Origin of the sequence: Arenibacter arenosicollis (genome assembly GCF_014397245.1) — a bacterium.
Taxonomy (GTDB): domain Bacteria; phylum Bacteroidota; class Bacteroidia; order Flavobacteriales; family Flavobacteriaceae; genus Arenibacter; species Arenibacter arenosicollis.
The window spans coordinates 115343-173013 of record NZ_JACLHY010000004.1; the positions used below are offsets into that span (position 1 = coordinate 115343).

The 57671-nt window shown below is 39.1% G+C and carries 49 protein-coding genes and 1 tRNA gene (2 of these 50 running past the window's edge); 29 read left to right on the forward strand and 21 right to left on the reverse strand.

The genetic code is table 11. The annotated features are described in order from the left end of the window. Positions 1-111 carry the 3' end of a 2TM domain-containing protein gene (locus H4O18_RS06405; protein ID WP_187582579.1) on the forward strand. 276 nt of this gene lie to the left of the window's left edge, so the window shows 111 of its 387 coding nt (coding positions 277-387); the start codon falls outside the window, past its left edge; it ends in the stop codon at positions 109-111. 5 nt (positions 112-116) lie between these two features. Beyond that, positions 117-617 carry a dihydrofolate reductase gene (locus H4O18_RS06410; protein ID WP_425489124.1) on the forward strand — a complete coding sequence of 167 codons (501 nt, stop codon included), beginning with the start codon at positions 117-119 and terminating at the stop codon, positions 615-617. Between the two features lie 18 nt (positions 618-635). Here H4O18_RS06410 and murI read toward each other — a convergent pair whose 3' ends face one another. Together murI and H4O18_RS06420 are read right to left on the reverse strand one after the other, a co-directional pair. Next, positions 636-1427, reverse strand: a complete 792-nt coding sequence (gene murI / locus H4O18_RS06415; RefSeq protein WP_187582583.1) for a glutamate racemase — start codon at positions 1425-1427, stop codon at positions 636-638. A 134-nt stretch (positions 1428-1561) separates the two neighbouring features. Next, positions 1562-2923 (reverse strand): UDP-N-acetylmuramate--L-alanine ligase, encoded by a 1362-nt coding sequence (locus H4O18_RS06420; RefSeq protein ID WP_187582585.1) that lies wholly within the window; start codon positions 2921-2923, stop codon positions 1562-1564. A gap of 298 nt (positions 2924-3221) precedes the next feature. Here H4O18_RS06420 and H4O18_RS06425 point away from each other — a divergent pair, with 298 nt between their 5' ends. From H4O18_RS06425 to H4O18_RS06440, 4 genes are all read left to right on the forward strand, one after another. Next, positions 3222-3539: a cupin domain-containing protein gene (locus H4O18_RS06425; protein WP_187582587.1), complete on the forward strand. Its 318-nt coding sequence runs from the start codon at positions 3222-3224 to the stop codon at positions 3537-3539. A gap of 43 nt (positions 3540-3582) precedes the next feature. Beyond that, entirely contained in the window at positions 3583-4368 is a 786-nt protein-coding gene (locus tag H4O18_RS06430; RefSeq protein WP_187582589.1) for an SDR family oxidoreductase, read from the forward strand. Between the two features lie 243 nt (positions 4369-4611). Then, the gene (locus H4O18_RS06435; protein WP_187582591.1) at positions 4612-10695 is read left to right on the forward strand and encodes an alpha-2-macroglobulin family protein; all 6084 of its coding nucleotides are present in this window, start codon (positions 4612-4614) and stop codon (positions 10693-10695) included. A gap of 78 nt (positions 10696-10773) precedes the next feature. Continuing rightward, positions 10774-11148, forward strand: a complete 375-nt coding sequence (locus H4O18_RS06440; RefSeq protein ID WP_187582593.1) for a DoxX family membrane protein — start codon at positions 10774-10776, stop codon at positions 11146-11148. 106 nt (positions 11149-11254) lie between these two features. Here the strand turns inward: H4O18_RS06440 and H4O18_RS06445 are convergent, their stop codons facing one another. From H4O18_RS06445 to H4O18_RS06455, 3 genes are all read right to left on the reverse strand, one after another. After that, a complete protein-coding gene (locus H4O18_RS06445) occupies positions 11255-11782 on the reverse strand; it encodes a DUF4136 domain-containing protein (RefSeq protein ID WP_187582595.1) in 528 nt (175 codons plus the stop codon). A gap of 171 nt (positions 11783-11953) precedes the next feature. Further along, a complete protein-coding gene (gene obgE / locus H4O18_RS06450; protein WP_187582597.1) occupies positions 11954-12955 on the reverse strand; it encodes a GTPase ObgE in 1002 nt (333 codons plus the stop codon). 168 nt (positions 12956-13123) lie between these two features. Then, entirely contained in the window at positions 13124-14239 is a 1116-nt protein-coding gene (locus tag H4O18_RS06455; protein WP_187582599.1) for an adenylate kinase, read from the reverse strand. Between the two features lie 144 nt (positions 14240-14383). Here H4O18_RS06455 and H4O18_RS06460 point away from each other — a divergent pair, with 144 nt between their 5' ends. From H4O18_RS06460 to H4O18_RS06470, 3 genes are all read left to right on the forward strand, one after another. Further along, positions 14384-15538: a 5-(carboxyamino)imidazole ribonucleotide synthase gene (locus H4O18_RS06460; RefSeq protein WP_187582601.1), complete on the forward strand. Its 1155-nt coding sequence runs from the start codon at positions 14384-14386 to the stop codon at positions 15536-15538. Positions 15539-15553: 15 nt separating this feature from the next. Beyond that, on the forward strand, positions 15554-16048 hold the full coding sequence (purE, locus tag H4O18_RS06465) for a 5-(carboxyamino)imidazole ribonucleotide mutase (protein WP_187582603.1): 495 nt from the start codon (positions 15554-15556) through the stop codon (positions 16046-16048). A 61-nt stretch (positions 16049-16109) separates the two neighbouring features. Further along, on the forward strand, positions 16110-18140 hold the full coding sequence (locus H4O18_RS06470; protein WP_187582605.1) for a M3 family metallopeptidase: 2031 nt from the start codon (positions 16110-16112) through the stop codon (positions 18138-18140). Positions 18141-18223: 83 nt separating this feature from the next. Here H4O18_RS06470 and H4O18_RS06475 read toward each other — a convergent pair whose 3' ends face one another. Further along, positions 18224-18682, reverse strand: coding sequence for a PH domain-containing protein (locus tag H4O18_RS06475; protein WP_343065421.1), 459 nt, complete (start codon positions 18680-18682; stop codon positions 18224-18226). A gap of 40 nt (positions 18683-18722) precedes the next feature. Next, entirely contained in the window at positions 18723-19082 is a 360-nt protein-coding gene (locus H4O18_RS06480; RefSeq protein ID WP_187582609.1) for a rhodanese-like domain-containing protein, read from the reverse strand. Positions 19083-19154: 72 nt separating this feature from the next. Between H4O18_RS06480 and H4O18_RS06485 the strand changes: the two genes are divergently transcribed. Both H4O18_RS06485 and H4O18_RS06490 read left to right on the forward strand, forming a co-directional pair. Continuing rightward, positions 19155-19715, forward strand: coding sequence for a sigma-70 family RNA polymerase sigma factor (locus tag H4O18_RS06485; RefSeq protein WP_187582611.1), 561 nt, complete (start codon positions 19155-19157; stop codon positions 19713-19715). Then, positions 19712-19939 carry a hypothetical protein gene (locus tag H4O18_RS06490; protein WP_187582613.1) on the forward strand — a complete coding sequence of 76 codons (228 nt, stop codon included), beginning with the start codon at positions 19712-19714 and terminating at the stop codon, positions 19937-19939. Before H4O18_RS06485 ends, H4O18_RS06490 begins: the two co-directional genes overlap by 4 nt. Here H4O18_RS06490 and H4O18_RS06495 read toward each other — a convergent pair. Beyond that, complete coding sequence (locus tag H4O18_RS06495) at positions 19928-20758, reverse strand: UbiA prenyltransferase family protein (RefSeq protein WP_187582615.1); 831 nt, start codon at positions 20756-20758, stop codon at positions 19928-19930. The two genes, H4O18_RS06490 and H4O18_RS06495, sit on opposite strands and share 12 nt — an antisense overlap. A 139-nt stretch (positions 20759-20897) precedes the next feature. On the opposite strand from H4O18_RS06495, the gene gcvP reads away from it, so the two are divergent. From gcvP to H4O18_RS06515, 4 genes are all read left to right on the forward strand, one after another. Next, positions 20898-23747, forward strand: a complete 2850-nt coding sequence (gcvP, locus tag H4O18_RS06500; RefSeq protein WP_187582617.1) for an aminomethyl-transferring glycine dehydrogenase — start codon at positions 20898-20900, stop codon at positions 23745-23747. 168 nt (positions 23748-23915) lie between these two features. Continuing rightward, the gene (locus H4O18_RS06505; protein WP_187582618.1) at positions 23916-24974 is read left to right on the forward strand and encodes a 3-oxoacyl-ACP synthase III family protein; all 1059 of its coding nucleotides are present in this window, start codon (positions 23916-23918) and stop codon (positions 24972-24974) included. Between the two features lie 108 nt (positions 24975-25082). Beyond that, the gene (locus H4O18_RS06510) at positions 25083-25652 is read left to right on the forward strand and encodes a methyltransferase (RefSeq protein ID WP_187582620.1); all 570 of its coding nucleotides are present in this window, start codon (positions 25083-25085) and stop codon (positions 25650-25652) included. A 101-nt stretch (positions 25653-25753) separates the two neighbouring features. After that, the gene (locus tag H4O18_RS06515) at positions 25754-26608 is read left to right on the forward strand and encodes a glycosyltransferase (RefSeq protein WP_187582622.1); all 855 of its coding nucleotides are present in this window, start codon (positions 25754-25756) and stop codon (positions 26606-26608) included. 41 nt (positions 26609-26649) lie between these two features. Here H4O18_RS06515 and pafA read toward each other — a convergent pair whose 3' ends face one another. Beyond that, positions 26650-28353 carry an alkaline phosphatase PafA gene (pafA, locus tag H4O18_RS06520; RefSeq protein WP_187582624.1) on the reverse strand — a complete coding sequence of 568 codons (1704 nt, stop codon included), beginning with the start codon at positions 28351-28353 and terminating at the stop codon, positions 26650-26652. Between the two features lie 116 nt (positions 28354-28469). Here pafA and H4O18_RS06525 point away from each other — a divergent pair, with 116 nt between their 5' ends. Together H4O18_RS06525 and H4O18_RS06530 are read left to right on the forward strand one after the other, a co-directional pair. Continuing rightward, positions 28470-29207 carry an MlaE family ABC transporter permease gene (locus H4O18_RS06525; protein ID WP_187582626.1) on the forward strand — a complete coding sequence of 246 codons (738 nt, stop codon included), beginning with the start codon at positions 28470-28472 and terminating at the stop codon, positions 29205-29207. Beyond that, on the forward strand, positions 29207-29974 hold the full coding sequence (locus H4O18_RS06530; protein WP_187582628.1) for an ABC transporter ATP-binding protein: 768 nt from the start codon (positions 29207-29209) through the stop codon (positions 29972-29974). The genes H4O18_RS06525 and H4O18_RS06530 overlap by 1 nt, the downstream gene beginning before the upstream one ends. On the opposite strand, the gene H4O18_RS06535 is transcribed toward H4O18_RS06530, so the two are convergent. Genes H4O18_RS06535 through H4O18_RS06545 form a run of 3 tightly spaced genes read right to left on the reverse strand, consistent with a single transcriptional unit; the run spans position 29971 to position 33124 of the window. After that, complete coding sequence (locus H4O18_RS06535) at positions 29971-31428, reverse strand: DUF389 domain-containing protein (RefSeq protein ID WP_187582630.1); 1458 nt, start codon at positions 31426-31428, stop codon at positions 29971-29973. The genes H4O18_RS06530 and H4O18_RS06535 overlap by 4 nt on opposite strands. A gap of 2 nt (positions 31429-31430) precedes the next feature. Further along, a complete protein-coding gene (locus H4O18_RS06540) occupies positions 31431-32510 on the reverse strand; it encodes a mannose-1-phosphate guanylyltransferase (protein WP_187582632.1) in 1080 nt (359 codons plus the stop codon). Positions 32511-32521: 11 nt separating this feature from the next. Beyond that, positions 32522-33124 (reverse strand): SprT-like domain-containing protein, encoded by a 603-nt coding sequence (locus H4O18_RS06545; protein ID WP_187582634.1) that lies wholly within the window; start codon positions 33122-33124, stop codon positions 32522-32524. Positions 33125-33314: 190 nt separating this feature from the next. On the opposite strand from H4O18_RS06545, the gene H4O18_RS06550 reads away from it, so the two are divergent. Beyond that, a complete protein-coding gene (locus H4O18_RS06550; protein WP_187582636.1) occupies positions 33315-34370 on the forward strand; it encodes an AI-2E family transporter in 1056 nt (351 codons plus the stop codon). Between the two features lie 11 nt (positions 34371-34381). On the opposite strand, the gene H4O18_RS06555 is transcribed toward H4O18_RS06550, so the two are convergent. The 7 genes from H4O18_RS06555 to porV all read right to left on the reverse strand — a co-directional run bounded on the left by H4O18_RS06555 (position 34382) and on the right by porV (position 41557). Then, positions 34382-35023, reverse strand: coding sequence for an HAD family hydrolase (locus H4O18_RS06555; protein ID WP_187582638.1), 642 nt, complete (start codon positions 35021-35023; stop codon positions 34382-34384). A 12-nt stretch (positions 35024-35035) separates the two neighbouring features. Beyond that, positions 35036-35716 carry an SDR family NAD(P)-dependent oxidoreductase gene (locus tag H4O18_RS06560; protein WP_187582640.1) on the reverse strand — a complete coding sequence of 227 codons (681 nt, stop codon included), beginning with the start codon at positions 35714-35716 and terminating at the stop codon, positions 35036-35038. Next, complete coding sequence (locus H4O18_RS06565; RefSeq protein ID WP_187582642.1) at positions 35716-36738, reverse strand: M28 family metallopeptidase; 1023 nt, start codon at positions 36736-36738, stop codon at positions 35716-35718. The genes H4O18_RS06560 and H4O18_RS06565 overlap by 1 nt, the downstream gene beginning before the upstream one ends. A 245-nt stretch (positions 36739-36983) precedes the next feature. Then, entirely contained in the window at positions 36984-38639 is a 1656-nt protein-coding gene (locus tag H4O18_RS06570; RefSeq protein ID WP_187582644.1) for a pyruvate dehydrogenase complex dihydrolipoamide acetyltransferase, read from the reverse strand. A 4-nt stretch (positions 38640-38643) separates the two neighbouring features. Then, positions 38644-39642 carry a pyruvate dehydrogenase (acetyl-transferring) E1 component subunit alpha gene (pdhA, locus tag H4O18_RS06575; RefSeq protein ID WP_187582646.1) on the reverse strand — a complete coding sequence of 333 codons (999 nt, stop codon included), beginning with the start codon at positions 39640-39642 and terminating at the stop codon, positions 38644-38646. 195 nt (positions 39643-39837) lie between these two features. Further along, the gene (gene cdd / locus H4O18_RS06580) at positions 39838-40323 is read right to left on the reverse strand and encodes a cytidine deaminase (RefSeq protein ID WP_187582648.1); all 486 of its coding nucleotides are present in this window, start codon (positions 40321-40323) and stop codon (positions 39838-39840) included. An 88-nt stretch (positions 40324-40411) separates the two neighbouring features. Next, positions 40412-41557: a type IX secretion system outer membrane channel protein PorV gene (porV, locus tag H4O18_RS06585; RefSeq protein WP_187582650.1), complete on the reverse strand. Its 1146-nt coding sequence runs from the start codon at positions 41555-41557 to the stop codon at positions 40412-40414. A gap of 430 nt (positions 41558-41987) precedes the next feature. On the opposite strand from porV, the gene gldJ reads away from it, so the two are divergent. Both gldJ and H4O18_RS06595 read left to right on the forward strand, forming a co-directional pair. Further along, the gene (gldJ, locus tag H4O18_RS06590; protein ID WP_187582652.1) at positions 41988-43652 is read left to right on the forward strand and encodes a gliding motility lipoprotein GldJ; all 1665 of its coding nucleotides are present in this window, start codon (positions 41988-41990) and stop codon (positions 43650-43652) included. 65 nt (positions 43653-43717) lie between these two features. Next, positions 43718-44992, forward strand: coding sequence for a UDP-N-acetylmuramoyl-tripeptide--D-alanyl-D-alanine ligase (locus H4O18_RS06595; protein ID WP_187582654.1), 1275 nt, complete (start codon positions 43718-43720; stop codon positions 44990-44992). Between the two features lie 23 nt (positions 44993-45015). Here the strand turns inward: H4O18_RS06595 and H4O18_RS06600 are convergent. Beyond that, positions 45016-45090, reverse strand: a tRNA-Val gene (locus H4O18_RS06600). Positions 45091-45562: 472 nt separating this feature from the next. Here H4O18_RS06600 and H4O18_RS06605 point away from each other — a divergent pair. The 7 genes from H4O18_RS06605 to H4O18_RS06635 all read left to right on the forward strand — a co-directional run bounded on the left by H4O18_RS06605 (position 45563) and on the right by H4O18_RS06635 (position 53055). Further along, positions 45563-46717 (forward strand): alkaline phosphatase family protein, encoded by a 1155-nt coding sequence (locus tag H4O18_RS06605; RefSeq protein WP_343065418.1) that lies wholly within the window; start codon positions 45563-45565, stop codon positions 46715-46717. 330 nt (positions 46718-47047) lie between these two features. Beyond that, a complete protein-coding gene (locus tag H4O18_RS06610) occupies positions 47048-47221 on the forward strand; it encodes a hypothetical protein (RefSeq protein WP_187582657.1) in 174 nt (57 codons plus the stop codon). Between the two features lie 436 nt (positions 47222-47657). Beyond that, positions 47658-48860, forward strand: a complete 1203-nt coding sequence (locus H4O18_RS06615) for a Gfo/Idh/MocA family protein (RefSeq protein WP_187582659.1) — start codon at positions 47658-47660, stop codon at positions 48858-48860. A gap of 177 nt (positions 48861-49037) precedes the next feature. Beyond that, a complete protein-coding gene (locus H4O18_RS06620) occupies positions 49038-49823 on the forward strand; it encodes an SDR family NAD(P)-dependent oxidoreductase (RefSeq protein WP_187582661.1) in 786 nt (261 codons plus the stop codon). Positions 49824-49867: 44 nt separating this feature from the next. Continuing rightward, a complete protein-coding gene (locus tag H4O18_RS06625) occupies positions 49868-50662 on the forward strand; it encodes a sugar isomerase domain-containing protein (protein ID WP_187582663.1) in 795 nt (264 codons plus the stop codon). A gap of 68 nt (positions 50663-50730) precedes the next feature. Next, positions 50731-52089, forward strand: a complete 1359-nt coding sequence (locus H4O18_RS06630; RefSeq protein WP_187582665.1) for an FAD-dependent oxidoreductase — start codon at positions 50731-50733, stop codon at positions 52087-52089. A 6-nt stretch (positions 52090-52095) separates the two neighbouring features. Beyond that, positions 52096-53055 (forward strand): phosphotriesterase family protein, encoded by a 960-nt coding sequence (locus H4O18_RS06635; RefSeq protein WP_187582667.1) that lies wholly within the window; start codon positions 52096-52098, stop codon positions 53053-53055. Between the two features lie 92 nt (positions 53056-53147). Here the strand turns inward: H4O18_RS06635 and H4O18_RS06640 are convergent, their stop codons facing one another. Next, the gene (locus H4O18_RS06640; RefSeq protein ID WP_187582669.1) at positions 53148-53858 is read right to left on the reverse strand and encodes a UTRA domain-containing protein; all 711 of its coding nucleotides are present in this window, start codon (positions 53856-53858) and stop codon (positions 53148-53150) included. 454 nt (positions 53859-54312) lie between these two features. On the opposite strand from H4O18_RS06640, the gene H4O18_RS06645 reads away from it, so the two are divergent. Further along, positions 54313-57231: a PVC-type heme-binding CxxCH protein gene (locus tag H4O18_RS06645; RefSeq protein WP_187582671.1), complete on the forward strand. Its 2919-nt coding sequence runs from the start codon at positions 54313-54315 to the stop codon at positions 57229-57231. Positions 57232-57259: 28 nt separating this feature from the next. Beyond that, a protein-coding gene (locus tag H4O18_RS06650) for a sugar phosphate isomerase/epimerase family protein (protein WP_187582673.1) crosses the window boundary here: on the forward strand, positions 57260-57671 show its beginning. The gene runs 461 nt beyond the window's last position; only the first 412 of its 873 coding nucleotides appear in the window; it begins with the start codon at positions 57260-57262; the stop codon falls past the right edge of the window.

The window sequence follows — 57671 nt, forward strand, 5'->3', positions numbered from 1 at the left end:
CGCACACAAAGGGAAAAATTAGTCCAGAAACAAAAACAAAAAATTGCCGAATTACAGAAGGAGATCGAAACCGAATTTCCCTTATCCAACATTAATAAAAAAAAAGAATAGTGAACATCCTATCTATCATAGCTGCTGCTGCAGAGAACAACGCATTAGGCAAAGACAATGACCTACTATGGCATTTACCCGATGATTTTAAACGTTTTAAAAGCCTTACCTCGGGGCATAAAATAATCATGGGACGGAAAACTTTCGAGAGCTTCATAAAACCCCTACCCAACAGAACCCATATTATTATAACCAGGGATAAGGACTATTCGGTAAATCATGCGGATTGTATTGTAGTACATTCCATGGAGGATGCTTTACACTTGGTAAAGGGCGATTCCTTATCCTTTATTATTGGAGGTGGTGAAATCTACAATCTTGGATTGGAGCATGCCAACCAAATAGAACTTACCAGAGTCCATGGGTCCTTTGAAGCGGACACCTTTTTCCCTGATTTTGACGAAACTAAATGGCAATTGACCAATGAGGAACACCACCCTAAGGATGAACGCCATAAATATGCTTTTACATATTTGACCTATATGAAAAAAGAAAAGGACCAATAACCCGCGAATGGGAATTGGTTAAAAATCCAAATATTGCGCCCTATATGAAACCTTATCATCCCTTAAAAAGGACTTTAAAACCGAAACATCGCCATTGGTAAAAAATTGATGCTCCATATCATCGTAATGCAGGCTGTTTAATAAATTAAATTGCTGCAATACGTTTTTGGTTTGTCTGGCAACCCCCTCCCCAGAATCAATAATTTCAATACTATTCGGTAATATTTCCCTTATCAAGGGAATTAAATAAGGATAATGTGTGCATCCCAGAACCAATTGATCCATACCCTGACTTAACATAGGTTCCAAATAGCTTTTCAATAGCAGCTTGGTTTGGGCAGTATTAACCTCTCCTTTTTCTATAAGCTCCACCAAGCCTGTACCAACTTGATCAAGCACCTTTATGCCATTGGCATGGATTTCCGAAGTATTATTGAACAAGGCACTTGTTAATGTTCCCTTGGTAGCCAAAACTCCAACGGTTTTGGTTTTGGAATGCAAAGCAGCAGGCTTAATAGCCGGTTCTATTCCGATCATTGGTATCTTATAAGTTGCCCTAAGCTCTTTAATGGCATTGGTGGTGGCAGTGTTACAGGCAACAACTATTAGCTTACAACCCTTTTTTATAAGCAATTCAACATTTTTAATGCTAAGCTGAAGTATTTGTTCCTTTGACTTTTCCCCATATGGGGCATTCTTACTATCGGCCAAATAAATTGTTGATTCATGGGGAAGAATCTTATTGATTTCCCGCCATATGGAGGTGCCTCCAATACCCGAATCAAAAATACCAATAGGGCCTTTATTCATTTAAAAAAGATTAATCAACCATAAAGTTACATTAATATTGCTTTTTGCAGGGGTTCCTTATTTGAAATTAAAATCCTATTCCTTCAAATCATGGACAGCTTTACTTAGAATAATTACGAACAAAAATTAGTTAGCTAATATCCTTCCACCAAGGCTTTAACCTCTTCTAAATTTAACCCTCCATAATTCCCTGAACTCATTAAAAGCAGTACGGAATTGTCATATTCCTGACCAAAAACAAAGTTTTTGAAAACTTCGGCATCAGTAAAAATTTGCAAATCGTCGCGAACAAAGGCTTCCGATATCTGTTCGGGAGTAACCTCCTTAAGCTTCTTTATCTTAACGGATTCGGGCAAATAGAAAACCGATGCTATATCCGCAGCCTCAAGGGCGCCTTTATACTCCTTTAAAAACTCGGGATTAAAACTGCTATAGGTGTGTAATTCCAAGCAAGCAATTAATTTCCTGTCAGGATATTGTTCTTTTACGGCCTTGGTTGTGGCCATAACCTTGCTTGGCGAATGGGCAAAATCCTTGTAAGCCACACAGGTCTTCCCTTCGGCAATTTTTTCCAATCTTTTGGAAGCCCCTTTAAAAGAAGCAATAGCCTCATAGAAGTCATCCTCATCCACTCCCATATTTTGGCATATCCATTTTGCCCCGGCTAAATTGCCTAGGTTATGCTTCCCAAAAACTTCAATAGGCATAGGACCTTCAGGCGTTTCCAAAATGGTTTGTCCATTTTCAACAGTATAGTTAGGAGTATTATAAGGTAGTTTTCTTATGGCATTCTCAGATGCCTTTACCACCTTATCCACTTCAGGATCTTCTTCATTATAGGTGATACTACCTCCTTTAACAATGCTATCCACAAAAATCCTGAATTGCTCCACATAGTTGTCATAGGTAGGAAATACATTGATATGATCCCAAGCTATACCGCTCAAAAGGGCAATATTCGGCTTGTATAAATGAAATTTTGGTCTCCTATCTATTGGGGAGGACAAATATTCGTCCCCCTCCAAAACAATAAAATCGTTCTCCTCTGTAAGATGCACCATACGATCAAACCCGTCCAGTTGCGCACCAACCATAAAATCTACTGGTTTGTTGTGATAATTTAGAACATGAAGTATCATGGAGGTGATGGTAGTCTTACCATGACTTCCCCCAATGACCACCCTGGTTTTATTCTTAGATTGTTCGTATAAAAATTCGGGATAGGAATATATTTTTAACCCCAATTCCTGAGCCCTTAGAAGCTCCGGATTATCTGCCTTGGCATGCATTCCCAAAATTACCGCCTCCAAATTGGAATGCAACTTTTCCGGGAACCAGCCAAAGGATTCGGGTAAAAGCCCCTTAGCTTCCAACCTAGTTTTGGAGGGTTCAAAAATTACGTCATCACTACCAGAAATAATATACCCTTTATGATGTAAGGCCAAAGCCAAATTGTGCATTGCACTGCCTCCGATGGCAATAAAATGAATATGCATGTAAAAATCAGTTTAAGGGGTAAAGATAATCATTGTTCAAGGCTATCAAAAAAAGTTATTTTAAGGTATCATTTTTAAGGAAAATAAATAACATTGAGCTCAAGTTGCCCTGGACCCTAGAAAGAACCAATCTAGGGGTGGAGACATTAAACCAGTTAGCCCACCAAAAAAGAGGGATTCGTTCAACTATCCCATTTCAACACGCCTACGGCTTTTGAAATACGGACCTTACGAATAAGGCCGAAAAGCATATTTAAACCCTTAATATTTTTTAATTTAGTACCAAAGAATTCAAAAAATGAAAATAAAACTTGCCGAAATTGACTCCAAAGAAATTATGCCGGGCTACCATGGAAAACTTATCCATACACAAAATATGAGTTTAGCCTTTTGGGAAGTGGAAAAAGGAGCCAAAGTTCCCGAGCATGCCCATATCAATGAGCAGGTGATGCAGGTTTTGGAAGGGAAATTCGAATTTACCCTGGGCGGTATTACCAACACCTATGAACCAGGAGACTTGGTAATAATCCCGCCAAATGTCTCACATAGTGGACGCGCCATAACACCCTGTAAACTAATGGATGTATTTAGCCCTACCAGGGAGGAATATAGATAAATGGCTTATCCCATAGGGAGAGGATTAAAAAACCAGATACAAGATGAACATATCACTCAAAAATAAAAAGGCATTGATTGGGGGCAGTAGCCGAGGAATTGGAAGAGCCATTGCCCAGCAATTGGCCGCCAGCGGCGCCAGTGTAACGGTAATGGCCCGAAGTGAGGACAAATTAAAGTCCTTAATAGCGGATTTACCAACCGATAACGGGCAGCAACACCAGTACTTGAAAGTAGATTATGCCGATTTTGCAGGATACAAGGAAAGTATTGCCGCTTTCTTTAAAACAAACACGGTAGATATCTTGGTAAATAACACCCAGGGACCTTCCGCTGGGGGTGCCTTGGATAAAAAGACAGATGATTATCAACAGGCGTTCGACCTACTTTTTAAGACTGCGATATTTACAACGGAACAGGCTCTAAAAGGTATGATTGCCCAGAAATATGGACGAATTATTAACGTTGCCTCTGTTTCGGTAAAGGAACCTTTATCCTATTTGGCCCTTTCCAATAGCATTAGGGCGGCAGTAGTTACCTGGTCCAAAACATTGGCGTCCGATGTTGGCAAATACAACATTACCGTGAACAGTACCTTAACAGGTTATTTTAAAACGGAAAGACTAAAGGAACTTAATGGTGCCAAGGCTAAATCGTTGGGCGTTCCAATAACTGAAGTAGAAAAACAAATGCTCTCCCATGTTCCTGTAGGCCGATTTGGCGATTCGGAGGAATATGGCCATTTGGTGACTTTTTTAGCATCCGAGTACGCCTCCTTTATAACGGGGACCAATATCCCCATAGATGGTGGATTGCTAAAGTCGCTTTAACTTTCAGGCACAGGAACAAAATTCCATTTTTGTTCCACCGATCTCAAAAGACATTAGAGGCATAATGTTTTTTAACGCTACTATGGGTTGAGGAAAAAAATCTCTACACTACGGAAGCAACGTTGGTATTCTTTTTGCATCTATGCTCTTCAAGGTCGGTTTGCTCCATTAAAAGGGCTGTTCACTCATTTACGCTTGCGATCTCTTGAAATATTGCCCAGTTTTGTTCTTTAAATTAATACCATGAAAAAGATAGCAACAATATTCACCATAATTCTATTCTCTCAAATGGGGCAATCCCAATCTACCAGCGATTCCTATACAGCGCTATGGGAAAGGGTACAAAAATTTGAAAAGGAGGCCTTGACAAAATCCGCCCTGAATATTGTAGCCTTAATTTCCAAAAAGGCCAAAAAAGAGCAGAATTCCGTTGAAATCATAAAATCTCTATTATACACCTCAAAATACGCTTTAACCTTGGAGGAAGATGCACAATTAAAAATAGTGCAGGATTTTAAATTGATAATAGCCCAAAGCCAGTTCCCTACCACCAATATTCTGGAAAGTTATTTGGCGAATTTATATTGGCAATATTTTCAACAAAATAGATATCAATTCTACGACCGTACAGAAACAAAGGAAAAAGTTGATAGTGTGGATTTCAGAACTTGGGATCTGACCACTATTTTCCATGAAATCAATATCCATTTTGGTGCTTCATTGCAAAATCCGTCAGAATTACAAAAGCTTAAAGTAGATGCATTCAAAGAAATCTTGGAAGAACAAAAAGGTTCGGAAATCTATCGCCCTACCCTATTTGATCTCCTAGCACATTCGGCATTGGATTTTTATAAGTCAGGAGAAAATAGTATTACAAGGCCTGCTGATAAATTTGAATTGGACGAGCCCGAAATACTATGTGAAGCGAAACAATTTGTTGAGCAGAAAATTAGCCTTATTGATGAAACTTCCCTGCAAGCCAAGGCCATAGTGGTATATCAGCAACTCTTGGATTTCCACTCACAAGACCCTTCAGGCGAGGCTTACGTGGATGTAGATATAGAGCGACTTAAATACATAAGGGAACATGCCGTATTCCAAAATAAGGACCAACAGTATCTGGAGGTTTTGCAAAATACCGCCGAAGCCTTAAAGAGCAATAAAAACTCGGCCCTATATCAATATGAAATTGCCATGTTGTACCGCGAATGGGGCAATAGCTACCGACCTAATATCAAAGATGAACACCGATGGAGGCAAAAAGAAGCCTTGGCAGTTTGCGAATCGGTTATAAACCAATTTCCAAATAGTAGGGGTGCAGAAAAATGCAAAGCTTTAAAATCGGAGATTCTTTCCAAAGACATTCAATTGACGGCGGAACGATATATTCCAACGAACAAGCCTTCGCGGATATTGGTAGACTATAAAAACCTGAACGCATTGGTTTTATCAGCTCGTAAGATATCCCAAAAGGAAATAAAACAGCTTAACGAGCTATATCCCGAGGATAAGAAATTAGCGTTTATTCAAAAACTAAAGGAAGTAAAAAAATGGGATGCCAAACTCATTGATGAAAATGATTATCAATCACATAAAATTGAAATCCTATTACCTGAATTGGCGAATGGGTCCTATATTATTTTAGGCATCCCAAATACCGATACACAAACAACTTTCTCTTACAGTCACATTCAAGTCTCCAATTTGGCATTAGTGGAAGCCAAAACCAATACGGATCATCACTTCCAAGTAATAGATCGAAACAACGGAAAACCTATATCAAGGGCTACCTTAAAATTTTCCTATCATCAAAACTACGAAAAACCTGAACTGACCAAGACTTTTATTTCCGATGAAAAAGGCATGGTCGTCCTCCCCCTTTCCAACGAGCGCTGGAACAATGTAGATATTCAGGTTAGCGCCAAAGATGAAGAGGCCTACTTTAAAGACTTTTATGTAAATGCAAAATATGAGGACGAAAGTGGTGACGCCAATTATTCCTGTTTTTTATTTACGGATAGAAGCATCTATAGGCCCGGACAACCCTTATATTTTAAGGGAATTGCCTTGAAGAAAAAAAATGCGGCCTCCTCTGTGCTTACCAACACCATAATAACCGCAAGCCTTCTTGATGTTAACCATCAAGAAGTTGCCAAACAAGAGTTCAAGACCAATGAATATGGTTCCTTTTCAGGAGAATTTATCCTGCCCAACAGTGGCCTTACTGGTAATTATACTCTAAAAATAGATTCTGAAGAAGTACTTATTAACGGTAGTACTTATTTCTCCGTTGAGGAATACAAGCGGCCTAAATTTAAAACCTCCTTGGAGCCCATTGAGGAGACTTACAAGGTTAATGACAGTATTTCCGTCCATGGCAAGGCTACGGCCTATTCAGGAAGCCTTATTACCGACGCCAGGGTGAGCTACACCGTACGCCGGGTAGTATATTATCCAAAATGGTATTATTGGCACCTACCCTATTTTGATGGCACAACTCAAGAAATTGCCCATGGTGAAACACTTACGGATGCCAATGGAAAATACACCATCAGTTTTATGGCGTTACCGGACCTAAGTATTGACAAAGAAAATTTACCCACCTTTAATTTTGAGGTCACAGCAGACGTAACTGACCTCAATGGGGAGACCCACAGTACAACTACTATGATCAATGTTGGATATCATGCGCTTACCGCCGATATCCATATTGCCGATCCGCTAAATAAGGACATTAAAAATCCTTTGATCACCATTGCTACCAACAACCTGAACGGGCAGTTTGTTCCAGCTCAGGGTACCCTGAAAATGTATAAATTACAAGCTCCCAGCAATGTGTTAAGACCAAGGCCTTGGGCAGCACCCGATTATGCTGGTTTTGGAAAGTCCAAATTCAAGGAACTTTATCCTCATGAGGCCTTTGGCAAGGAAGATAATGCCGCCTTTTGGGAAAAGGGAGAATTGGTGTGGGAGTCCAGTTTTGATACAGGAAAATCCACGGAAATTGGATTGGGCAATGTTAAAAAGTGGTTGTCAGGAAAATATGTTATAGAACTTGAAACAAAAGATAAATTTGGTCAACTGGTAAAGGATATAACACAAACTACCTTTTATAGTGATAATGATAAGAAGTTAGCCGACAATCAGCTTTTTCAAATCAAGACAGACAAAGACACCTATACTATAGGGGATAAAGTACAGCTTACGTTGCTTTCAAGTGCCGAGGAAATATCTATTTCTGTATTCATTGAAAAGGACCGCAAAGTTGTAGCAACCCATATAATTGAATTGCACAATAATTCCAAAACCATTGAAATTCCCGTTACTGCCGATGACTTGGGCGGATTTGCCATAAATTATAGCTACTCGGCATATAATTCTTTTCAAACGGGAAGTCTTTCCATAGCCGTCCCCTATCCCAGTTCTGATCTAAAAATAGAAACACTTACTTTTAGGGATAAGTTAATGCCCGGTACTGAAGAAACTTGGTCCTTTAAAATTAAAGGTCCCAAAGGAGATAAGGTAACGGCGGAGCTTTTGGCCAGTATGTACGATGCCTCATTGGATGCCTTTCAGGGGCATCATTGGAATTTTTCCCCCAATTATAGAGGGCAATATTACTCTAACAGGCATTTGAACGCCTATAATAGTTATGGGATTACCTCTTTTAACACCTATTTAAATTTTGGGAACGGTTTAACCTATGACCCTCAGTACTACGACTCCTTTGATTGGTTCGGCCTCCATTTTGGATACGGCTATGCCCGTAGGGAAAGAATGATGATGAAGAGCAATGCGCCAGGTGCGATAATGGAACTATCGGATAGCGCAGCCTTGGAAGAAACGGTAGTGGCCGAAATTGGAGCAGCAGCTCCAGAAAATAGAACGGACGGCCAACAGGTTCCGCAGGCCAACAAGGACGAAAAAGATGGATTTGATGATATTCAGATTCGAAAAAACCTTCAGGAAACTGCCTTATTCTTCCCTCAACTATTGACAGATCAAGATGGCAATGTGTCCTTCGGTTTTACTACGCCCGAGGCTTTGACTAAATGGAAGTTGCAGTTGTTGGCACATACCAAGACCTTGGAAAGTACTACCACTACCCTCGAAACTGTTACACAAAAAGAATTAATGGTTACCCCCAATGCACCCCGTTTTTTACGTGAGGGTGATAAAATAGTTATCAGTACCAAAATTGCGAATCTTACGGAAAAATCGCTTGATGGAATAGCTAGGTTGGAATTGGTGGATGTCATTACAGGAAAAGAGATTACCGAAGAATTATTGATTACTGACGTCTCGTCAAAAACACCTGAAACTGAAAATACATTTACCGTAGATGCCAAGGGGAATACCCAAGTGTCATGGCATTTGAAAATTCCCGAAGGAATTGAAGCAGTCCAGTATAAAGTAATGGCAAAAGCGGGCGATTTTAGTGATGGGGAACAAAACGTACTCCCGGTACTCACGAACCGAATGTTGGTTACCGAAACCTTGCCAATGTGGGTGCGCGGCAATGAAACAAGGACCTTTACCTTGGATAAACTTAAGAACACCAACTCAACCACCTTAAGACATCATCAACTTACTTTGGAGATAACTTCCAATCCGGCATGGTACGCGGTACAGGCCCTACCTTATTTAATGGAATATCCATATGATTGTAATGAACAAATATTCTCCAGATACTATGCCAACACCTTGGGAGGATACATTGCCAATTCCAATCCAAGAATACAAGAGGTTTTTAATCAATGGGCCAGCGGCGATGCGTTATTGAGCAATCTTGAAAAGAATCAAGAATTAAAATCGATCTTAATTCAGGAAACTCCATGGCTCCTTGATGCGCAATCAGAATCAGAACAAAAGAAACGTATAGCACTACTTTTCGATCTTAATAAATTGAAGAGCGACCAGGCCAATGCCTTTAATAAACTGGAACAGAATCAAATGTCATCCGGTGCCTGGGCATGGTTTAATGGTGGTCCGGAAAACCGATTTATCACACAGCACATTATCACCGGTTTAGGCCATCTGAATAAACTAACATCGACCAAAACAAGTGAAGGAAAATTAGGGTCCAATATAATCCGTAGCCCTAAAGAACAGCAAATGATAGCAAGAGCAGTTGCTTATTTAGATGAGGAATTTGTGCAGGAATACGAGCAAATGAAAAAATATGCCAGGAGCCTGAAAGATGATCATTTAAGCCCGACCCAGCTGCATTACTTATATATGCGCAGTTTTTTTAAAGACATTAAAACCTCCAAAAAGGTTGATGAAATTATGGATTACTACAAAACTCAGGCACAAAAATATTGGGTTAAGCGGGATTTATATTCAAAGGGACTTATTGCCTTATTTCTTTACAGGAATGACGATAAGGCGACGGCCAATAAAATAATCAAGTCCTTGGAAGAAAATAGTATTATCAGTGAGGAATTGGGCATGTATTGGAAAGAAAACACCAATTCCTGGTATTGGTACCAAGCACCTATAGAAACACAATCACTACTGATAGAAGCTTTTTCTGAAATTAAAAATGATGTTAAAACCGTAGATAACCTTAAAATATGGTTATTAAAGAACAAACAGACCGATCAATGGAAAACTACAAAGGCTACCACAGATGCCGTATATGCGCTACTAATACAAGGTAGTGATTGGCTATCCTTAACTGATGCTGTAGACGTAATGGTTGGGGGAGAAAAAATTGAACCTTCCAAACTGGAAAATGTAAAAGTGGAGGCTGGAACAGGATATTTTAAAACCTCTTGGGATAAAAACGAAATAAGTCCCATAATGGCCGACGTACAACTTATTAAAAAGGGCGATGGAATTGCTTGGGGAGCTTTGTACTGGCAATATTTTGAAGATTTGGATAAAATTACAAATGCAGAAACACCTTTGAAATTAAAAATGAAAGTGTTCCTAAAAAAGAACACGGATACAGGTGAGGTAATATCCGAAATTAATGATGAAACACATTTAAATGTAGGCGATTTGGTTCGTATAAGAATTGAATTAAGGGTTGATAGGCCAATGGAATTTGTACATATGAAAGATATGAGAGCTGCTGGACTGGAACCCATCAATGTGCTATCCAGCTATAAATGGCAAGACGGCCTTGGCTACTACGAAAGCACCAAAGACGCCAGTACCAATTTCTTTTTCGACTATTTACCAAAAGGGGGTTTTGTATTTGAATATGACCTAAGGGTTAACAATGCAGGTGATTTCAGTAATGGCATTACCACAATACAAAGTATGTATGCACCTGAATTTAGTAGCCATAGCGAGGGGGTACGAATATCGGTAGAATAGTAAAAAAACAAAAGATTAATAAAAAGGTATTGCTTTTTTTCATAAATTCATAAATAACTAACGTAAAATCAACGAATTATGAACTCTACCTTCTTTATTGCCTTGCGCTTTGTTTTCGGGCTTTTCCTAATAGTCTTCGGGGCGAATAAATTCTTACATTTTATGCCTGCTGGACAAATGTCCGAAGCGGCCATGAATTATTTTTCGGCTTTAATGAGCACTAACACCCTGTATGTGGTAGCTATAGTGGAAATTCTTTCCGGACTTTCCTTATTAACAAACAAATTTGGCGCGTTAATGATGATCATTCTGATGACCGTTTCAGTAAATGCATTATTGTTCAATGCATTTTTGGAACCAGGCTCTATTGGCCTAACTTTAGTCTTGCTTGTTCTAAATATTGTGATGCTATATGCTTACAAGGACAGATATAAAGAAATACTTAGACCATAATTTTATTTTACATTGTTCAAAATAAGAAGCGGGACCAATAATTGGTCCCGCTTCTTATTTATAATGTTGGAAAGATTTCTTACTCCACTTCCGGAGTAGTCTTACCTTATTTTCTACTTTTCGGCGGATATTTTTCAAAAGTTCTGATTACTAAGGCCCTTAATTTCTCCTCCCTTTCATTAGGAGAACTATTTTCCCTTAACGTACTTACCGTAATGGCCTGCCAAAATAGTTCATCCTTTTGACTATCCACGAAATCAAATTGAATTTCCCGTTCTACATTTGTGGCTCCAACCGGAATTCCTATGGTCATGCCTCCACCTACATTTCTTCCAGAACCGCCTAGTCCTACCCCAACGGTATTATTTCTTGGAGCCTGAAAAAACCTGCTCAAAATACCTATTAAAAATTCTGGCTCTTCAGATAACAAAAATCCTTTCCCTCGCATAGTGGAATCTATGGCCCTTAAAAGTCGTTTCGTATCCAATTCACTTAAACCGGTATCCATGTCCGGATAATAATTATAGGTGGTATATTTAGAAAAATCAGTTTCCCTATCGTAGTCATAATTTACTCTAATAGCACTACAAGAAACCAAAAAGATCAACAACAAGAATGGGATTATACTTTTCATTATTCCAATTTTTATAAGTGCCAGGTTAAGAAATTATGATTGGAATTTCTTAAATAGACTCTAAAATAGTGAAAATTATTATTGCCGTTTTTCAAGAAGGTAAGTATTCGTTAAAACGCAGGGCCATATCAAAATAGAGTTTGGGGAACTTTGCCCGTCAAATAAATAAAACTATTTATTCAACATTGCCCACAATCTGTCCTTAAGTTCTACCAATCCTATCTGGGCTACGGAAGAAATAAACATATAGGGAATATCGTTAAAATCCTTGTCCAGCTCAAGCCTCATTTCTGCAATTAGCTCCTCGTCCAACATATCCGTTTTAGAAATGGCGATCAATCGATCCTTGTCCAACAACTCCGGATTATACCTACGAAGCTCGTCCAACAAAATTTCGTATTCCTTAGAAATGTCCTTACTATCGGCCGGAATCAGGAATAACAAAGTGGAATTACGTTCTATATGCCTTAAAAAATAATGCCCCAGTCCCTTTCCTTCGGCTGCACCTTCAATAATTCCGGGAATATCAGCAATAACAAAACTTTTAAAATCCCTGTATTCCACAATTCCCAAATTGGGCTTTAGAGTAGTAAACTCATAATCCGCTATTTTAGGTTGGGCAGACGTAAGTACAGATAGAAGAGTGGATTTCCCCGCATTTGGAAAACCTACCAAGCCAACATCGGCCAATACTTTTAACTCTAAAATTAGGTCTAATTCCTGTCCACTAACACCAGGTTGAGCGTATCTGGGTGTCTGATTGGTCGCCGTTCTAAAGTGCCAGTTACCACGACCTCCCATGCCTCCTTCCAAAAGAATTCTTTCCTCGTTATCTTCGGTAATCTCCATCAACACCTCCTGGGTTTCAGCATCTTTAATAACGGTTCCCAAAGGCACTTCCAAATATACATCCTGACCATCGGCGCCGCTACTACGGTTCTTACTGCCATGCTCACCATGTCCAGCCCTAAAAGTTCTTGTAAATTTGAAACCCAATAGGGTCCATAAATTTTTATTGCCGCGGACAATAATGTGTCCACCACGACCGCCGTCACCGCCGTCTGGTCCACCTTTTGTTATAAACTTTTCCCTATGTAAATGCACAGAACCTTTTCCTCCTTTACCGGATTCCAAGTGCACTTTTACATAATCTACAAAATTTCCTTCAGTCATTTTTTTAGCTTATTTATCCGAGGTCCATCATAACCCGACCAACCCATTTATATAGTTCAACAAATTAAACCCATAAATCGTTAGTGGTGCATATTATTCAAACGCTTCCAAGCTTCCATTAATAAAATTGATCATTCAAGGGTCTAAATATTCCCTCTGAAGCCAATCTTAAATCGCCTGTAACTCTTCAATTACTTTTGCCAAGCGGCTAGTAATATCCTCAATAGAACCTATTCCGTTTACACTATGAAATTTCCCCTGATCATCATAGTAATCCTTTAAAGGTGCTGTTTTTTCGTTGTATTCATCAAAACGGTTACGAATCATTTTTTCGTCCTGATCATCTGTCCTACCGCTAATTTTACCACGCTCCAATAATCTTTGAATCAATACTTCATCATTGGCTTCCAAAGCAATAGTAGCGTCAATCATCATTTCCTTGGTCACTAAAAAATCATCCAATGCCTTGGCCTGCGCCGTTGTCCTTGGAAATCCGTCAAAGATAAAGCCACTGGCATCTGGATTTTTTTCCACCTCATCCTGCAACATTTTAATGGTAACCTCGTCCGGCACCAATTCTCCCTTGTCTATATACGATTTTGCCAATGTTCCCAGTTCCGTACCATTCTTAATATTATAACGAAAGACATCTCCGGTAGAAATATGCTTTAAATTATATTTTTCCTTTAAAAATGAAGCCTGAGTGCCCTTTCCTGCACCAGGTTTTCCAAACAAAACTAGGTTTATCATGTGCTTTTGGTTTAGTTGATATACTTCTCTTAAATTTCTTCCCAATTCATTATAATCCAATCCATAGCCCACTATAAATCTATCTTCGATTTTGATACCGAAATAGTCTATATCATACTCCCCATTATACACTTCTGATTTGTAAAACAAGGTGGCAATTTTAAATTCCTTCACCTTGGTGTTGGAAAATAAGTCGATTAATTTTTTAACGGTCCTACCGGTATCAATGATATCTTCCAAGATAATAACACTGCGGCCTTCTATATTTTCAGGAACGTCCAATAGCGATTCCACTATTCCCGTAGAAGTAAGTCCTTGATAAGAGCTTAAGCGTACAAAGGAAACCTCACAAGGGTGTGGATATGCTTTTAAAAAGTCAGAAACAAACATAAAGGCGCCGTTGAGGACTCCCACAAAAATGGGGGTTTCCTTTTTATAATCCACAGCAACCTGATCCGCAATCTTTTTAATTGCGGCCATAATTTCACCTTCACTTATAAAAGGCTTAAAATATTTGTCGTGTAGCTTAATCAAGGCTAATGTTTTTATAATAAATTTAAGATGCCAAATATAGCACTTTGATTTCTCTTTTTTAAAGGTCTAGGCTTAGTTTCTAAGATTTAGATGTATTTTTGTTCCTAATATACAATCTACTTTAATACAAGTGAATCATTTCCCATGAACTATTTTTCTTCTGATTTTAAGCTAGGAATACTAGGAGGCGGTCAATTAGGTAAAATGCTTTTATACGAAACGAGAAAATTTGACATCTATACAAAGGTAATGGACCCGTCAGATGAAGCCCCTTCCAAAATAGCCTGCAATGAGTTTTTTAAGGGCGACCTAATGGATTTTGATGCGGTTTACCGCTTTGGCAAAAAAGTAGATCTGTTGACCATAGAAATCGAGAACGTAAATCTGGATGCCTTGGAAAAATTGGAGGATGAAGGTTTAAAGGTATATCCGCCGACCCGTGCATTGCGCATTATTCAAAATAAAGCAAAACAAAAACTGTTTTATATAGACAACAATATTCCCACAGCAGATTTTCAGCGTTTTGCATATAAAAGTGAAATTGAGGATAGTATTGCCAATGGAGGTCTCAAATTTCCATTTATCTGGAAAGCTACACAATTTGGTTATGACGGACAAGGTGTAAAAGTAGTTCGTAAATTGGAGGATTTAAATGGTCTACCCTCTGGAGAATGCATCACCGAGGAAATGATAAATTTTAAAAATGAACTTGCCGTTATAGTTGCCCGCAGCCCTAGTGGGGAAGTAAAGACGTATCCCGTAGTGGAAATGGAATTTCACCCCGAAGCCAATCAGGTTGAATATGTACTGTGCCCTGCCAGAATAGACGCCAAGGTAGCGGAAAAAGCCCAGGAGATAGCGCTGCAACTATCCAATAAAATAAAGCATGTTGGACTTTTGGCCGTAGAAATGTTCCAGACCAAAGAGGATAAAATCTTGGTAAACGAAGTAGCTCCAAGGCCCCACAATAGTGGCCATTACAGTATTGAAGCCAGCTATACCAACCAATTTGAACAGCATATACGCGCTATTTTGGACCTTCCCTTGGGAAACACGGCCAGTAAAGTTGCTGGAATTATGGTGAATTTGGTTGGTGCCGAAGGGCACACTGGAAATGTAGTCTATGAAAATATGCAGGAGATATTGAAACTCAACGGAGTTACACCTCATATTTATGGCAAAAAGCAGACACGACCCTTCCGAAAAATGGGTCATGTAACCATCGTAAACAACGATATTAGTGAAGCTAGGAGAATAGCCGAGCAAGTAAAGAATACCATAAAAGTAATTAGCGAATAAGAAATTTTCAATGATATGAGTAAAGTAGCGATAGTCATGGGAAGTACCAGCGACCTCCCTGTAATGCAAGAAGCCATTGATATATTAAAAGGTTTTGATATTGAGGTAGATGTTGATATTGTATCGGCACACCGCACCCCGGAAAAATTATTCGATTTCAGTAAGAATGCCCATAAAAATGGGTACTCAGTAATCATAGCCGGTGCAGGTGGCGCGGCCCATTTACCGGGAATGGTGGCATCCATGTCCCCTTTACCTGTAATAGGTGTACCTGTAAAAAGCAGTAATTCCATTGATGGTTGGGACTCTATCCTATCAATTCTTCAAATGCCTGGCGGAGTTCCTGTGGCTACAGTAGCGTTGAATGGCGCGAAAAATGCCGGAATTCTGGCCGCCCAGATTATAGGAAGCTCCGACAAATGTGTTCTTGACAAAATTATCTTTTATAAAGAAGGTCTTAAACAAAAAGTAATCGACGGAGCTGAGGAAATGAAAAAAAGAAAAAATTAGTCAGTAGTAAGTTAGATACAGAAAAATTAGAATTCCAAATATAAAAACGCCTTGCCCTTTTATGAATCCCTTATTAAGCCCATTCGATACAGCACCTTTCTCAAAGCTTAAAAATGAACATTTTAAACCGGCGTTTTTAAAAGCCATAGATATGGCTAGGGCAGAAATTTACGGTATTGCAAATGCAACCGACACCCCCACTTTTGAGAACACCATTGCCGCCTTGGATTATGCAGGACAGCAATTGGATAGGGTTTCCAGCGTTTTTTTTAATTTGAATTCTGCAGAGACCAATCCAGAAATTCAGAAAATAGCCCAAGAAGTATCTCCTCTATTATCCGAATTCAGCAATGACATTACCTTGAACGAGGATTTATTTAAGAGGGTAAAAGCAGTATATGACCAAAGGCACAATTTAAAATTAACTACTGAGGAACAAACCCTACTCGACAAAAAATATAAAAGTTTTAGTAGAAACGGTGCCAATTTACCAGATGACAAAAAGAAACGCCTACGTGAAATTGATGCCGAACTATCCAAACTAAAGCTTCAATTTGGGGAAAATGTTTTGGCGGAGACCAATAAATACGAAATGCACCTAACCTCTGAGGCCGATTTGGACGGTCTACCCGAAGGAGAAAAAGAAGCTGCTGCGCAATTGGCGAAATCAAAGGACAAAGAAGGGTGGTTGATTACCTTGGATTACCCAAGCTATATTCCATTTATGAAATATGCCAAGAACAGAAAATTGCGCAAAGAACTGTCCATTGCTTTTGGAAGCAAAGGTTTTCATGATGATGAATTGGACAATCAGAAAAATATAATCAAAATTACCAACCTACGACACGAACGAGCCAATTTATTGGGCTATAAAACACACGCCCATTATGTATTGGAGGAACGTATGGCGGAGACTCCTGAGAAGGTCCACCAATTTCTTAACGAATTGTTGGAAAAAGCTAAACCTGCGGCAGAAAGGGAATATGCCGAGTTGGAAGAATTTGCCAAAAAAATGGATAACATAGACCGCTTACAGAAATGGGACGGTGCCTACTATTCCGAAAAATTAAAGCAAAAACTGTTCGACCTGGACGACGAAAAGTTAAAACCCTATTTTAAACTGGAAAATGTCATCGCCGGGGTGTTTAAGGTAGCTGAAAAATTATTCGGCCTTCAATTTGAAGAAGTTTTTGATATAGACAAATACCACCCAGATGTAAAAACTTATCGCATTTACGATCAAGACAAAAATCTAGTATCCCTATTTTATGCCGATTTCCACCCAAGACCGGGAAAACGCGGAGGAGCTTGGATGACTTCTTACAAAGCCCAATACGTACAAAACGGAATTAATGTGCGTCCGCATATTTCCAATGTCTGCAATTTCACCAAACCTACCGCGAGCAAACCCTCCTTACTCACATTCAATGAAGTAACCACTTTATTTCATGAGTTTGGACACGGATTGCATGGCATGTTGGCTAATACGGTCTATCCAGGACTCTCAGGTACTTCGGTATATTGGGATTTTGTGGAATTGCCAAGTCAGATAATGGAAAACTGGTGCTTTGAAAAAGAAGCCCTGGAATTATTTGCTACCCATTACGAATCTGGCGAGGTAATACCGATGGATTTAGTACAAAAAATAAAAGACTCGGCAACCTTCCAAGAAGGAATGGCCACGCTTAGACAGATAAGTTTTGGTTTATTGGACATGTCTTGGCACGGAACCGATCCATCCGGGATTGCCAACGTTAAGGCTCAGGAACAACTTGCTTTTAAGGAAACTGATTTATATCCAGAAAGCCCAGAAACATGTATGAGTACTTCATTTTCCCATATATTTCAGGGAGGATATTCATCTGGCTACTACAGTTACAAATGGGCCGAAGTATTGGATGCCGATGCCTTTGCCTACTTTAAGGAAAAAGGAATTTTCAATAAGGAAGTAGCTACTAAATTCAAGGACAATGTACTATCTCAAGGCGGAACTGAAAAACCAATGGAATTGTACAAACGTTTTAGGGGAAGTGAACCCAAGATCGAGGCCTTGTTGAAACGGGCAGGCTTGTTGTCTGAGACTTCCAATTAAAAAAACAAACCTAGGGTTCTATTAATATAAAAAATTCCATATTGCCCCGGGTTAAGTTTACTTCTTTAAAAAGGAAACGCTATTTACAGACCGGTTTTATCCTTTATATCGGGATTTAACTGTTTTAAATGAGCAATAAATCCCCGTTTCTCTTTAGGAGAGATTATGATACTTTCATAGGTATTGTAAAATATCTCCAACCTATCCAAAGAAGTGGCAGGTGCACTTATGGGATTATTGGTAGCCTCAATTTTTGTAATGGTATTTATTTGTATGGAACGGTTGATCAGAAATCCACTTTTAACTCTCAACACGCTATCATCAACCTCATAATACGTAAACAAAAAAATATAGATGATAAAAAGAAAGGTCAATAATAAAATTATTGGACCAACTCCAACTGGATACTCCATCATTAAGTAAATAGGACTAACAAGCATAAGGACCATTACCGAAACAAGAATCCAACCAATTTTTGACTTATATCTTACCATAAATAATTGCGCAATAGCAACATCAACATCCGACATATAAAAAAGCACGGTAGTCAATGTAACTAGGAGTAAAGCTTAGAACCTTTCCTTACTTTTTATTCTTAACCGCATCATAGCCGCCTTCCAAATTCACCACATGGTTAAAACCCAAGGATTTTAGCTTTTCTTGAGCCTTGGCACTTCGTCCACCCATCTTACAGTACACATATATTGTCTTGTCCTTATCCACTGTGCTAAAGTTTTCCGCAAAATTTTGATCGTACCAATTTATATTTTTGGCATTCTCCAAATGCCCTTCCCCAAATTCTTCAGGAGTCCGTACATCCACCAAAATGGCATTATCCAGTAATTCCTGATTAAACTCGGTTATAGGCATTTTGCTCACATTTTCCTGTGAACAACCAGTTTGAAGTACTATTACCACCAAAAAAAGAAATATTGCTCTCATATCTTATTTACTTATTCAAAAATAAGAATTCTACTTGAGAAAAATCACTTATTTTTGAAACGACAAACAGGTATGACAAAACAAGAATTAAATCCGGACACATGGGTCGATAGTTATTCCGATTACCTATTTAACTATGCGGTTAGCCGAGTCAACGATGCAGAAATAGCCAAAGACTTGGTACAGGAGACTTTTTTTGCTGGTTTAAAATCTGCCAAAAATTTTAAAGGAGAGGCTGCTGAACGCACTTGGCTCATCTCTATTTTAAAAAGAAAAGTGATTGATCATTATCGCAAAATTAACTCCAAAAAAGCGAAATCTATGATCCGCATCACGCAGAACCAGAATAGTGAGGCCGATAGTAACTTTTTGGAGGAACAAGTAGCGGACCCAATGAGTATTTTGGAAAATAGCCAAATAGAAAATGAAGAGTTAGGCATGGCCATTCAGGACTGTATTAGCAAACTTCCAAAAAAACACGCATTGGCCTTTACACTTAAAACCATAAACGGACTCAGTACGGAAGAGGTATGTAAGGAGCTAGAAATTAATCCGTCTAACCTTTGGGTTATAATCCATAGAGCAAGAACTGTTCTTATGGACTGCCTAAATAACAATTGGTTTAAAATATGAAGACCTGTAAGGATGTTGAAATAATTTGCACGAAAGTGCAGTATAGGGAAGCCACTTTTGTGGAGAAAATCAAGATCAGACTTCACGTGTTGTTTTGCAAAACCTGTAAAACTTTTTCTAAAAAGAACACAAAACTTACCGCCCTCTGTTCTGAGGCCAATCTTAGGACACTTCCAATTGAAGAAAAAGAAAAGATGAAGAAGAAGTTAAAATCAAAGGCCTAAAAAAGTATCCAATACCAAGATACAAACCCACCAAAAAATTGGTATGGCCTCTACCCAAAAAGAGGAAAAATATTTAGACTGCTTTCTTTTGGTTATGAACATAAATATTCCCAACGTTAAAAATATAATCCCTTTACTTATGACCTCCACGTACGTTAATTGATCTTTGAGAAAGGTTAAAAAGAAGAAAACCAGAACACCAAAAAATCCATAAATTTTTGTGTTTACATAACCATATCTTTGAGGCAAGGTTTTAAGTGCGGGATCATCATATTCCAAATCCCTTATTTCAAAGGGCACCATCAGGATCAAGACCATTAAAAAACGTTGCACCCCCTCCACACCAACATCCCAACCCATGGTCTTATTTGCAGCAATGACCGGCAGTACAACCGTTGCACCTGCCCAAACCAAAGCCACAACAAAAATTTTAAGTCCCCCTAAATTCCTGAGGTTTTTTGTGTTCGGCAATAAAGGAATGGCATACAGACTAGTTAAAATGGACAATATGGCAATTCCAACCCAAGTATCAAAAGACACAAAACAAGCATGATATATGGCAAAGATCCCTGCAATAAAACTGAATACCTGAATATTCTTATGGTACCTGTTTGCTACCAGCAAATACTTTTTGGCCTCCACCCCGTATTTCACAAAATTGTAACATGCTATTGTTCCAAAGAAAGCCAAATAGGAGATATGGTTGTCCCTGGACAATCCAAAAAAAACGCAAGTGATCTCAATAAATGCAAAAACCGATATTGCTACATGTATACTGGCATCCAAATAAAAATGAAATATGTATTTAAGCCAGTTCATAAATTAAAAATAACCAAAGTGTTTATAACCTCTTGTTTTAGTTAAAAACTTTAAACTAGTTGAAGGTCAAAGCTGCAAAATAAACATAAATAATGAGTATTTTTGCTCACATTTATTTCAGATTAAATTAGCTTGAATTATGAGGACAGACGTATTTGCCTTACGCCATATCGGCATTAGAGAAGAAGACCTTCCACAAATGCTGAAAACTATCAATGTAAACTCCATGGACCAGTTGATTTCGGAAACCATTCCAGACGATATACGTCTTGTAAAGCCTTTGGTATTGGATGCCCCCATGAACGAGCACGAATATTTGTCCCATATTCAAAACTTGTCCGAGAAGAATAAAGTTTTTAAATCCTATATCGGCTTAGGATATCATGAAAGTATTACTCCTTCAGTGATAAAAAGAAATATTTTGGAAAATGCTGGATGGTATACGGCCTACACGCCTTACCAGGCCGAGATTGCCCAAGGTAGATTGGAAGCCTTATTGAACTTTCAGACCGTAATTGCGGAGCTAACTGGAATGGAATTGGCCAATGCATCCCTATTGGATGAGAGTACTGCAGCTGCTGAGGCAATGGCCATGCTCTTCGATGTCCGTAGTAGAGATCAAAAGAAAAATAACGTTTTAAAATTTTTCGTTTCAGAAGAAATTTTACCTCAAACATTATCCTTATTACAAACTAGGTCAACACCACTGGGAATAGATTTGATAGTTGGCAATCACCAGAACTTTGAATATAGCGATGATTATTTTGGGGCGCTACTTCAATACCCTGGAAAATATGGTCAAGTACATGATTATGCCGCATTCGTAGCCAAAGCGGCCGAAAAAAATATTAAAGTTGCGGTAGCTGCAGATATATTGAGTTTGGCGATATTGACACCTCCTGGTGAATTTGGTGCCGACGTGGTAGTCGGAACCACCCAACGTTTCGGAATCCCATTAGGTTACGGAGGACCTCATGCTGCTTTTTTTGCAACAAGGGAAGAGTTCAAAAGAAGTATCCCAGGAAGAATTATCGGAGTCACCAAGGACACTGACGGCAAGACTGCCTTAAGGATGGCGTTGCAGACAAGAGAGCAGCACATAAAACGGGACAAGGCCACATCCAATATATGTACCGCCCAGGTGCTTTTGGCCGTAATGGCAGGGATGTATGCAGTGTACCACGGCCCTAAAGGACTAAAGTACATAGCAACTAAAGTTCATTCCTCCGCTGCGACCTTGGTCGATAGTCTTGAAAAGTTGGGACTATACCAGACCAATACTTCTTATTTTGACACAGTGAGCATAAAAGCGGATTCTTCCAAAGTAAGGCCCGTTGCCGAAAAGTACGAGGTTAATCTCCTTTATGTTGACGCGGACACTATAGCTATTGCCTTAAACGAAGCTACATCCCTAAAAGATCTTCAACAACTTGTAAATATTTTTGCTGAGGCCACTGGAAAAGACTCCATTACTATAAAAGGTCTATTACCACATTCGGCCATTGAAAGCAAACTAACCCGTACAACTAAGTTTTTAGAGAATAGCGTGTTCAACTCCTATCATTCGGAAACCGAATTAATGCGCTACATAAAAAAATTGGAAAGAAAAGATTTGGCATTGAATCATTCTATGATTTCCCTGGGATCCTGTACCATGAAATTGAACGCGGCTTCGGAAATGCTACCCTTGAGCCTTGCCCGTTGGGGAAATATTCATCCTTTTGTACCTATTGAACAAGCCGAAGGCTATCAAATTATTCTGAAGGAATTGGAAAATGACCTTAATACCATCACCGGATTTGCCGGAACTTCCTTACAACCAAATTCCGGTGCACAAGGAGAATTCGCCGGACTTATGGTGATTAGGGCCTATCATGAATCCCGAGGGGAGGGCCATAGAAATATATGCCTTATTCCTGCCTCCGCCCATGGCACCAATCCCGCCTCGGCCGTTATGGCCGGAATGAAGGTGGTAGTAACCAAAACGGATGAAAATGGCAACATTGACGTAAACGATTTAGGGGAAAAAGCTGCTTTACACAAGGACAATCTATCTGCTTTAATGGTAACATATCCTTCCACCCACGGAGTTTTTGAATCTTCCATCAAGGAAATCACAAAATTGATCCATGATAACGGTGGGCAAGTCTATATGGATGGAGCAAACATGAATGCACAGGTAGGGTTGACCAACCCGGCCACTATTGGTGCCGATGTATGCCACTTAAACCTGCATAAAACATTCGCCATTCCACACGGCGGCGGTGGACCTGGAGTTGGACCTATTTGTGTAGCCAAACAATTGGTGCCATTTTTACCTGGAAACCCTGTAATTAAAACAGGTGGAGACAAAGCAATTTCAGCTATATCCGCAGCACCGTGGGGAAGTTCACTCGTGTGTCTTATATCCTACGGATACATAAAAATGTTGGGTGAATACGGATTAACACAGTCTACAAAGACAGCAATCCTCAATGCCAACTACATTAAAAACAAACTTAGTGGTAAATTCGATGTTCTCTATACCGGGGAAAGAGGAAGGGCGGCTCATGAGATGATTATCGACTGTAGACCTTTTAAAGAAAACGGCATAGAAGTTACCGATATTGCAAAAAGATTAATGGACTATGGTTTTCATGCACCTACAGTCTCTTTCCCAGTTGCAGGAACACTAATGATTGAACCTACGGAGAGCGAAAGCTTGGCAGAATTAGATCGTTTCTGTAGTGCAATGTTATCTATTCGCGAGGAAATAGATGCTGCATCAATTGAGGATAGCAACAATGCCCTTAAAAATTCCCCCCATACGCTGGAAATGATAACCAGCGATCAATGGGATTTCCCTTACAGCAGACAACAGGCGGCCTTCCCATTGCCATATATTATGGAAAACAAGTTTTGGCCTAGCGTAAGGAGAGTGGACGACACATATGGAGACCGTAATTTAATATGTACCTGTGCGCCTATCGAAGCCTACGCAGAAGCATAGAAATCCTAACAAAAACAAGCCTTTTAAAGCCTTTCAATTAAATTTGAAAGGCTTTTTATATAGTAAATACAAAAGAGGAATAATCTTGAACATCATATCAAATATTATGCATACATATCAAGGCAAACCAATTGTTTTATATTTATGCAATTAAATTCACATATTATTATGAACATTGGAATTACTGGCACTGGTTCTTACCTACCATCCATTGTAACAAAGAATTCAGATTTTGAAAATCATGATTTTTTAAATGAAGATGGCAGTCCCTTTACGCATCAAAATGAAGTAATAATTCAAAAATTCAAGGGTATTACAGGAATTAGCGAAAGGCGCTATGCTGAGAATAATTTAAACACTTCCCAATTGGCATTTTTTGCGGCTGAAAAGGCTATTGCCGATGCCAAAATTGACAAAGAAGAACTGGACTATATAATTTTTGCCCATAATTTTGGTGATGTATCAGAAGGCAAAACACAGGGAGATACCCTACCCAGTTTAGCTACTAGGGTTAAACATCAATTGCAAATCCAAAATCCCAAGTGCGTTGCATATGACCTCCTATTTGGCTGTCCGGGCTGGATCGAAGGGTTGATCCAAGCAAATGCATTTATTAAAAGTGGCATAGCAAAAAAATGCCTTGTCATTGGGGCAGAAACCTTATCAAGGGTTGTGGATAAACATGATCGGGACTCCATGATCTATTCCGATGGTGCTGGTGCAACTATTTTGGAAGCCAAAGATGATGCAGGACAAATATTGTCACACAACAGCGCAACCTATGCCAATGAAGAAGCTTTCTTTCTATTCTTTGGTGAATCATATTCCAAAGCGACCAAGGAAGATAAGCGTTACATAAAAATGTATGGTCGAAAAATATATGAATTCGCTGTGACCCATGTGCCCCAAGCCATGAAGGACAGTTTGGATAAAAGTGGCGTTCCCATCACCGATCTAAAAAAAATATTCATCCATCAAGCCAATGAAAAAATGGATGAAGCCATCGTAAAACGTTTTTACAAACTTTACGATATGGAAATGCCCGATGGTATTATGCCAATGAGTATTGAAAAATTAGGAAATAGTTCTGTAGCTACCATACCCACCCTCTTCGATATGGTAAAAAATGGAAAAATGGAAAATCAATCGATAAAAAAGGGAGATGTTGTTATATTTGCCAGTGTTGGTGCAGGCATGAACATAAACGCCATAGTCTATAGGGTTTAATCTATATATCACTAAACGCTTTTTCAAATATCTTTGTTTCTGGTTTTAGAGATATTAATTCTCAAACCATAAAACGAGCATTTAAAACAACAAACCAGATTACAACTGATGTACGAAAGAACATTCCCGAACAAACGTTTTAAACATACCCTTGCTTTCCTTCAAAAACATATATCTACGGACGAAACCATTTTAGATCTTGGAGTCGAAAATCCCTTTTCTAAGATTATGAAAGAAAATGGATACACCGTTGAAAATACAAAAGGTGAAGATTTGGACCTTGATTTTACTACTGCCCAAACCACGAATACAAAAGTTACCACTGCCTTCGAAATCTTTGAACATTTATTGGCCCCATTAAACATTCTTAGGGAAATAAAATCAGAGAAATTGGTAGCCAGCATCCCTTTAAAATTATGGTTTTCACCAGCATATAGAAGTAAGACAGACCCTTGGGACAGGCACTACCATGAATTTGAAGACTGGCAATTCGACTGGTTACTTGAAAAAGCAGGATGGGAAATAAAGGATCGGGCAAAATGGACCAATCCTGTAAAAAAAATAGGCCTTAGGCCTCTTTTAAGGAGTTTTATCCCAAGATATTACATTGTTTATGCCGAAAGAAAAATCAGTCCCCAAACAGATTCCAATGAAGGAAATGGGCCTGATAAGATATAGGTAATACTCGAGAAGTTGGAATATCAAATAAAAAGTTTGAATACTTAACCAAACTGACTTCCAAAAGCTCGGTCAACTAGAAATCAAATATAATTTTACAGGTGAATTACTACATCATTATCCCTGCACATAACGAAGACCAATTCCTACATGACACACTGCATTCTGTGGTAAAACAAACCGTGTCTCCGAAAAAAGTTGTAGTAGTCAACGATAATTCAACAGACAATACCGAGCACATAATAGATCGCTTTACTTCAGAATATAGTTTTGTAACGAAGGTCAACACCAAATCCTCCACTGCCCATATGCCTGGCAGTAAGGTTATCAATGCTTTTAACAAGGGGCTGGAACTACTGGATGAGGACTACGATTTTTTGGTGAAATTGGATGCCGACATCATTCTTCCAGACAGCTATTTTGAAAGAATAGCCCAGATATTTTCTAGCGACCCAAAAATTGGTATCGCAGGTGGATTTATCTTTGAGCAGGATAAAAATGGAGAATGGAAATTAAATCACCCCATGGATAAAAGTCATGTCCGCGGTGCATTTAAAGCCTATAGAAAAAGTTGCTTTAATACTATTGGAGGACTTAAAACCGCCATGGGATGGGACACTGTAGATGAGTTATTGGCCCAATATAACGGTTACAATATTTATACCGATACTTCACTGCACGCCAAACATTTGCGACCTCTTGGCAATGCATATAACAAAAAAGCCAAATTGCTACAAGGAAAGGCAATGTACACTATGCGATATGGTTTCCGCATTACCCTGATCGCTTCCCTAAAAATGGCTATAAAACAAAAAAAACCAAAGGCATTTTGGGATAATCTTCAAGGCTACTTTTTAGCTAGGAATGAAAAAGCGGATTTTTTGGTTAGCCCATTGGAGGGCAAGTTTATTCGTGAGCTTCGATGGAAAAAAATAAAAGCCAAACTTTTCAACTAATCGAAAAGTTTGGCTTTTTACTTTTATAAAAAAGTATACTATTACTTGATTACTTCCTTAATGGGCTCTCCCGTAGTTCCTGAAGGAGCATTCATTCCCAACAATGCTGCAATCGTTGGAGCGATATCAGGAATTTCGGTTCTACTTACAGTAGTTCCCTTTTTAATCCCTTTCCCGTAAAACAATAAGGGCGCATGAGTATCATAATTCCAAGGTGAACCATGTGTTGAGCCGGTATTTCCGTATCTCCCACTACCTGGGTCGAAGACCATCAATACTTCCCCGGAACGTTTTTGATTGTATCCATTTTGAACAATGTAGGGAATTCCACGGCTGTATTGATTTTGCCACATCTGATTAGCGGTAAACACCTTATATATGCCATCATACTGTATTATTTCCCGCGCTATAGATTCCTCAACCTCATTCATCTCCATATCCAAACCTTTAATAACCTTATAATCTAGAAACAATTGATTATTGGATGTATTCTTGAGAATATCCGTTGTTCCAAAGGTATACTTCAAATATTCTGAGAGTCTCTTATTAAAATCATCGGACACCAAGGCTGCCCCGGGAAGTTTTTGATCCCTTAGATAAGCCGGAACGTTAATGGCTGCATGATCTGCAGTTAGAAAAACGGTATACTCCCCTGCTCCCACTTTTTTATCCAGGGTGTCTAAAAGACGTTTTAAATCTTGATCCAAACGCAAATAAGTATCCTCAACCTCTTTTGAATTTACCCCCCATTTATGCCCCACATAATCCGTACTGGAAAAACTAATAGCCAAGAAGTCGGTATCACTATCTGCACCAAGCGATTCCTTATCTACCGCTTCCAAGGCAAAATCAGTTGTTAAACTATTACCGTAAGGAGTGCTTTTCAGAAGGCTATATTTACCATTATTATCCCATAATCCCACCAAATCATATGGAAACGTTGGAGTGGAATGGCCTGTAAAAAGACCCTCGTAATTATTATTATCAGCACCACTTTCCTTATAGGTATTGATATCTTTCAAAGTAGTCCAAGGCTTTTTATATTGATTTACACTTTTTTGCGAATTAAATTCACTCACCCATTTCGGCAACTCGTTCATATAATAGGAACTTGTAATCCAGTTACCGGCATCCCCACCATCAAACCAATAGGCAGCATTCGCAGAATGGCCACCAGGTAAAACCGCACCCCTATCTTTTATCGCAACTGCTATCACCTTTCCCCTCATTTGGGTATGTAACCTTACCTGATCTGTTATGGTCGTTGTTTGCATTCTATGTGGTGACATTTTACCGGCATTGGAAGTAGTTCCAACAGATTTATAATTATCGTCAGCAGCACAATAAACACTTTCATCCGAGTATTTATCGTACCAATCATTGGCGATTATACCATGTACAGAAGGGGTAGTACCCGTATAAACCGAAGCATGTCCGGCACCGGTCACTGTTGGCGCATAATTAAAATGATTGTTTTTACAATTAAATCCATCATTTACCAAACGCTTGAATCCTCCATCGCCATATTGATCCCAAAAACGAGTCAAATAATCGTAACGCATCTGATCTACTACAATTCCGACCACTAATTTTGGTGAAGAAGCAATACTTGGATTGGAAATATCCCCAGTGTTTTTTAAGGCCTCAACCTTATTTTTTTTGGATTTTCTCTGGGCATTAACTGTCTCAGAATTAAATCCCATTAAAACCACTAAAAACAATAGAAGCAGACTCTTATTTTGCATTTTTTTTAATTTTTTAAGAAACAAAAATATAGAAATAAAACCTTTAAATTTTAATTGGAAGTTAAATGATTCTTAATATTGTTATTTTTACACTCCTAAGTAATATCACATATTGAATGAATTACCTTGCATCTATCGGCAGCTATTTTATAATGATCATTGAGGTTTTTAAAAAACCTACCAAATGGTCCGTAATGAGAACTCTAATTTTAAAAGAAATTGATGAATTGGTCTATGGCTCCATGGGCATAATTATTTTCATTTCTTTCTTTATCGGGGGAGTGGTCGCCATACAAACGGCATTGAACATTACCAACCCGCTGATACCCCGAAATCTGATTGGATTTGCCACTAGACAATCTGTAATACTTGAATTTGCACCTACGTTCACCTCTATTATTATGGCCGGAAAAGTAGGGTCTTATATAACATCCAGTATAGGTACCATGAGAGTTACGGAACAAATTGACGCTTTAGAGATCATGGGAGTTAATTCTTTGAACTATCTGGTTTTTCCAAAAATAATAGCCATGTTGTTTTATCCATTTGTAATTGCAATAGCCATGTATGTCGGGATATTTGGAGGATGGACCGCAGGTGTATTTGGAGGCTTTAGTTCAAGTGCCGACTTCGTGGAAGGGCTACAGTTAGACTTTATTCCCTTTCATGTAACCTATTCCTTTGTAAAATCGATAGTGTTTGCCTTACTTATTGCTACAATACCGTCATTTCACGGATATTATATGAAAGGCGGGGCCTTGGAAGTTGGTAAGGCCAGCACTACCTCCTTTGTTTGGACGAGTGTTGTAATTATTATTGTAAATTACATTTTAACGCAATTACTTTTGGGCTAATGATAGAAGTAGACAATATACATAAATCGTTTGGGGATGCACATATTTTAAAGGGTATCAGTTCCGTCTTTGAAAAAGGCAAGACCAATTTGATCATAGGGCAAAGTGGATCGGGAAAAACAGTTTTTCTGAAATGCCTTTTAGGTCTTTTCACGCCTGACGAAGGCACTATTAGTTACGATGGAAAAATTTATGCCAAACTATCCCCTAGTGAACAAAGAAATTTAAGACAGGAAATGGGGATGGTTTTTCAGGGGAGTGCCCTGTTCGATTCCATGACGGTGGAAGGCAATGTTATGTTCCCTCTAGGCATGTTTACCAAACAATCCAAATCTGAAATGCAGGATCGGGTAGATTTTGTTCTCAAGAGGGTGAACCTAGTTGATGCCCACCATAAATTTCCATCAGAAATATCTGGGGGAATGCAAAAGAGGGTTGCCATTGCAAGGGCTATCGTAATGAATCCAAAATATTTATTCTGCGATGAACCCAATTCGGGACTAGATCCCAAAACTGCTATTCTAATCGACAATCTTATTCATGAAATTACTCAAGAATACGATATTACAACAGTGATCAACACCCATGACATGAATTCTGTTATGGAAATTGGCGAGAAAATAATATTCCTTAAAAATGGCCTTAAGGAATGGGAAGGTAGCAACAAAGAGATTTTTAAGACCGAAAACGAGGCTGTAACCGACTTCGTTTATTCATCGGAATTATTCAAAAAGGTTCGTCAGATGTATATTGAAGAGCGAAATTAAATTTGATCCTCCCTTACTTGAATCTTTGAATTCTTTAACCTTAACCGCAACCAATCCGTTAATTTTTGGGCATCAGTTTTTATTTGCTTAGCCGGTATTCCTTTTTTCCATTGCACATTAAAAACAGGAATGGTATCCACCTTATTAAAATCTGTGGTAATGGTATAAGAAAATCCCATACTGATTAAATTTTCGTAATTGGTCTTGGCCTCCGCACTTATTTCCTGAAAAGGAATCTGCTGTTCAACAATCTTGCTCATTTTGCCAACCTCCTCCTTTAAGACCTGAATTTGTTGTTCCTTACTAAGAAGTTCGGCTTTTTTGGATTCGTATAATTCGTTGACGTACTTCATTTGATCCAATTCCAAATTTTTGGATCCCTGTACAATCTTCAATTCCACATTTTTAAGTTTATTGAAAGTGTTTTTTTGGGCATTCCAAGTGGCGATGACATTATCCGGGATCGTTTCGTTCCCCATAAACACCAATTCTATATAGCCGTCATTTCCGTGATTGTATTGGATGTCCGTTAAATTTTCCAAATACCTGCCCTCCCCTGGTAATTTATAGGGTGCAATATTGTTGGCTACAAATTGATTGGCTTCCTTTTTAAACAAAGACTCTTGAAACACATCATAAAATGTAAATCCAGCAGGAATCATTACCAAAATTGCAACAATGGAGGCCATTCTTGCTATGAACCTTCTTCGCTGTGAATTGGCATAGCGCACCATTGGAAAACGCAATAATTTTATCACCAAAAAAGTAGCCAACCCAATAAAAATGGTATTTATGGTAAAGAGATACATGGCACCTGTAGCATAACCGAAATTACCGATGGCCAATCCAAAACCAACTGTACATAAAGGCGGCATCAAAGCTGTTGCAATGGCCACACCATAAATAACACTGGCGATGGTACCTTTTTTTGCTCGGGCAATAACCAATGCCAGCCCTCCAAAAAATGCAATGAGAACATCCCTGATATCCGGTTCCGTTCGGGCTAGAAGCTCAGATGACTCATCCCTCAACGGGAATAAATAAAAGAATAAAAAAGCGGTAATAACACTTAACCCTACCATTACCGCAAAATTCTTTAGAGACCGTCTTAGGGTATCTATGTCATTGATTGCCAAGGATAGCCCCATACCTAATATAGGACCCATTAAGGGCGAAATTAACATAGCTCCTATGACCACTGCTGTGGAATTGGCATTAAGACCTACGGAGGCTATAAAAATGGAACAAATTAAAATCCACGATGTATGCCCTTTAAAAGGAATATCAGCAATAATAGATTCTTTAGTAGCCTCTTGATCGGTGTTTTGGCGAATATCAAGCAAATCACTGAGGAATTTTTTCGTGCTTCCCAATAGCCCTTTAAAATCCTTCTTAATATCCTCACGGCTACCTTCGGCCACCTGATTCTTATCCTTATTTAAATTCTCCTCCATAACTATGCTAAATGAGCACCAAATTTATCCTTCACCTTGGTTAACATTTTTTTTATGTCCTGTTCCTTAGATTTGGGATATATTAGTAAAACCTCCTCTTTATCCACCACAATATAGTCTTTTAGGCCATCAATGACCACTATTTTTCCCTTTGGGGATCGGATCATATTCCCTTGGGCATCCTCGGCCAAAACTTGGCAGTTCACCAAAGCATTGTTATTATCGTCCTTGTCCAATTTATCGTACAGGGAACCCCAGGTGCCCAGATCGTTCCAATCGAAAGTTGCCGGTAGGACAAAAATATTTTTGGAGGGTTCCAAAATGGCATAGTCGATGGAAACATTATCCGCCTTGGGGTAATTTTCCTTAATAAAGGCCATTTCCTCGTTTGTGTTATAATATTCCATTCCACTCTGAAATAAAGCATATTGTTCAGGTTGAAATTTTTTAAAAGCATTCACTATGGTCTTCACACTCCACATAAAAATACCGGCATTCCACAAAAAATTTCCTTGTTTTATAAAATCCTTGGCGGTTTCGTAATCCGGCTTTTCCCTAAATTGACGAACATTCTTTAAAGGAGAGTCATTTGCCTTGTCAAATTCTATATACCCAAAACCAGTATTGGGAAAAGTTGGCTTTATGCCCAGGGTACAAAGAACATTCTCCTCTCCACACTTATCAAAACAGGCAATAACATCCTTGGCAAATGCTTCCTCATCCTCTATCCAATGATCACTGGGAGCCACAATCATTACACCCTCAGGATTCATTTTCTGAATTTTTAAGGCAGCGTATAGAATGCAGGGGGCAGTATTGCGCATAGCCGGCTCCAGCACCACTTGTTCTTGCCGTATATCCGGCAATTGCTCCATAACCAATTCGTTATATCTTTCATTGGTCAATATCAAAATGTTTTCTACCGGAACAAACTTGGCTAGCCTTTTAAAAGTCTTTTGGATCAAGGTATCTCCTGTCCCCAACATATCATGGAACTGCTTGGGATAGGCAGTTGTGCTTATTGGCCAAAATCTGGAACCCACTCCACCTGCCATTAAAACAGCGTAATAATTCTTATTCATAATCTTCTACTCTAATCCTTTATTAATTCTACCTCGGCATTGGGCTGAAAAAGATACACCCTACCGGTAGCTACTTCAATACATTCGTACCGCTTTACCCTCTTATTTTTCTTTTGAAATAGTTTCCCATTATATATTCTGAAAACGCTCCCGTGAGGCAATTCAAAAATATAGGATTTTTCCTTATCCTGGATATCGAATTGTTTTAAGGCCAAAGATAACCCGGCGTCCGTATCACTGCTCGCTTTTGGGTTTCTAAAATGCTTGGCCAACATTGGCAAAAGATTATTGGGGAAGACCTCCGGCCTCAAAAAAGGCAGCATTAAATACTGAAACGTCCTTTTCCACTCCAGTCCATGTGGTTTAATTTTTCTGCCATATTTCTCAAAAGCAACCAAATGTGCTATTTCATGGACCAATGTGATTAAAAATCGATACCTATTTAGGGTGGCGTTTACGGTAATCTGATGAGACCCGTTGGGCATCCTTCTATAATCCCCATGCCTAGTAACCCTCTGATTTACAATCTTTAGGTGTACGCCGTTTTCCTTTATAAGTTCCATACTTAAAGCTACGGCCCTTTCAGGAAGATACTTTTCCAAAGTGTCCTGCATAGCAACAAAATTAGAAATTTAAAGATCTTAATTGAATTAACACAAGTATTTTATCCACAATTAAGTTAACCTTTGATGAAAAATAGGTTTATTGGCAATATTTACATTTTTATTAACTACCAAAGACAACTTCTTTCAACTAAATTTGCATTCCCAACAATCATTGCAAAAAATAATTATTATTCTATATATGAACGATTTAAGAACCACCAATAAGCTACTCCTTATTATTGTAGTGCCCTTAGTGTTTTATTTGCTAAAACTTCTTTCGTTTATCTTTATTCCCCTCATTTTTTCTATGTTCATTGCATTATTGTTCCTACCCATAATGCGATGGCTCAATAAAAAAAATGTATCCAAGCCTATCAGCATTTTTATTGTTTTACTGATATTCATTGGAGCGTTAAAAATTGGCGGAGAACTAATTCAACTTACCAGCAAGGAAGTACTATCTACCGACAACGCCTTCTTTGAAAAAGCGGAGACCAAATTGGAAGCCTTACTAATCGGCATGGAAGATTATCTTGGAATACCCTATTCCAATGAGGAAAACATCATTAACAATTTTATTCCCAAAGAAAGTATGATGAAAAACTTTGGGACGACCCTGGATTTTATTGGCAATACACTCACCATGATCTTAATGACGGTGTTTTTTGTGGTGCTTTGGCTAGCTGAATCCATAAACGTGCAGAAATTAATGAACAACACCATTCTTAAACAAAAGCATACCTCGGTAAAAACGTTTGTTAAGGTTGAGAAGGATCTTATAACCTTTATTAAGGTAAAATTCTTGGTAAGCCTTTTTACGGGAATAGGAATTGGACTGGCCTGCGTATTTTTTGACGTGAGCTTTCCTATTTTCTGGGGATTATTCGCTTTTGCCATAAATTTTGTTCAAATGGTCGGTTCCATTATTTCGGTAGTACTTCTAGCAATATTTGCTTTTGTAGAGCTGGAACCATCAAGCACACTCTTATTCTTTGTGATTTCCATTACCGGGGTGCAGGTTTTGTTCGGCTCAATATTGGAGCCTGTATTTATGGGCAAATCATTTTCCATAAATATTATTACCGTGTTGGTAATGTTAATGCTTTGGGGATATATTTGGGGAGTACCTGGATTGATTATGGCAATCCCCATTACTGTATTCATCAAGATAATTTTGGAGCAGTTCCCACAAACAAAAATAATTGCCAGTCTAATTTCTGGGAACAAACCGTTGAAAACTCAGCTGAAAAAATAAAAGGCAGTATACTACAATTTCAATAAGGAAATTAAATCGTCCATTTTTTCAAAAGTTCTGGTCACTTCCTTTTCAAAATTAGGGTCTTCATTGTGGAGTGCATACCCATAAACATCAAACCCACCAGAGGTGGCTGCCTGTGCTCCCTTGTAGGAATCTTCTATTACAAGGCATTCATTTGGCAAAAAACCCATTGTTATTGAAGCATGTAAATAGATGGCCGGGTCGGGCTTCCATTTTCCAATATCATAACAACTGAAGATATTACCATTAAAAAAAGACAATAGACCGGCAGTGCCCAAATTCCTTTTAATTTTTTCCTGAGGTCCACTTGAAGCGACACAAAAAGGAACAGTCAATTTTTCCAGGACCTTCTCAATACCATCGACCGATTTAAGATGGGTTGAAAAGATTTCGTAGGACCTCTGACGGTATTCACTTTCAAAATCCAATGGCAATGATTTTTGGATAATAGCCTCTACCTGTCTTATACTATCATTTAAAAATCCTCCCTTGAAATGCTTCATAGCATAAGATATATCTATCCCAGCTCCATGTTCGTTGGCCATATCCACAAACACCTGATTACCGAGCGCCTCGCTATCTACCAGCACCCCATCACAATCAAATATAATACACTTGTATTCTTTCATGTTTAATGTTGATTAAGGTGTGGAATTGGACACCTGCAACAATTTGCCATTGTAAAGTTTATTTCCCGTAAGTGCAAAATCCTTGATATAGTTTGCCATTTCCAAAGCGGTGGTTGGCGCCTGATATCCTGGAAAAGCTTCCTCCAACATTTCTGTTTGTACCGCCCCTAAGGCCAACACATTAAAGGACGGTCCTGATTCCTTAAACTCTTCAGCCCATAATTCTGTCATGGTAATTACGGCTCCTTTACTGGAACTGTAGGCCGATAATCCAGGGAATTTAACACTGCCCTGTACCCCGCCCATAGAGCTTATGGCAATAACATGCCCGGTTTTGGGCATTAAGGGGATTATTCTTTTAGTAATACTTGCCACTCCAAAAACATTGACCTTATACACCTCCTCAAATTCTTCCATGGAGGTTTCCAAAAAAGGCTTGTTCAATAATTTACCTGCATTGTTTATGAGGACATCTACCTGATTCCAGTTATTTTTCAGGAAATCATCCAACTGGTCATAATCAGCCATATTGGCCAAATCAAACGAAAAGCTAGAGATATTCGCATGTCCCAATGCCGCTATAGGCGCATTATTTCTTGAAAGGGCCAATACCTTATGTCCGTCATTGGCAAATAACTGTGCCAATTGAAAACCAATCCCCCTACTACTTCCCGTAATTACAATATTTGCCATTATTTGTATTCTATCTCCCTGTTCGGGGCATTAATAATATCTTTTAAAACTGGAATAGTTTTATTTACCAACAAGGCCGTATGATCAAAATCCATTATGGAAACCTCATCTCCTACCTTATGGTAGTGGTCGAAATTGGTAAAATCGAAGGTACAAAAGGTTTGGGAAGGAACCCCGAACTCCGTATGGAACGGATAATTATCCGATCGTTGAAATAAATTGAATTCTTTTGCCGTCGGTAGAAATCCAACCAATTTCTCTTTGGCATAGCCGTTGCATATATCTGCCAAATTAGATTCCTCATACCCTGTTACATACATAAAATAATCTTTCCCAACCAAAGGAACTCCTACCATTTCGAAATTAAGCATGGCATACAGGTTTAAATTTTTTTCCTTGAGCTTTTTAGCCAAGTGCTTAGATCCCAAAAGCCCCTTTTCCTCGGCACTGAACAGGGCGAAAATTATACTGCGCTTGTTCTTTCCAAACCTACCAAAATAGCGGGCAAACTCCAAGACCGCAGTCGTACCCGAAGCATTATCATTGGCACCATTGGCAATATGATCACCGGAAACAGGGTCAGCGGTACCGATATGGTCATAGTGTGCACCAATTATAACAAATTCATTTTTTAAATTTTTGTCCGTGCCTTCAAGATAACCCACCACATTATAAGCTGGCTTTTCAAAATTAGTCAATGTATCCCTATAACTTTCAAAATAGGGTTTAACTCCATTATTCCTGAAAATTCCTTCTATATACTTGGCAGCCATATCTATTCCTTCACTACCGGCTTCCCTTCCTTTTAATTCATCAGAGGCCAAATAAGTTATTAGCCCACCAACTCTTTCATTTGTAGAAAAATTGGATACATCATTCTTTCTAGCTTTTTTAATGGCAACATCACCGGCGATTCTACCAGAACTGTTGGCCCCATTCGTTAGCCTAACGGTCTCATCTATTTTAACACCACCGCAACCAACAACAACAGCAAGGATTGCAAGACAAATTAAATTTTTCATATAATCATTTTTAATCGTTGAAAAAATTCATCATTATTCCTAAATGAACGGGGAAGCACCATAAATGGTTGAGAGAATCCCAAATGACCAATAAGAATTGATATAGATTTAAAGTTAAAAGCATCCTGAAAATCAGGATGCTTTTTCTATAATTATTTAAAGACCGTGTCTTCCTGTTATTTAGTTTATTTCAGTACTTGGAAATTATTTGACATAAAATCCAAATCAAAATAAATGCCCTGAGCCTAAGCCAACATCGTAACCGGATTCTCCAAGTAGGCTCTTAGTGTTTGCAAGAACTGGGCCCCTGTGGCTCCATCCACTGTTCTATGATCGCAAGCCAATGTAACTTTCATTGTATTTCCAACTACAATCTGCCCATTTTTAACAACTGGTTTTTGGACAATTGCCCCTACAGATAGTATTGCAGAATTAGGTTGGTTAATGATGGAGGTGAATTCAGAAATTCCGAACATCCCCAAATTGGAAACGGTAAAAGTGCTACCTTCCATTTCGGCTGGACTAATTTTCTTATTCCTTGCCTTACCTGCCAAATCCTTAACCGTAGCACCAATTTGAGTTAGTGTCATTTGATCTGCGAATTTCAGTACTGGCACCAAAAGACCTTCTTCAACGGCAACCGCCACTCCTATATGTATGTGATGATTATATCTAGTAGTCTCATTGTTCCATGAGGTATTTACTTGCGGATGCTTTTTTAACGCCATAGCACAAGCCTTTACCACCATATCGTTAAAAGAAACCTTGGTCTCTGGCAAGCTATTTATTTGTTCTCTTGAAGTCATGGCATAATCCATATCCACCTCAATGGTCAAATAATAATGTGGTGCGGAAAACTTGGATTCTCCCAAACGCTTGGCAATAACCTTGCGCATTTGCGAATTCTTCACCTCTTCGGTACCCTCTTGCCCTACAGGTAAATTAATAGGCGCCGCCGCAACAGCAGCTTGCGTAGATGCAGCCTTATCCTGAACAGGAGCCGTCTTTTCAGCAGATTTTTGTTTTGGCTGATATTCCTCAACATCTTTCTTTATAATCCTACCTTGGTCACCACTGCCTTTAACATCCCCTAAATCAATTCCTTTATCCTGTGCAATTTTCTTTGCCAATGGTGATGCAAAAATTCTTTGACCATCACTAGCAGAAATAGCAGTAGATTCCTGACCGTTGGTAGAAGGGCTTTCAGACTTTTTAGTCTCTTCTGGAGCACTCTCCGTTTCAGCAGCAGCAGTAGAATCTGATCCGGCACTCAATACAGCATCAACATCTGTACCCTTTGGCCCTATTACGGCTAGTACAGAATCTACAGGTGCAGATTCCCCTTCATTAATTCCAACATATAATAAGATACCTGAATAAAAAGATTCAAACTCCATTGTAGCTTTATCGGTCTCGATTTCGGCCAGAATGTCCCCTTCCTCAACTTCGTCTCCAACTTTCTTCAACCAGGTAGCCACTGTACCCTCTTCCATAGTATCACTAAGACGAGGCATCTTCACTATTTCTACCCCCTCAGGGATTTTAGCTGTTCCACTATTGGCCTTCGGAGCTTCCTTTTCAACTTTCTCGGGCGCAGCTTCTTCTTGTTTTTCCTCTTTGTCCTCTGAAGATGAATTGTTCAGCAAACCAGAAATATCCTCACCCTTTTCACCAATTATGGCTAAAAGAGAATCTACCGGTGCTGTATCACCCTCCTTAATTCCAATATATAATAAAGTTCCTTCATTAAAAGATTCGAACTCCATGGTAGCCTTATCGGTTTCAATTTCCGCCAATATATCACCTTCTTCTATCTTGTCCCCTACTTGTTTCAGCCACTTAGCAACAGTCCCTTCTTCCATGGTATCGCTAAGTCTCGGCATATTTATTACCTCTGCCATTTACTTATATTTTATGTTGTACAAATGGATAGTCTTTTTGATCGTATACCATGTCATATAATTGGTTTACAGGCGGATAATCTGATTCGTCAGCAAATTTTTCACACTCTATAACCAACTTTTTCACCCTAGCATCAATTTCCTTTATCTGAGCATCCGAAGCATATTTATTGTCTTTTATAACAGTCAATACCTGGGATATTGGATCGATCTTCTTGTATTCCTCAACTTCCGCCTTGGTTCTATAGTGCTGGGCATCTGACATGGAATGACCTCTATACCTGTAGGTCTTCATTTCAAGAAAAGTTGGGCCACCTCCAGATCTAGCACGCTCAATAGCTTTGCTCATCTCCTTAGCCACTGTTACCGGATCCATTCCGTCTACAGGTCCGCAAGGCATTTCATATCCCAATCCCAATTTCCAGATTTCGGTTGAATGTGAAGTTCTAGCCACCGATGTCCCCATTGCGTAACCATTGTTTTCACAAACAAAAACAACCGGCAATTGCCAAAGCATAGCCAAGTTAAAACTTTCGTGAAGCGAACCTTGTCTAACGGCACCATCGCCCATATAACATAAGGTTACAGCATCTCTCTTAAAGTATTTATCAGCAAAAGCCAATCCAGCCCCTAGTGGAATTTGACCTCCTACAATACCATGGCCTCCATAAAAACGATGTTCTTTGGAAAAAATATGCATGGATCCTCCCATTCCCTGGGAAGTACCGGTAACTTTACCATAGAGTTCCGCCATAACTTTTTTGGGGTCAACACCCATCCCTATTGGCTGAACATGATTCCTATAGGCGGTGATCATCCTGTCCTTGGTAAGATCCATTGCGTGCAATGCTCCTGCAAGAACAGCTTCCTGTCCATTGTAAAGATGTAAAAATCCACGAACTTTTTGTTGAATGTATACTGCAGCAAGTTTATCTTCAAACTTTCTCCAGAACAGCATGTCCTCATACCATTTAAGGTAGACCTCTTTGGTTATTTTTTCCATTAATTGATAATTTATGTAGTATTTGGCATTTATCAAAAACAAGTTTAAGATAAAAATGGAGAACAAAAATACATATATAAATCAATAGGAAAAAAAATTAAATCAAAAGCTTCGCATAAAGCAATTATATACAACAAAATTAGGAATAGTTGAGAAATGCTTAAAATCTAAAATTAAATGCTGCAATTTCCAAATCTAACCAAGAAAGGTGCTATTGAAAGCCAAAGGAAGAATGTCAGCCACAGAGTTGCATTTTAATACTTCGCCGGTTTCCCCGGACATGATTATAGATATTGGTCTAAGTTGTTTTATTTCGTATTCTGAAATAGACTGCCTGCAATTCCCGCATGGAGCAGCAGGTTTATCCACTACAAAATTTTCGGAGGTAGCGCTTATGGCAATGGTATTAATAGCAATTCCCGGGTATTTAGCAGATGCATAAAATATTGCCACTCTTTCTGCGCATAAACCGGAGGGATAAGATGCGTTTTCTTGATTATTACCCGTAACAATTTCACCATTTTCCAATAAAACCGCTGCCCCGACATTGAATTTGGAATAAGGGGAATAAGCCTTTTTTCTAGCTTTCACCGCCTCTTTCATTAATTCCTGATCTTGCTGTTCCAGTTCATGGACAGATCCATAGACCATGAGGTCAAACGATATCCTTCTTATATTCATATTTAATCAACGCTATACAATTAGGTAAAAATAAACAAAACCTGCTTGTGGGCAGGTTTTGTTTATAAGCTATAACAGATATATCATTTTAATCGTTCAAAAATTCCTCCCCTAAATTAAATGTAAGGGAAAATCTCAAAGTATTCTCCAGTGGGTTTCTTACCTTTGAGGAAGAGAACAGATAGGACAGGTCTACTTGAGCCGATTTAAATCTAAATCCAGCACCCAAGGTGAAGAATTTCCTTGACCCTTTTAAATCACTTTCATTAAAATACCCTGTCCTCAACATAAACGCATTTTGATAGGTATATTCTGCCCCAAGTGCCCATGTAAGTTCTTTTAACTCCTCACTAAATCCATCCGGTGCATCACCGAACGATTTAAAAACCCCTTCAAAAAAAGTTGTTTGCTGGTATTCATCATTATCGGTTCCGTCAATTACACCATCATTATTATAATCTTGTGGTGTCGGTACCAAAAGTTTATTAAATTCCGTCGTAAGTCCCAATACATTGTCTTGATCTAAGATAAAGTCAAATCCAATACCTGCTTTTAAATTCGTAGGCAGAAAATTCTCTTGTCCGGCATCATCATATTTTATTTTACCTCCTAGGTTGGAAATATTAAACCCTGCCCTCCATCGGCCATCAAAACTATTGTAAGCTATTTCCCTTGAACGATAATACCCAGCAACGTCAACAGAAAAAGTATTAGCTGCTTTGGAATCCTCACTTCCATTATCAGGTAATTTAAGATTAGAACTGATAAATCTACCTGCAACGGCCATAGAAAAAGTTTCACTAAGTTTTAAAGAATAGGAACCATCAAAAGCCAGCTCATTAGGCTTAGCCAATCTAGCCTGATCTCCTGCAAATTGTCTCAGTTCAATTTCTCCTAAGGTAAAATATCGAATACTCAAAGCGAAGGCACTTCGGTCATTGATTTTGTTATGAAAATTGGCACTTAACAAGGCTATATCAGTAATTATACTTTCCAAATAAGGGGTATAACTTAAACCTATCCCCATTTTTCGTTCTGCAAATGCAAATTTCGCGGGATTCCATTGTTGCGAGAAAGCGTCTGTAGAAGTTGCTACGCCCATGTCACCCATACCGGATGCCCTAGCATCTGCGGCTATGGTCAAAAAAGGCACAGCAGTTGTTATTACCCTATCTTCTTGCGCCGACACTTTACCTAAAATAACTAATAGGAATAATATTGAAAGTTTTTTCATTTTTAACAAGCTAATAAAATTAGTCGTAAAACTCTTAAATTTAATTGAATTATTAAGACAATTTTAGTTCATATACATTAATTAACGACCATTTTAAAAATATCTTATATGTATGGTGTGTTATTTAGAATTAATTTATCGTTTAAATTACAAAATCTAGATCAAGGGTTTCAATTAAAATAAAGCATAAACTATATTTTAATATTTTATAAAGAATTATCAAATGTCCATACTATAATAAATTTTAAGTCGTTATTCATGTTAAGCGATGCTATTTGCATGTTAAATAATTTGATTAATTTTTTTCAATTAACAAAATATTATGCCTTAATCATCGTTTTATATGCCGAAAGCGACACAAAATATTAATAAAATATGAATCGCAAACTTCTTTAAGAAGTAGTTTGTCTTTTGAACTCAAGTCCTAATTATGAAAAAACAATTCATCAAAGTTGTACTCTCTTGCGCTATTGTAGCTGGTGGTTTTTCAAGTTGTAAAAACTCATCCTCCTCTAAGAATGTTTCAAGAGCTACCGGCTGGAATATTAACGCCAAGGAAGGTGGATTTCAGTACAATTCAGACTTTAAAGAGCAGGAAACTGCTCCTGGCTTAACCTTTGTAGAAGGTGGGACCTTTACAAGAGGTCAGGTTCAAGATGACGTAATGCATGAATGGAACAACACCCCGACCTCACAGCACGTACAGTCTTTCTACATGGATGAGACCGAGGTTACCAATGTTATGTATTTGGAATATTTAGATTATCTAAAAAGTGTTTATCCTCCCGAAGATCCTAAATATGTGCATATATACACTGGTGCTTTGCCAGATACCTTGGTATGGAGGAACAGATTGGGATTTAATGAAACCATGACCAATAATTACCTGCGCCACCCAGCTTATGCGGAATATCCTGTGGTTGGTGTCAGCTGGATTCAGGCTACCCAATTTGCCGAATGGAGGACAGACCGTGTTAATGAAGTAATGCTTGAAAGGGAAGGCTATCTGTCAGAAGAAGCCAAATACAAAGTAATTAATGGCGAGGCCGAAGGAGGTTTTAGTACAGAGGCCTACCTAAACAGGCCAGAATCCGTATATAACGGACAAATAGACTCCTTACAGGGGAAAATGAAAAAAGATTCAGTTTCCGTATTTGCAAAAAGAAGTTCAGGAATAATTTTACCGGAATATAGATTGCCAACTGAAACAGAATGGGAATACGCGGCACAAGCACAAATTGGAAGTAGGGAATACAACAACTATAGAGGTAGAAAAAAATATCCTTGGGAAGGTGACTATACCAGAAATGGTCAAAGAGTTGGAAGAGGAGATCAATTGGCCAACTTTAAACAAGGAAAAGGAGATTACGGCGGAATTGCCGGATGGTCCGATGATGGTGCCGATATCACTGCTGAAGTAAAGTCGTACAAACCCAATGATTTTGGATTATATGATATGGCCGGAAACGTAGCCGAATGGGTTGCCGATGTGTACCGACCTATCGTAGATGACGAGGTAAGCGACTTTAACTATTACCGTGGTAACGTTTATATGAAAACAGCCATTGGAAAAGACGGAAAAGTAAATGTAATTAGAGATTCCATTGTTTATGACACCTTGCCAAACGGAAAAATTGTAGCGGTGAATTTACCAGGGGAAATAAAAATGGTCCCTGTAGATGAACAAGAAACCTTTTTGAGAACCAATTTCTCTTCCAGCGATAACCGTGGATATAGAGATGGCGAGCCAGGCTCTACAAGATTTTATGACAGGTTTAGTGATGACGACGAGGATGAAAAGAATAAAAAGAAAATGTACGACTCCCCAGTGAGCAAAGTACAGGTAGATTCCACAGGAAATATCATAAGAGCTTATGACAAATCCAACAACAGGACCTCATTGATAAATGACGAAGTTAGGGTTTTTAAAGGAGGTTCGTGGAGAGATAGGGCCTATTGGTTAGACCCTGCACAAAGAAGGTATTTACCACAATACATGGCAACAGATTATATTGGTTTTAGATGTGCTATGTCTAGAGTAGGTTCAAAATCCAAAACAAAAAACAAAACCCCTAGAGGCAAAAAAGCCAAATAGGTTCAACATTCAAATAAATATTAAGAAGCCCTTTGCAAAAAGGGCTTTTTTTATATCTTAGATTTATGACAATAGAACAGTTGCACCAACTCTTTTTAGAGTTTCCTCAGGTTTGTACCGACACCAGAAAAATAAGCCCGAATTGTATATTTTTTGCTCTAAAAGGAGATAATTTCAACGGAAACTCCTATGCCGCAGAAGCCTTAAAAAATGGTGCTTCGTACGCTGTTGTAGATGAAGGTGAGTTTGCCGTAAACGCTAAGACCCTACTTGTTAAGGATGTTCTAACTACACTCCAAAATTTAGCTCAATTTCACAGAAATTATTGCAAGGCAAAGGTTATTGGTCTTACAGGGAGCAACGGCAAAACAACCACCAAGGAACTAATTACCGCAGTTCTTTCCAAAAAATACAAAACCATTGCCACAAAAGGCAATCTCAACAATCATATAGGTGTTCCTTTAACCTTACTTTCAATTACCCCCAATACTGAATTGGCCATTGTGGAAATGGGCGCCAACCATCCCAAGGAAATAGAATTTTTATGCCAACTGGCAATGCCCGATTACGGATATATCACCAATTTTGGAAAAGCCCATTTGGAAGGTTTTGGTAGTGAAGAAGGGGTTATAAAAGCCAAAAGTGAGCTTTATGACCATTTAACAAATCATGGTAAGTCCATTTTTTTCAATGCCGATGATCCAATTCAAAAAAACAAATTAGGTTCGGTAGTTGAAAAATATGGATATAGTCAAGAAGACAATCAATTCTTTAGGATAAAACTTATTAGTGCCGATCCATTTGTTAAAATAGCCGTTGGTGATACCAATATTTTAACCCAATTGGTGGGCCGCTATAACTTCACTAATTGCTGTGCAGCTATTTTAATAGGACATTACTTTAAGGTGGACCTTGACAAAATAAAAGAAGGAATAGAAAATTATGCGCCACAAAACAATCGTTCCCAAATAATCAACAAAAATAGCCATCATATTATTCTGGATGCCTATAATGCCAATCCTACCAGTATGAGGGCTGCATTAGAGAGCTTTCATCAATTAAAGGCTAACTATAAAATTGCATTCTTAGGGGATATGTTCGAACTAGGAAAAACTGCAGAAAAAGAACATCAAGAAATATCCGATCTGGTTACAATTATGAATTTTGACCAAGTATATTTAATTGGGGAGAACTTTTTTAAAACAAAAGGCAAATTGAACAAGTGCAAATCCTTTGACCAGCTCAAGGAAACTCTTAAGAACAGTACTTTGGAACATGCCACTATCCTGATAAAAGGCTCCAGAGGAATGGCTTTGGAAAGAATACTCGACATCTTATAGGATACTAGATCGAGAAATTTTTGTGGGACATACTGGATTCGAACCAGTGACCTCTGCCCTGTCAAGGCAGCGCTCTAAACCAACTGAGCTAATACCCCATTACTGTAATTACAGAAAATAGTCCGCCAAAATTACACCAATTTTAAGAGTTTAAAACAACCCTAGACAATATTTTTCCAAAATTTTATTTCTTTTGGACACCAAATAGGCTTCTTAATAAGCCAACTAAGACCAAGGAGCTTCTCCTTATATTTGTAGCTTCAACAACATCTAAAAGACTAAAAATTCCAATCTTTTCTATTTAACAGAAAGTGAACCCATTAGAAATTATCATAATCAACCCAGAAACACCTTTAATTTAAAAGCCTTAATATTTATTCAAACACCTGGAAATTTAAAAAATTTTGAATAATGGGTCTTCACTTCCCTAAAATTAAAAGTAAATTTATACCTGATCCTTTGGTAATAATAATCAAATAATCAGTCATCATTTTGAAAATCCATTTCCTAATTATTTTCAGTTTTATTTATTTCACTAGCCTCCTCGGTCAGGAGCCAAACACTAAAATAGTGTTCGTTATTGTAGATGGGATTTCTGCGGATGTAATAGAAAAATTGGACACACCCAACTTGGATGCCATTGCCAAACAAGGAGGATATACACGTGCCTACGTTGGGGGTGTAAATGATGGTTATTCGGAAACACCTACCATCTCGGCTGTAGGATACAGTAGCTTACTGACTGGCACATGGGCCAACAAACACAACGTATGGGGCAATGGTATTAAAGACCCCAATTATAATTATTGGACTATTTTTAGATATGCCAAGGAGCATAGGCCCGAAATAAAAACAGCCATTTTCTCGACTTGGCTGGATAATAGGACGAAACTGGTTGGAGAAAGCCTTCCCCAAACCGATCACCTAGCATTAAATTATCATTTTGATGGCTTCGAGTTGGACACCCTGAACTTCCCCCATGACGAAGACCGAAAGTACATACACAAAATTGATGAAAAGGTAGTTAATGAGGCTGCTAGGTACATCAAAGCTGAAAGTCCTGATCTTTCTTGGGTATATCTAGAATATACGGATGATATGGGACATCGCTATGGAGATAGCGACCAATTTCATAATGCTATTACCATAATGGACCAACAAATAGGGAGACTGTTCAAAGCCATGGAGTTTAGACAAAACAACTATGGCGAGGATTGGCAAATATTTATCACTACAGACCATGGAAGGGATAAGGAAACTGGTAAAGGACATGGCGGACAATCTGAACGGGAACGTTTAACTTGGATCGTAACCAATGCCCGTGATGTAAACGATTATTTCACAGAAGGAACTCCAGGAATAGTGGATATTTTACCAGCCATGCTCAGAAGTTTGGAAATTTCCCCTAAGCGAGATCGAGCATTCGAAATAGATGGGGTATCAATTACAGGACGGCTTTCTGTAAGCGATTTAAAGGCATCGGTCCTAGGCAAGGAACTAACCCTTAACTGGAAATGTTACGACGACAATGAGAAATTGAAAGTTTATCTAAGTACTCAAAACGGCTTTAAAAATGGTATAAGCGACTTTTATAAATTGGTCAAAAAGGTGAAGGCCTCCAATAGTAGCACCACAATCAACTTAGGTGAATATCCGTCCAACTTTTATAAAATTGTAGTTGCAGGAAAGCACAATTCCACCAATTCCTGGATTGTTTTGGAATGATGCGGCCTATTTAAAAAAAAACATCATTAGCCTGGTTCCAAAATATATCACTTGCTATAGGAAGACAAATTGCTTTTAACCAATTGTGCAGAAAATCCTACCAACTATACAATACCCTTTTAAAGGATTACATATACTCACTATCTTCCATAAAAATTAGAATGAATCAATTGCCATTCCCATAAAAAGGCTTTTATTTAAATTTTACAAAAAAAGTTTTTCGGTAGGTAGAACATCCATTTTAGTGTAATTATATAACTGATTATAATAATTATATAACATATAGCTTCCCCTATTTTCGACATTTGTATAACCTTTAAAACAATTATCATGTCACAGATCATAAGCATTATACTCGTACTGAATCTTTGCTTTGCAGGAGGCACCATTTTAGTAATTCTTCATGGTATGTATTTTTCAAAAAGAACACATACCATAGACTTGGATTCCATTTACGATTTGGAAAACAGAAAGATTAATGAAGGTCCTAAGAATCAATATTAAGCTTCTGTACCTCCGCTTTCTACTCTATCAATACGGCCTACAAATTTAGTTACTCTCGTCACCAAAACGACAATATCTTCAAACTCGATTTTGAATTCTAGGCATTCACGCCTTACTTCAAATTCTAGGTTCCACGGCCAGCTTTAAAGCAGCCTCCCTTCCCTATTTAAGGTAAAATCATGGCCTTCCATTAATACGGGCCAGACCTTTTTAATAACAGTCCTTAACCCCTAAGACCTAATCTCAACCTCACGGTATGAATCAAACCTTCCCTAAAAACTTGTACGTACAAGTAAAATTCTTATATTTACTTAGTCACGTTTTCAAATTTGTTTGCCAGTTCTTTCTGATAAATAAAATTTAATTCGTTAAAAAAGCCAAGTGCAAAACAAAACTGGAATTACAAAATGTGGCTAATTGAAATAAAAAAATCAATATGAAAATTGCCATGTTAGGTTCGGGTTTTATAGCCCGATTTTATGCCGAATCGTTACATTCCCAAAGAAGAAAAGATCATTTGGTGATGGTGTATTCGCGTAATGAAGAAAATGCCAAAAGGTTTGCAGACGATTACAACTTACCACACTATAGCACCTCAATGGAAGAAGCTATTGCCCATCCTGAGGTTGAAGTTGTACTCATATCCTTACCAAATCATCTTCATGAAACAGCAGTTCGCGAATGTACCAAATATAAAAAACATGTCATCTGCACAAAACCCTTAGGACGTACGGCCAAGGAAGCCAAGCGAATGTTGGACCTGATCGAGGAAGCTGGCATTTTTGGGGGATATTTGGAAGATCTATGCTATACTCCCAAATTCTTGAAATCCATGGAAAGTATACAACGTGGCGACATTGGCAAAGTACTTTGGACGAAATCAAGGGAAACACACCCTGGACCACATAGTGATTGGTTTTGGGACAAGGAAAAATCCGGAGGTGGCGCCATTATCGACCTCGGTTGCCACTGTGTAGAAATCAGTCGCAATTTTATTGGCAAAAATATAAAACCAATGGAAGTCATGTGTTGGGCCGACACCCAAGTACATCCCATAGATGCCGAAGACCATGCCATTGGACTCGTTAAATATGCCAACGGAGCCATTGGGCAATTCGAAGTAAGCTGGACGTTCCGTGGTGGAATGGACTTGCGCGACGAGGTCATGGGCACCGAGGGCACTATTTGGATCAATAGCTTTTTACGTACAGGCTTCGAAATGTTCACCACTGGAAAAGGGGGGGATGGCTATGTGGCGGAAAAAGCAGAATCCAATACCGGCTGGTTATTTCCAGTGGGAGACGAAGCGTACGAACTGGGCTACCCCCATATGTTTACCGATATGTTTAATGCCATAGAAGAAAAAAGACAGCCGCTTGAAACATTTTATGATGGTTATGTAGTAAATGCCATTCTGGACGCTGCCTTCAAATCTGCCGACACCAAACAATGGGAGCCGGTTATTTTAGAAGATTGGCGGGGAGACGAGCCCGAAGAACATCAAAAAAAATGGAATTCCTATGACGATGACCACTACCTTATAAAAGAGGAAATCTTGCCCAACGGAGACACTAAAGTGATCCTAAAACACAAACAAACTGGTGTGGTTACACAAAAAGTGACCCATGGCAAAAAATAAACGCCTATTCGCTTAAGTCAACCATGAATAAGCCTAAGCACAAATATTTAGCAGGTCATTTTTAGTGTTTAACAGGATAAGTGTGGGTGAAACTTTGAAAAATTAAAAATTAGTGAACAATGGCCAATATGCACCCATTGACAAAAAAACCTTCTATGGATTACCCAAAAACAACCTATGAACTTTAAAAACACCACATATATAATAATGGGAGGCACAACTGGAATGGGTCTGGCTGCTGCCATTGCCTTAAAGTCGGAGGGAGCCAACATAACGGTGGTTGGAAGGAACCCTTTAAATTGCAAAAAAGCGGAGGAAATCCTAGGTCAGTGCAGCATTAGTATGGACGGCGATGCCACTAACCCAAAGACCATTAAAAAGGCCATTCAAATAACACATAAGACTTTTGGATACATAACTGGATTATTTCACGTTGCTGGCGGAAGTGGTCGTAAGTGGGGCGATGGAGCATTAGATCAAATAACATTGGAAGGATGGAATAAAACCATGGAACTAAACCTGACCTCCCTAATGTTGTCCAATCAGGCCATAATAAACTATTTTCTGGAACATAAAAACCCGGGGACCATTTTGAATATGGGATCGGTGTTGGGGTACTCGCCTTCCCCAAAATATTTCACTACCCATGCCTACGCCGCTGCCAAATCGGCCATAATAGGTTTTTCCAAATCGATTGCAGCCTATTATGCAGCGCACAATATTAGAGTTAACGTCATTGCCCCAAGCCTGTTTGTTACCCCTATGGCCCAAAGGGCAGTAAAAGACGATAAAATTTTAGAATTCCTCAAAACCAAACAACCCTTGGACGGAGGGCGCCCTGGGGTTTCCGAGGACATCAACAATGCAGTGTTAATGTTCTTACATCCCGATTCTAAATTCATAACCGGACAAGTTTTGGCCGTAGATGGAGGTTGGAGCATTAGTGAGGGACAATACGGTTAAATATATACAGGACTTCAATTAAAATACAAAAGCATATTTTAAAAATGAGCGTAACAAAAAAATATCTAGCAAAGGGAACAGAAATCATATCTGTTGTAGCGGAACAGGAATCGAAGATTCAAGAAGTGGCCCAAATTTTTGCCCAGTCTATTTTAAGCGGACGCATGGTCCACCTTTTCGGATCTGGCCATAGCCGTATGATGGTGGAAGAGATGTGGCCAAGATATGGGTCCTTTCCCGGATTCAACCCCATTGTGGAACTTTCATTGTCCTTTCATAATTTGGTGGTAGGTGCCAACGGGCAGCGACAAGCCATGTTTCTTGAGAATGTATCCGGATTGGCAGCACGAATCCTTCGCAATTTCGACACCAGTCCACAAGACACGGCACTGGTTGTTTCTTCCAGTGGTTGCAATGTTGTCCCTATAGAAATGGCGGAAGAATTCCAAAAAAGAAATATAAAGGTAGTCGCCTTGGTAAGCAAGCTGCATCTGGAAGGAAGTACCTCTAAAAAATCGGACGGTAAAAAGTTAACGGATTTTGCCGATTTTGTATTGGATACGGGAGCGCCTTTGGGCGATGCCATGATATATTTGGATGGCTTGGATTCTCCAGTGGCTCCAGGCTCCACCTTAGGCGGAGTTCTGCTTATAAATTGCATCAAAGCCGAGGTGGCCAAAATATTACATGAAAATGGGAAATCGCCAAAAGTACTTAGTAGCGGTAAAATTGTAGGTGAAAAACGCGCTGTGGACCTTTTCGAATCTGCTTATGATGAACACGCCCATTTAATGGCAAAATTATATGAAAATCTAGGGAATAAACCAGATGAAAACTGATGGCAAAACACCTATATTCAAAACTTACTCCTGCGATTCCCAATTTTGGAATTTAACTATTTTTCAACATGAACTTTTCAACTGTAATATCTAAATCGTTTCACACAGACATACTCATTATAGGGAGTGGCAGCGCAGGTTCTACCGCAGCTATTGCAGCCTCAGAGGGGAGGCACAAAGTTACCATAGTGGAGCGGTATGGTTTTCCTGGCGGTACCTCAACCCAGATGTTGGATACTTTTTACGGTTTTTTCACTCCATCTGATTCTCCAAAAAAAATTGTTGGAGGAATCCCCGATAGAATTGTTAACGCCTTAAACCAATCCGGTGATATTTTTCTAAGGCCAAATACCTATGGTGCCGGTACAGGCGTTAATTACAATCCTGAAAAGCTAAAACTGGTTTGGGACAATCTTTTACAGGAAAGTGGTATTCAAATTTTCTATCATTCCACACTTGTCGGAGTAGAAAAAGTGGGAGAAATATCAACCTGCATATTTTTTAATAAGGGCATTGGATTTTTTTCCATAACAGCAAAAAGAGTAATAGACGCATCGGGTGATGCCGATTATTGTCATTGGGCAGGTATTAAATATGAGCGAGCTGGGGAGAAGGAAGCCGCCCAGAGTATGACCACTACCTTCCGCATGGCCAATGTAGAACAGCAAGAATATGAAGCTGCAGGAGGAAAAAAAATGCTGAAGGAGAAGATGGCGGAAGCCTATGAAAAAGGAACTTATGGCCTACCAAGAAAAGAAGGTTCTGCACATGAAATGTGTCAGCCCAAATGCATTTCCACTGTGGCTGTCAAAGTAGTGGATTTAGACCCTTTGGATTTAGAGGGCATTACAAAAGCAGAAATAGAAGGTCGCAGGCAATCCTTTATTTTTGAAGATTTTTTTAGAGCGCAAGTACCTGGATATCAAAATGCCAAGATCATAGGGCTCTCCCATCAAATTGGAGTTAGGGAGACTCGCAGGGTATTTGGCGAATACCGTCTTACAAAAGAAGATTGTATGAACGCCAAGACCTTCGATGACCAAATTTTTCTTTGCGGTGCCCCGATAGAAGATCATCGCAAATCGGATAAGGGAGATTCGGAAACTTTTTGGCAATATGTACCTAAAGGAGGAGCTTATGGGGTTCCATATGGCACAATTGTACCTGTGGAAAGTCAGAATACTTGGGTCGTAGGCCGATGCTTCTCGGCCACCCATGATGCGCATGCTTCCTGCCGTTCAATGGCACAGACCATGAGTATGGGGCAGGCAGCCGGTCTGGCCGCCAAGATCTCTTTGGACACCGATCAAAATGCTAAAAATATCGATTTCCACAAGCTACAAAACGCTTTAATCGCAGTTGGTGCAATTTTAGAAATGCCCCAAAAAATAGCAGATACATCCAGGAACGGATGGGAAAATAATTAATAAGATATGTCTCAAGAATTTTTTAGAACTGTTTTGGGCGACAAGCCAACTTCAGAGATGGGTCTGACCTATTCCCATGAACACATTATTATAGAAGATAGTTATGTAACTGCCGCACACCCCGAATTTTTACTGAACGATATAGATAAAATTTCAGAGGAACTAATAAATTTTTATAAGGTGGGAGGTAGAACTGTTGTGGATACCATGCCCGCCAATTGCGGACGAAATATTATAAAATCGGTTGAAGTTAGTCGTTTGAGCGGCGTAAATATCATCGTCCCAACTGGAATTCATTTGGAAATTTATTACCCGGAAAATCATTGGAGATATAACTATACTGAAGATCAATTGTCCGAACTTTTTATCGCGGATATTGAAGGCGGCATTGATCAATTCGATTATTCCGGACCATATGTACAACGAACAAACCATAAAGCAGGACTTATAAAATTGGCCACAGGAAACGACCCCATTGACAAACATCAAGAAAAAATTTTCAGGGCAGTGGTCAATGCACATCTAGAAACCGGAGCACCAATCTTAACACATACCAATTTTGGAAAACAGGCCTTGGAACAAGCCAAACTATTCAAAAAGCTCGGAGCAAACCTAGAACATGTGGTATTATCCCATGTTGATCGGGCCAAAGAAATCAACCATAACAAAGCAGTATTGGATATGGGGGTTAGAGTGGAATACGACAGTGCCTTCCGCTGGAAAGATAGCGAGCCCAACTACACCCATAAACTTTTGGAACACCTTCTCCACCTTTACCCAGATCAGATAACCTTGGGAATGGATATGGCCAAAAATGCCTATTGGAAAAGTTATGGAGGCGGCCCAGGCTTAAATTATCTTTTAGAGAACATTCCCCAATTTCTAAAATCCAAAGGGTTGGAAGCACATTACAAGAAATTGTTTTTTGACAATCCCAAAAGATTATATGCCTTTTCCAAGCCTTAACCACATTCGTTGTTTAGTTAATGGTTTGTTTTTTAAGAGGTGTTATTGACTTCAAGGTAGAATTCGCTGACTAAATCATAAAAGCATCCCTTCTAGAGAAAATAACTATTTCTAATAGGGTATTCCGTAGTATTACAATACAAATCCCCATAAAGGTTTAGATTGGGCCTACTGGTCCTGAACCTAATGGAGATATGTAGGATTGGGACACCTATTGCCATCCCCAATTTTTCCGCTATTTCCTTGGTGGCAGGAACCGATCTTAATTCTTGTTCCGCCCCCATAATCTCTATTAAATATTCTTGACTGAGGGTTTTAAAGAAAGACCCCTCAACAAATTCGTCAGACTTTATTGGCTCCAAAGCGTTCAAGGCATACCAATTATTTTCCAAGACCACGGGTTTGTCGTCTATGTAACGAACTCTTTGAAAATAAACACATTGTGAATTTTTTTCATCTTCGGATAACGGAAAAACAATTAAAGGGTCCCATTCCACAATTTTGGGCTCTACAGTCACCTTCGTCATCACCTTGTAATCTGTAGAACCTGAAAAGCCTTTGACCGACAACAGACCCAAATACTTGCCCCGCTCCAAGACCTTACTTCCCTTACCGTGTTCTTTCTCGATAAAACCTTCCTTCAACAGTTCGTCCAAGGCCTTTCTAACCGTTGTTCTGGTAGTGCCAAATTGCACACAAAATTCATTTTCCGAAGGCAAGTAACTATCGGGAGGATACTTTTGTGTTTGAATCCTCTTTTTAATATACTCTTGAATCTGATGGTATTTCTTTATCTTCTTCACTTTCAATATAAAGGTATAAATCCTAAATTTTATTATCTCTCAGCCACCTTACAACAGCTACATAGATGAAGTCTTCTTCATATAATTGCATATATTGTACATACAAGTCATTTATTGGGAGAATTTTGATTTGTACTTACTTCAAAAATAAACTATCCCCAGCGTGTTTCCTAACGCATTGATTAAACCAACAAGACCCTATAAAATCTACACGTTTTATTCAACTTCCTAAAATTCTATATTATATTGAAATTTATGGTTTTGCATTAAAAAAATAGCCATCTGACACACTAAAATGCCTCAAGAATAATTCATCCAGTGGCACAGTATTGACAATCAACGCCAACCTTCATAAAGCCAACAATGAACATCTCAATTTTTCAAGGAAAATGTCCTGTAATTTAAAATTAAATTTTAACTTGTATGCACATGTTAAAAATAATCAATTTTCCATATGGGATTTATAAAGGGAGTTAAAGTCAAATTATTATCTCTTGGTATTTCCACCGCCATGGTCTGTTCCTTTATAGGGTGCACAGATCCGAGAAATGCCAACTACACAGTCCCTGAACTTAATTTCGAGACCAATATTGAGAATGATTTTAGTGTGCCCCAAGGGTGGCAAATAACCTTATGGGCAGAATCTCCTTCATTGTACAATCCAACCAATATGGATGTTGACGAAAAGGGGAGAATTTGGGTTACCGAAGCCGTTAATTACAGGGATTTCAACAACGATCCAAAACACCATCTGAATTTCGACAAAGGAGATCGGGTAATGATTCTAGAAGATACCGATGGGGACGGGATTAGCGACACCACCAAAGTATTTGTCCAAGATAAAGATCTTGTAGCTCCCTTAGGTATAGCAGTCGTTGGGAACAAGGTGTTCGTATCCTGTGCACCCACATTATATGTCTACACCGATGAAAATGGTGATGACGTACCCGACAAAAAAGAAGCCTTCCTTACCGGGTTTGGTGGCTTTGACCATGATCACAGCCTCCATTCACTTGTAGTAGGTCCGGACGGAAAATGGTATTTCAATACTGGAAATGCCGGACCGCACAATGTAACCGACAAAGCCGGATGGCATCTCCGTTCTGGAAGTGTTTACACAGGCGGAACGCCATACAATGATAAAAATGAGCCTGCACAGGTCAGTGATGACGGACGTATTTGGGTTGGAGGCCTCGCTCTGAGAATGGGCAATGACGGTACCGGTTTAGAAGTTGTTGGCCACAATTTTAGAAACTCCTATGAGGTGGCTTTGGATTCTTATGGCAATATGTGGCAGAATGACAATGATGACCAAGTAGTAACCTGTAGGGTAAGTTGGCTTATGGAGGGTGGCAACGCCGGCTATTTTAACGCCAACGGTAAACGCACCTGGCAGGCCGATCGCAAACCTGACCAGGATATTTTTTCTGCCCATTGGCACCAGGACGATCCTGGGGTTATGCCCGCTGGGGATAATTCGGGAGCAGGTTCTCCTACTGGGGTAGTCGTCTATGAAGGAGACGCCTTTGGCCCAGATTTTAGGGGCATGCTCTTAAGTGCCGATGCCGGCCGAAACGTTATATTTGCTTACCAACCTTCACCCCAAGGCGCTGGATTTGATTTGAATAGGCACGACTTAATTACCTCTACCCAAGAATCTACCGAGGGTTATGTCTGGAATGATATTGACGAGGATAAACGCAAATGGTTTCGACCGAGCGATGTAGCCGTTGGAACAGATGGCGCCATATACATTGCCGACTGGTACGATCCCGTAGTTGGTGGTCACCAGATGAAAGACACCCTCGGCTATGGCCGAATTTATAGAATTAGCCCTAAAGGAAAAGAACTTAAAACTCCGAAAATAGATTTGACCACAATGGAAGGGCAGGTCTCGGCCCTCCTAAATCCCGCAATTAATGTTCGAAGCCAAGGCTACGAAAAATTATTGGCCCAAGGTGAACAAGTAGTGGACGAGATTAAAAAAATATTGGATTCGGACAATCCCTATCATCAATCACGTGCCATATGGCTATTGGCGAAACTTGGCAGCAAGGGCAAAGCCATTGTAAAAAAAACCTTGAAAAACGAACCGGACCCCCGATTAAGGATCGTGGCTTACCGCGCCTTGAAAGATGATTCCGAATCCTTTTTAGATTATGCTTCCATTGCGGCCAACGATCCTTCACCCCAAGTAAGACGGGAAGTCGCTATTTCCTTGCGCGACAGGTCATGGAAAGAAAGTGGCCATTTAATCAAGGAATTATTTAACGGTTATGATGGCAAGGATGCATGGTATCTTGAAGCATTGGGGATGGCTGCGGACGGAAAGGAAGAAATGACCTATCAAGAAATTCATAATGACCAGCCCCAAGACCCCTCCAAATGGTCTGAGGCCTTTGCTTCACTTGTATGGCGCATTCATCCGAAATCGGCCATTAATGCTTTAAAGGAAAGGGCCTTGGCCCAAAGTCTATCTCCCAATCAAAAAAAACAAGCTGTAGATGCCATTGCCTTTATCAATGATCGGATTGCAGTTGCAGCCATGATCGACATTCAAAAAATGAGCGCTGATAATGCCGTACAGGAATTAACAAAATGGTGGCTAAATTTCAGAAAGAGCAACGACTGGCATGCTCTATGGGACTGGCAAGCAGAAAGCGGGGAAGGCTATGGTATTCCAGAAAAAATTGCAAGTTTACAAGAAATCCTTTTGAACAAAGAAGCGACCCTAGCAAAAAGAATCGAAGCAGGAAAAGAGATGGCCGGGAATTTGATCGGTGGCCGTCTATTGATAAATTTGGCCGCAAAAAACCAATTATCCAATGAAATAATCAACGAGATTTCTGATAATATTTTCAATAATCCCGAATTGGAAATCAGGACTTTGGCCAGTGAACATTTTAAAAAAACCGGCGGAAAGCAATTTTCTATTCCGGCCATCCTAAAATTAAAAGAAGATACGGCCCAAGGAGAAAATGTATTCCTCACAAAATGCATAAGCTGCCACAAAAACGGAACTACTGGTAATGACATTGGACCAGATCTATCTTCGATTGGGGAAAAATTCGACAAAACAGCTTTATTGGATGCCATTATTAATCCAAACGCCTCCATAGTATTTGGTTATGAACCAATTATGATAAAAACTAAAAGTGGTCAGGCCCTGTACGGCTTTCTTCTTTCAGAGGGCGAAACCACTGTCCTAAAAGATATGACCGGAAAACAGATGGTTATAGACGCGGATGATATAGAAAGCAAAGAGAAAATGAAAATGGGCATTATGCCAAATGCAGTATCCCTGGGTCTAACGGAACAAGATCTGGCCAATCTGTCGGCCTACTTACTAACTCTTAAAAATAGTAATCTATAGACCATACCAACTCTAAAAAAAAGTAATCATGAGCACTACCATAACGAGAAGGGAAGTTTTAAAATCCTCAGTCGGAATATTCGGCTTAAGTCTTTTGGGGGCCTACGAAGCTTTTGCCATGGACAATGACCGGCGATTTAAGATTGGGGCCTGCGATTGGTCCATTCAAAGAATGTCGGAGGTTGAGGCCATTAAGGTTGGCAAAAATATTGGATTGGATGGTGTTCAGATCAGTTTGGGAAATCTAGACAATGATATGCATCTAAGACAGGAAAGGATTCAACAACAATATAAGAATGCCTGCTCGGAATATGGTATGACCATAGGAGGTATCGCCATAGGAGAAATGAACAACATCCCTTATAAATCGGACCCCAGAGCAGAGCAATGGGTTTCGGACAGTATAGATGTTGCCAAAAAGATGGGAGTTGGAGTGGTAT

Bases quoted from the DNA above. Each gene is read 5' to 3' on its own strand.
- murI (WP_187582583.1), bottom strand. From the start codon at position 1,427: ATGAATAAAGGCCCTATTGGTATTTTTGATTCGGGTATTGGAGGCACC.
- H4O18_RS06420 (WP_187582585.1), bottom strand. From the start codon at position 2,923: ATGCATATTCATTTTATTGCCATCGGAGGCAGTGCAATGCACAATTTG.
- H4O18_RS06425 (WP_187582587.1), top strand. From the start codon at position 3,222: ATGAAAATAAAACTTGCCGAAATTGACTCCAAAGAAATTATGCCGGGC.
- H4O18_RS06430 (WP_187582589.1), top strand. From the start codon at position 3,583: ATGAACATATCACTCAAAAATAAAAAGGCATTGATTGGGGGCAGTAGC.
- H4O18_RS06435 (WP_187582591.1), top strand. From the start codon at position 4,612: ATGAAAAAGATAGCAACAATATTCACCATAATTCTATTCTCTCAAATG.
- H4O18_RS06440 (WP_187582593.1), top strand. From the start codon at position 10,774: ATGAACTCTACCTTCTTTATTGCCTTGCGCTTTGTTTTCGGGCTTTTC.
- H4O18_RS06445 (WP_187582595.1), bottom strand. From the start codon at position 11,782: ATGAAAAGTATAATCCCATTCTTGTTGTTGATCTTTTTGGTTTCTTGT.
- obgE (WP_187582597.1), bottom strand. From the start codon at position 12,955: ATGACTGAAGGAAATTTTGTAGATTATGTAAAAGTGCACTTGGAATCC.
- H4O18_RS06460 (WP_187582601.1), top strand. From the start codon at position 14,384: ATGAACTATTTTTCTTCTGATTTTAAGCTAGGAATACTAGGAGGCGGT.
- purE (WP_187582603.1), top strand. From the start codon at position 15,554: ATGAGTAAAGTAGCGATAGTCATGGGAAGTACCAGCGACCTCCCTGTA.
- H4O18_RS06470 (WP_187582605.1), top strand. From the start codon at position 16,110: ATGAATCCCTTATTAAGCCCATTCGATACAGCACCTTTCTCAAAGCTT.
- H4O18_RS06480 (WP_187582609.1), bottom strand. From the start codon at position 19,082: ATGAGAGCAATATTTCTTTTTTTGGTGGTAATAGTACTTCAAACTGGT.
- H4O18_RS06485 (WP_187582611.1), top strand. From the start codon at position 19,155: ATGACAAAACAAGAATTAAATCCGGACACATGGGTCGATAGTTATTCC.
- H4O18_RS06490 (WP_187582613.1), top strand. From the start codon at position 19,712: ATGAAGACCTGTAAGGATGTTGAAATAATTTGCACGAAAGTGCAGTAT.
- H4O18_RS06495 (WP_187582615.1), bottom strand. From the start codon at position 20,758: ATGAACTGGCTTAAATACATATTTCATTTTTATTTGGATGCCAGTATA.
- gcvP (WP_187582617.1), top strand. From the start codon at position 20,898: ATGAGGACAGACGTATTTGCCTTACGCCATATCGGCATTAGAGAAGAA.
- H4O18_RS06505 (WP_187582618.1), top strand. From the start codon at position 23,916: ATGAACATTGGAATTACTGGCACTGGTTCTTACCTACCATCCATTGTA.
- H4O18_RS06510 (WP_187582620.1), top strand. From the start codon at position 25,083: ATGTACGAAAGAACATTCCCGAACAAACGTTTTAAACATACCCTTGCT.
- pafA (WP_187582624.1), bottom strand. From the start codon at position 28,353: ATGCAAAATAAGAGTCTGCTTCTATTGTTTTTAGTGGTTTTAATGGGA.
- H4O18_RS06525 (WP_187582626.1), top strand. From the start codon at position 28,470: ATGAATTACCTTGCATCTATCGGCAGCTATTTTATAATGATCATTGAG.
- H4O18_RS06530 (WP_187582628.1), top strand. From the start codon at position 29,207: ATGATAGAAGTAGACAATATACATAAATCGTTTGGGGATGCACATATT.
- H4O18_RS06535 (WP_187582630.1), bottom strand. From the start codon at position 31,428: ATGGAGGAGAATTTAAATAAGGATAAGAATCAGGTGGCCGAAGGTAGC.
- H4O18_RS06540 (WP_187582632.1), bottom strand. From the start codon at position 32,510: ATGAATAAGAATTATTACGCTGTTTTAATGGCAGGTGGAGTGGGTTCC.
- H4O18_RS06545 (WP_187582634.1), bottom strand. From the start codon at position 33,124: ATGCAGGACACTTTGGAAAAGTATCTTCCTGAAAGGGCCGTAGCTTTA.
- H4O18_RS06550 (WP_187582636.1), top strand. From the start codon at position 33,315: ATGAACGATTTAAGAACCACCAATAAGCTACTCCTTATTATTGTAGTG.
- H4O18_RS06555 (WP_187582638.1), bottom strand. From the start codon at position 35,023: ATGAAAGAATACAAGTGTATTATATTTGATTGTGATGGGGTGCTGGTA.
- H4O18_RS06560 (WP_187582640.1), bottom strand. From the start codon at position 35,716: ATGGCAAATATTGTAATTACGGGAAGTAGTAGGGGGATTGGTTTTCAA.
- H4O18_RS06565 (WP_187582642.1), bottom strand. From the start codon at position 36,738: ATGAAAAATTTAATTTGTCTTGCAATCCTTGCTGTTGTTGTTGGTTGC.
- H4O18_RS06570 (WP_187582644.1), bottom strand. From the start codon at position 38,639: ATGGCAGAGGTAATAAATATGCCGAGACTTAGCGATACCATGGAAGAA.
- pdhA (WP_187582646.1), bottom strand. From the start codon at position 39,642: ATGGAAAAAATAACCAAAGAGGTCTACCTTAAATGGTATGAGGACATG.
- cdd (WP_187582648.1), bottom strand. From the start codon at position 40,323: ATGAATATAAGAAGGATATCGTTTGACCTCATGGTCTATGGATCTGTC.
- porV (WP_187582650.1), bottom strand. From the start codon at position 41,557: ATGAAAAAACTTTCAATATTATTCCTATTAGTTATTTTAGGTAAAGTG.
- gldJ (WP_187582652.1), top strand. From the start codon at position 41,988: ATGAAAAAACAATTCATCAAAGTTGTACTCTCTTGCGCTATTGTAGCT.
- H4O18_RS06595 (WP_187582654.1), top strand. From the start codon at position 43,718: ATGACAATAGAACAGTTGCACCAACTCTTTTTAGAGTTTCCTCAGGTT.
- H4O18_RS06610 (WP_187582657.1), top strand. From the start codon at position 47,048: ATGTCACAGATCATAAGCATTATACTCGTACTGAATCTTTGCTTTGCA.
- H4O18_RS06615 (WP_187582659.1), top strand. From the start codon at position 47,658: ATGAAAATTGCCATGTTAGGTTCGGGTTTTATAGCCCGATTTTATGCC.
- H4O18_RS06620 (WP_187582661.1), top strand. From the start codon at position 49,038: ATGAACTTTAAAAACACCACATATATAATAATGGGAGGCACAACTGGA.
- H4O18_RS06625 (WP_187582663.1), top strand. From the start codon at position 49,868: ATGAGCGTAACAAAAAAATATCTAGCAAAGGGAACAGAAATCATATCT.
- H4O18_RS06630 (WP_187582665.1), top strand. From the start codon at position 50,731: ATGAACTTTTCAACTGTAATATCTAAATCGTTTCACACAGACATACTC.
- H4O18_RS06635 (WP_187582667.1), top strand. From the start codon at position 52,096: ATGTCTCAAGAATTTTTTAGAACTGTTTTGGGCGACAAGCCAACTTCA.
- H4O18_RS06645 (WP_187582671.1), top strand. From the start codon at position 54,313: ATGGGATTTATAAAGGGAGTTAAAGTCAAATTATTATCTCTTGGTATT.